The sequence below is a fragment of the Streptomyces sp. LARHCF249 genome, from assembly GCF_052871255.1.
This window is the reverse complement of the sequence record NZ_JBIXJQ010000006.1, coordinates 167425-222002: the sequence shown is the minus strand read 5'-3', so window position 1 is coordinate 222002 and position 54578 is coordinate 167425. Positions and strand designations below refer to the sequence as shown.

General features: G+C 69.8%; 56 protein-coding genes and 1 tRNA gene (1 of these 57 running past the window's edge). 29 read left to right on the top strand and 28 right to left on the bottom strand.

Features of this window, described 5'->3' with window-relative positions; translation table 11 throughout:
* A protein-coding gene (locus ACIPUC_RS18990; RefSeq protein ID WP_446590726.1) for a hypothetical protein crosses the window boundary here: on the top strand, nucleotides 1–373 show its 3' portion. It extends 566 nt beyond the left edge of the window; 373 of the gene's 939 nt are visible here — the last part of the coding sequence; its start codon lies beyond the left edge, outside the window; its stop codon occupies nucleotides 371–373.
* 9 nt (nucleotides 374–382) lie between these two features.
* Here ACIPUC_RS18990 and ACIPUC_RS18985 read toward each other — a convergent pair whose 3' ends face one another.
* Nucleotides 383–1630, bottom strand: coding sequence for a pyridoxal phosphate-dependent aminotransferase (locus tag ACIPUC_RS18985; RefSeq protein WP_446590724.1), 1248 nt, complete (start codon nucleotides 1628–1630; stop codon nucleotides 383–385).
* A gap of 41 nt (nucleotides 1631–1671) precedes the next feature.
* Nucleotides 1672–1845, bottom strand: coding sequence for a hypothetical protein (locus ACIPUC_RS18980; protein ID WP_446590723.1), 174 nt, complete (start codon nucleotides 1843–1845; stop codon nucleotides 1672–1674).
* Nucleotides 1846–2035: 190 nt separating this feature from the next.
* Here ACIPUC_RS18980 and ACIPUC_RS18975 point away from each other — a divergent pair, with 190 nt between their 5' ends.
* Nucleotides 2036–2344 carry an ArsR/SmtB family transcription factor gene (locus ACIPUC_RS18975; RefSeq protein WP_446590722.1) on the top strand — a complete coding sequence of 103 codons (309 nt, stop codon included), beginning with the start codon at nucleotides 2036–2038 and terminating at the stop codon, nucleotides 2342–2344.
* Nucleotides 2345–2468: 124 nt separating this feature from the next.
* Here the strand turns inward: ACIPUC_RS18975 and ACIPUC_RS18970 are convergent, their stop codons facing one another.
* Nucleotides 2469–3530, bottom strand: coding sequence for a permease (locus tag ACIPUC_RS18970; RefSeq protein ID WP_446590720.1), 1062 nt, complete (start codon nucleotides 3528–3530; stop codon nucleotides 2469–2471).
* 111 nt (nucleotides 3531–3641) lie between these two features.
* Here ACIPUC_RS18970 and ACIPUC_RS18965 point away from each other — a divergent pair, with 111 nt between their 5' ends.
* From ACIPUC_RS18965 to ACIPUC_RS18955, 3 genes are all read left to right on the top strand, one after another.
* A complete protein-coding gene (locus ACIPUC_RS18965; protein WP_446590719.1) occupies nucleotides 3642–3992 on the top strand; it encodes an ArsR/SmtB family transcription factor in 351 nt (116 codons plus the stop codon).
* 283 nt (nucleotides 3993–4275) lie between these two features.
* Nucleotides 4276–4551 carry a hypothetical protein gene (locus ACIPUC_RS18960; protein ID WP_446590718.1) on the top strand — a complete coding sequence of 92 codons (276 nt, stop codon included), beginning with the start codon at nucleotides 4276–4278 and terminating at the stop codon, nucleotides 4549–4551.
* Nucleotides 4552–4625: 74 nt separating this feature from the next.
* Nucleotides 4626–6170 carry a GNAT family N-acetyltransferase gene (locus ACIPUC_RS18955; protein WP_446590716.1) on the top strand — a complete coding sequence of 515 codons (1545 nt, stop codon included), beginning with the start codon at nucleotides 4626–4628 and terminating at the stop codon, nucleotides 6168–6170.
* Between the two features lie 100 nt (nucleotides 6171–6270).
* Here the strand turns inward: ACIPUC_RS18955 and ACIPUC_RS18950 are convergent, their stop codons facing one another.
* The gene (locus ACIPUC_RS18950; protein WP_446590714.1) at nucleotides 6271–7242 is read right to left on the bottom strand and encodes a LuxR C-terminal-related transcriptional regulator; all 972 of its coding nucleotides are present in this window, start codon (nucleotides 7240–7242) and stop codon (nucleotides 6271–6273) included.
* A gap of 547 nt (nucleotides 7243–7789) precedes the next feature.
* Between ACIPUC_RS18950 and ACIPUC_RS18945 the strand changes: the two genes are divergently transcribed.
* From ACIPUC_RS18945 to ACIPUC_RS18925, 5 genes are read left to right on the top strand one after another with little or no spacing between them, the layout of a single operon-like run.
* A complete protein-coding gene (locus tag ACIPUC_RS18945; RefSeq protein ID WP_446590713.1) occupies nucleotides 7790–8107 on the top strand; it encodes a hypothetical protein in 318 nt (105 codons plus the stop codon).
* Nucleotides 8108–8144: 37 nt separating this feature from the next.
* Complete coding sequence (gene aroA, locus ACIPUC_RS18940) at nucleotides 8145–9455, top strand: 3-phosphoshikimate 1-carboxyvinyltransferase (protein WP_446590712.1); 1311 nt, start codon at nucleotides 8145–8147, stop codon at nucleotides 9453–9455.
* Nucleotides 9452–10981, top strand: a complete 1530-nt coding sequence (gpmI, locus tag ACIPUC_RS18935; RefSeq protein ID WP_446590711.1) for a 2,3-bisphosphoglycerate-independent phosphoglycerate mutase — start codon at nucleotides 9452–9454, stop codon at nucleotides 10979–10981. Before aroA ends, gpmI begins: the two co-directional genes overlap by 4 nt.
* On the top strand, nucleotides 10978–11355 hold the full coding sequence (locus ACIPUC_RS18930) for a hypothetical protein (RefSeq protein WP_446590710.1): 378 nt from the start codon (nucleotides 10978–10980) through the stop codon (nucleotides 11353–11355). The genes gpmI and ACIPUC_RS18930 overlap by 4 nt, the downstream gene beginning before the upstream one ends.
* Nucleotides 11352–12059, top strand: coding sequence for a glutamine amidotransferase-related protein (locus tag ACIPUC_RS18925; protein ID WP_446590708.1), 708 nt, complete (start codon nucleotides 11352–11354; stop codon nucleotides 12057–12059). The genes ACIPUC_RS18930 and ACIPUC_RS18925 overlap by 4 nt, the downstream gene beginning before the upstream one ends.
* Before the next feature lie 25 nt (nucleotides 12060–12084).
* On the opposite strand, the gene ACIPUC_RS18920 is transcribed toward ACIPUC_RS18925, so the two are convergent.
* Nucleotides 12085–12510: an ArsR/SmtB family transcription factor gene (locus ACIPUC_RS18920; RefSeq protein WP_446590706.1), complete on the bottom strand. Its 426-nt coding sequence runs from the start codon at nucleotides 12508–12510 to the stop codon at nucleotides 12085–12087.
* A 252-nt stretch (nucleotides 12511–12762) separates the two neighbouring features.
* On the opposite strand from ACIPUC_RS18920, the gene ACIPUC_RS18915 reads away from it, so the two are divergent.
* From ACIPUC_RS18915 to ACIPUC_RS18905, 3 genes are all read left to right on the top strand, one after another.
* Entirely contained in the window at nucleotides 12763–13680 is a 918-nt protein-coding gene (locus ACIPUC_RS18915; RefSeq protein ID WP_446590705.1) for a phosphate ABC transporter substrate-binding protein, read from the top strand.
* Between the two features lie 119 nt (nucleotides 13681–13799).
* Complete coding sequence (gene pstC / locus ACIPUC_RS18910; protein ID WP_446591161.1) at nucleotides 13800–15515, top strand: phosphate ABC transporter permease subunit PstC; 1716 nt, start codon at nucleotides 13800–13802, stop codon at nucleotides 15513–15515.
* Nucleotides 15503–16192 (top strand): ATP-binding cassette domain-containing protein, encoded by a 690-nt coding sequence (locus ACIPUC_RS18905; RefSeq protein WP_446590703.1) that lies wholly within the window; start codon nucleotides 15503–15505, stop codon nucleotides 16190–16192. The genes pstC and ACIPUC_RS18905 overlap by 13 nt, the downstream gene beginning before the upstream one ends.
* A gap of 219 nt (nucleotides 16193–16411) precedes the next feature.
* On the opposite strand, the gene trxB is transcribed toward ACIPUC_RS18905, so the two are convergent.
* Both trxB and ACIPUC_RS18895 read right to left on the bottom strand, forming a co-directional pair.
* On the bottom strand, nucleotides 16412–17395 hold the full coding sequence (trxB, locus tag ACIPUC_RS18900; RefSeq protein ID WP_446590701.1) for a thioredoxin-disulfide reductase: 984 nt from the start codon (nucleotides 17393–17395) through the stop codon (nucleotides 16412–16414).
* Nucleotides 17396–17402: 7 nt separating this feature from the next.
* A complete protein-coding gene (locus ACIPUC_RS18895) occupies nucleotides 17403–17834 on the bottom strand; it encodes an arsenate reductase ArsC (RefSeq protein WP_446590699.1) in 432 nt (143 codons plus the stop codon).
* Between the two features lie 71 nt (nucleotides 17835–17905).
* Here ACIPUC_RS18895 and ACIPUC_RS18890 point away from each other — a divergent pair, with 71 nt between their 5' ends.
* The 4 genes from ACIPUC_RS18890 (at nucleotide 17906) to ACIPUC_RS18875 (ending at nucleotide 20739) form a co-directional block, all read left to right on the top strand.
* Complete coding sequence (locus ACIPUC_RS18890) at nucleotides 17906–18220, top strand: ArsR/SmtB family transcription factor (RefSeq protein ID WP_446590697.1); 315 nt, start codon at nucleotides 17906–17908, stop codon at nucleotides 18218–18220.
* Between the two features lie 112 nt (nucleotides 18221–18332).
* Nucleotides 18333–19118, top strand: a complete 786-nt coding sequence (locus tag ACIPUC_RS18885; protein ID WP_446590696.1) for an aquaporin — start codon at nucleotides 18333–18335, stop codon at nucleotides 19116–19118.
* Nucleotides 19115–20155, top strand: a complete 1041-nt coding sequence (locus ACIPUC_RS18880) for an ArsO family NAD(P)H-dependent flavin-containing monooxygenase (protein ID WP_446590694.1) — start codon at nucleotides 19115–19117, stop codon at nucleotides 20153–20155. Before ACIPUC_RS18885 ends, ACIPUC_RS18880 begins: the two co-directional genes overlap by 4 nt.
* 41 nt (nucleotides 20156–20196) lie before the next feature.
* Nucleotides 20197–20739 (top strand): DinB family protein, encoded by a 543-nt coding sequence (locus ACIPUC_RS18875; RefSeq protein WP_446590693.1) that lies wholly within the window; start codon nucleotides 20197–20199, stop codon nucleotides 20737–20739.
* Here ACIPUC_RS18875 and ACIPUC_RS18870 read toward each other — a convergent pair.
* Together ACIPUC_RS18870 and ACIPUC_RS18865 are read right to left on the bottom strand one after the other, a co-directional pair.
* Nucleotides 20732–21226, bottom strand: a complete 495-nt coding sequence (locus tag ACIPUC_RS18870; RefSeq protein ID WP_446590691.1) for an N-acetyltransferase family protein — start codon at nucleotides 21224–21226, stop codon at nucleotides 20732–20734. The genes ACIPUC_RS18875 and ACIPUC_RS18870 overlap by 8 nt on opposite strands.
* A complete protein-coding gene (locus ACIPUC_RS18865; RefSeq protein WP_446590690.1) occupies nucleotides 21223–21588 on the bottom strand; it encodes an ArsR/SmtB family transcription factor in 366 nt (121 codons plus the stop codon). Before ACIPUC_RS18865 ends, ACIPUC_RS18870 begins: the two co-directional genes overlap by 4 nt.
* Before the next feature lie 114 nt (nucleotides 21589–21702).
* Here ACIPUC_RS18865 and ACIPUC_RS18860 point away from each other — a divergent pair, with 114 nt between their 5' ends.
* Nucleotides 21703–23058, top strand: a complete 1356-nt coding sequence (locus tag ACIPUC_RS18860) for an NAD(P)-binding domain-containing protein (protein ID WP_446590688.1) — start codon at nucleotides 21703–21705, stop codon at nucleotides 23056–23058.
* 5 nt (nucleotides 23059–23063) lie between these two features.
* On the top strand, nucleotides 23064–24284 hold the full coding sequence (locus ACIPUC_RS18855) for an MFS transporter (protein ID WP_446590686.1): 1221 nt from the start codon (nucleotides 23064–23066) through the stop codon (nucleotides 24282–24284).
* Nucleotides 24285–24306: 22 nt separating this feature from the next.
* Here ACIPUC_RS18855 and ACIPUC_RS18850 read toward each other — a convergent pair whose 3' ends face one another.
* The 6 genes from ACIPUC_RS18850 to ACIPUC_RS18825 form a co-directional block, all read right to left on the bottom strand.
* Nucleotides 24307–25344 (bottom strand): serine hydrolase domain-containing protein, encoded by a 1038-nt coding sequence (locus ACIPUC_RS18850; protein ID WP_446590685.1) that lies wholly within the window; start codon nucleotides 25342–25344, stop codon nucleotides 24307–24309.
* 87 nt (nucleotides 25345–25431) lie between these two features.
* Nucleotides 25432–26529, bottom strand: a complete 1098-nt coding sequence (locus ACIPUC_RS18845) for a glycosyltransferase family 4 protein (protein WP_389697144.1) — start codon at nucleotides 26527–26529, stop codon at nucleotides 25432–25434.
* The gene (locus ACIPUC_RS18840; RefSeq protein ID WP_037793183.1) at nucleotides 26526–27062 is read right to left on the bottom strand and encodes a dCTP deaminase; all 537 of its coding nucleotides are present in this window, start codon (nucleotides 27060–27062) and stop codon (nucleotides 26526–26528) included. Before ACIPUC_RS18840 ends, ACIPUC_RS18845 begins: the two co-directional genes overlap by 4 nt.
* Nucleotides 27059–27595 carry a dCTP deaminase gene (dcd, locus tag ACIPUC_RS18835; protein WP_037793181.1) on the bottom strand — a complete coding sequence of 179 codons (537 nt, stop codon included), beginning with the start codon at nucleotides 27593–27595 and terminating at the stop codon, nucleotides 27059–27061. Before dcd (ACIPUC_RS18835) ends, ACIPUC_RS18840 begins: the two co-directional genes overlap by 4 nt.
* Nucleotides 27592–28821, bottom strand: coding sequence for a metallophosphoesterase (locus ACIPUC_RS18830; protein WP_446590683.1), 1230 nt, complete (start codon nucleotides 28819–28821; stop codon nucleotides 27592–27594). The genes dcd (ACIPUC_RS18835) and ACIPUC_RS18830 overlap by 4 nt, the downstream gene beginning before the upstream one ends.
* Nucleotides 28818–30098 (bottom strand): UDP-N-acetylglucosamine 1-carboxyvinyltransferase, encoded by a 1281-nt coding sequence (locus ACIPUC_RS18825; protein WP_446591160.1) that lies wholly within the window; start codon nucleotides 30096–30098, stop codon nucleotides 28818–28820. The genes ACIPUC_RS18830 and ACIPUC_RS18825 overlap by 4 nt, the downstream gene beginning before the upstream one ends.
* Nucleotides 30099–30312: 214 nt before the next feature.
* Between ACIPUC_RS18825 and ACIPUC_RS18820 the strand changes: the two genes are divergently transcribed.
* Entirely contained in the window at nucleotides 30313–31590 is a 1278-nt protein-coding gene (locus ACIPUC_RS18820) for a helix-turn-helix domain-containing protein (RefSeq protein ID WP_446590682.1), read from the top strand.
* Nucleotides 31587–32141: a flavoprotein gene (locus ACIPUC_RS18815; RefSeq protein WP_446590681.1), complete on the top strand. Its 555-nt coding sequence runs from the start codon at nucleotides 31587–31589 to the stop codon at nucleotides 32139–32141. The genes ACIPUC_RS18820 and ACIPUC_RS18815 overlap by 4 nt, the downstream gene beginning before the upstream one ends.
* Nucleotides 32142–32189: 48 nt before the next feature.
* On the opposite strand, the gene ACIPUC_RS18810 is transcribed toward ACIPUC_RS18815, so the two are convergent.
* Together ACIPUC_RS18810 and ACIPUC_RS18805 are read right to left on the bottom strand one after the other, a co-directional pair.
* Nucleotides 32190–33359 (bottom strand): helix-turn-helix domain-containing protein, encoded by a 1170-nt coding sequence (locus ACIPUC_RS18810; RefSeq protein ID WP_446590680.1) that lies wholly within the window; start codon nucleotides 33357–33359, stop codon nucleotides 32190–32192.
* Nucleotides 33346–34140: a hypothetical protein gene (locus tag ACIPUC_RS18805; RefSeq protein ID WP_446590679.1), complete on the bottom strand. Its 795-nt coding sequence runs from the start codon at nucleotides 34138–34140 to the stop codon at nucleotides 33346–33348. Before ACIPUC_RS18805 ends, ACIPUC_RS18810 begins: the two co-directional genes overlap by 14 nt.
* 260 nt (nucleotides 34141–34400) lie before the next feature.
* On the opposite strand from ACIPUC_RS18805, the gene ACIPUC_RS18800 reads away from it, so the two are divergent.
* Complete coding sequence (locus tag ACIPUC_RS18800) at nucleotides 34401–34838, top strand: NUDIX hydrolase (RefSeq protein ID WP_446590678.1); 438 nt, start codon at nucleotides 34401–34403, stop codon at nucleotides 34836–34838.
* A 76-nt stretch (nucleotides 34839–34914) separates the two neighbouring features.
* Here the strand turns inward: ACIPUC_RS18800 and ACIPUC_RS18795 are convergent, their stop codons facing one another.
* The 5 genes from ACIPUC_RS18795 to ACIPUC_RS18775 form a co-directional block, all read right to left on the bottom strand.
* Entirely contained in the window at nucleotides 34915–35295 is a 381-nt protein-coding gene (locus ACIPUC_RS18795) for a hypothetical protein (RefSeq protein ID WP_446590676.1), read from the bottom strand.
* 358 nt (nucleotides 35296–35653) lie between these two features.
* Nucleotides 35654–37354 (bottom strand): relaxase/mobilization nuclease domain-containing protein, encoded by a 1701-nt coding sequence (locus ACIPUC_RS18790; protein ID WP_446590675.1) that lies wholly within the window; start codon nucleotides 37352–37354, stop codon nucleotides 35654–35656.
* Nucleotides 37351–37638 (bottom strand): mobilization protein, encoded by a 288-nt coding sequence (locus tag ACIPUC_RS18785; RefSeq protein WP_446590673.1) that lies wholly within the window; start codon nucleotides 37636–37638, stop codon nucleotides 37351–37353. Before ACIPUC_RS18785 ends, ACIPUC_RS18790 begins: the two co-directional genes overlap by 4 nt.
* Nucleotides 37639–38015: 377 nt before the next feature.
* A complete protein-coding gene (locus tag ACIPUC_RS18780) occupies nucleotides 38016–38813 on the bottom strand; it encodes a DUF2637 domain-containing protein (protein ID WP_446590672.1) in 798 nt (265 codons plus the stop codon).
* Nucleotides 38814–39155: 342 nt separating this feature from the next.
* Nucleotides 39156–40664, bottom strand: coding sequence for a DnaB-like helicase N-terminal domain-containing protein (locus ACIPUC_RS18775; protein ID WP_446591158.1), 1509 nt, complete (start codon nucleotides 40662–40664; stop codon nucleotides 39156–39158).
* A gap of 308 nt (nucleotides 40665–40972) precedes the next feature.
* On the opposite strand from ACIPUC_RS18775, the gene ACIPUC_RS18770 reads away from it, so the two are divergent.
* The 3 genes from ACIPUC_RS18770 to ACIPUC_RS18760 all read left to right on the top strand — a co-directional run bounded on the left by ACIPUC_RS18770 (nucleotide 40973) and on the right by ACIPUC_RS18760 (nucleotide 43041).
* Nucleotides 40973–41464, top strand: coding sequence for a helix-turn-helix domain-containing protein (locus tag ACIPUC_RS18770; protein ID WP_446590670.1), 492 nt, complete (start codon nucleotides 40973–40975; stop codon nucleotides 41462–41464).
* A 147-nt stretch (nucleotides 41465–41611) separates the two neighbouring features.
* Nucleotides 41612–41887, top strand: a complete 276-nt coding sequence (locus tag ACIPUC_RS18765; protein ID WP_446590668.1) for a helix-turn-helix domain-containing protein — start codon at nucleotides 41612–41614, stop codon at nucleotides 41885–41887.
* Complete coding sequence (locus tag ACIPUC_RS18760; RefSeq protein ID WP_446590666.1) at nucleotides 41887–43041, top strand: tyrosine-type recombinase/integrase; 1155 nt, start codon at nucleotides 41887–41889, stop codon at nucleotides 43039–43041. Before ACIPUC_RS18765 ends, ACIPUC_RS18760 begins: the two co-directional genes overlap by 1 nt.
* 99 nt (nucleotides 43042–43140) lie before the next feature.
* On the opposite strand, the gene ACIPUC_RS18755 is transcribed toward ACIPUC_RS18760, so the two are convergent.
* Nucleotides 43141–43413 (bottom strand): hypothetical protein, encoded by a 273-nt coding sequence (locus ACIPUC_RS18755; protein ID WP_446590665.1) that lies wholly within the window; start codon nucleotides 43411–43413, stop codon nucleotides 43141–43143.
* A gap of 327 nt (nucleotides 43414–43740) precedes the next feature.
* Entirely contained in the window at nucleotides 43741–45858 is a 2118-nt protein-coding gene (locus ACIPUC_RS18750; RefSeq protein ID WP_446590664.1) for a SpoIIE family protein phosphatase, read from the bottom strand.
* A 729-nt stretch (nucleotides 45859–46587) separates the two neighbouring features.
* Between ACIPUC_RS18750 and ACIPUC_RS18745 the strand changes: the two genes are divergently transcribed.
* Entirely contained in the window at nucleotides 46588–47412 is an 825-nt protein-coding gene (locus ACIPUC_RS18745) for a sulfite exporter TauE/SafE family protein (RefSeq protein ID WP_446590663.1), read from the top strand.
* A 252-nt stretch (nucleotides 47413–47664) separates the two neighbouring features.
* Here the strand turns inward: ACIPUC_RS18745 and ACIPUC_RS18740 are convergent.
* Nucleotides 47665–47735: transfer RNA gene (locus ACIPUC_RS18740), tRNA-Gly, on the bottom strand.
* A gap of 463 nt (nucleotides 47736–48198) precedes the next feature.
* Between ACIPUC_RS18740 and dcd (ACIPUC_RS18735) the strand changes: the two genes are divergently transcribed.
* Both dcd (ACIPUC_RS18735) and ACIPUC_RS18730 read left to right on the top strand, forming a co-directional pair.
* The gene (gene dcd, locus ACIPUC_RS18735; RefSeq protein WP_446590662.1) at nucleotides 48199–48786 is read left to right on the top strand and encodes a dCTP deaminase; all 588 of its coding nucleotides are present in this window, start codon (nucleotides 48199–48201) and stop codon (nucleotides 48784–48786) included.
* The gene (locus ACIPUC_RS18730; protein WP_215016038.1) at nucleotides 48783–49283 is read left to right on the top strand and encodes a phosphoribosyltransferase; all 501 of its coding nucleotides are present in this window, start codon (nucleotides 48783–48785) and stop codon (nucleotides 49281–49283) included. Before dcd (ACIPUC_RS18735) ends, ACIPUC_RS18730 begins: the two co-directional genes overlap by 4 nt.
* Before the next feature lie 72 nt (nucleotides 49284–49355).
* Here ACIPUC_RS18730 and ACIPUC_RS18725 read toward each other — a convergent pair whose 3' ends face one another.
* Complete coding sequence (locus tag ACIPUC_RS18725) at nucleotides 49356–50255, bottom strand: Yip1 family protein (RefSeq protein WP_446590660.1); 900 nt, start codon at nucleotides 50253–50255, stop codon at nucleotides 49356–49358.
* A 260-nt stretch (nucleotides 50256–50515) separates the two neighbouring features.
* Here ACIPUC_RS18725 and ACIPUC_RS18720 point away from each other — a divergent pair, with 260 nt between their 5' ends.
* On the top strand, nucleotides 50516–51481 hold the full coding sequence (locus tag ACIPUC_RS18720) for a hypothetical protein (protein ID WP_446590658.1): 966 nt from the start codon (nucleotides 50516–50518) through the stop codon (nucleotides 51479–51481).
* Nucleotides 51482–51559: 78 nt separating this feature from the next.
* Here ACIPUC_RS18720 and ACIPUC_RS18715 read toward each other — a convergent pair whose 3' ends face one another.
* Both ACIPUC_RS18715 and ACIPUC_RS18710 read right to left on the bottom strand, forming a co-directional pair.
* On the bottom strand, nucleotides 51560–53866 hold the full coding sequence (locus ACIPUC_RS18715; RefSeq protein ID WP_446590656.1) for a (Fe-S)-binding protein: 2307 nt from the start codon (nucleotides 53864–53866) through the stop codon (nucleotides 51560–51562).
* A 110-nt stretch (nucleotides 53867–53976) separates the two neighbouring features.
* Nucleotides 53977–54513: a sugar transferase gene (locus ACIPUC_RS18710; protein ID WP_446590655.1), complete on the bottom strand. Its 537-nt coding sequence runs from the start codon at nucleotides 54511–54513 to the stop codon at nucleotides 53977–53979.
* Nucleotides 54514–54578 lie beyond the last annotated feature (65 nt).

Sequence of the window (54578 nt, the reverse complement as noted above, 5' to 3'; positions counted from 1 at the left end):
CGTGGTAAAGCCAGGGCTCCTGCCTGTACTCCACGAAGGGCAACCACCTCCCAGCGCATCGGCGGCCCTATCGCGATGGCTCTGGGACGGCGAGGGTTCTCTGATCCGGAAGCCTGCCGCTATCGCAGAAAAGATCGTCGAGGCGTCTCCGTCAACCAGCCTCGCTGACCGGTTGTGGCTATGGGAGTGCTTCGCCGAATCGCTCGCTGCCACGTGCAGGCCACCTACATCTGCCCTTCCGGACATTGCGAACGCTGTCGCCGGAGGGGAGTTCTCATCAGAGGTGGCAACCGCGCGGGAGGTCGCATACGAGCGCATCCTCCGAAGCGAAGAGATCGACCTCGAGCATCTGTCTCCGCCCCTCCCGCGTTAGCAGCCTTCTCTACGCAACACCGCTTCCGAGTCTCGCCACGAAGTCCGCGACGCGGGTCAGCGCTTCCGCCAGGCGGTCCGGAGGGACCGTGTAGGAGATGCGGACGTGGTCGGGGGCCGCGAAGTCGGCGCCGGGGATCACCGCGACGTTGGCCTCCGTCAGGAGGAGTTCCGCGAAGTCCGCTGCGGAGGTGATGGTGCGGCCCGCCAGGGTGTGGCCGTAGGTGGCCGAGACGTCGGCGAACAGGAAGAAGGCTCCGATCGGGTTGCCGGCGACCTCGACGCCCGGGATGCCCGCGAGGGCCTTGATGGTGGTCAGGCGGCGGTCGTCGAGTTCAAGGCGGCGCCGTTCCAGCTCCGGGCCGAGGTCTGCGGTGAGTGCGCCGAGGGCGGCCTTCTGGGAGATGGAGGACGGGGCCGAGGCGGTGTGGCTCTGGATCGCCGTGACGGCCTGGGCGACGGGCGTGGGGGCGGCGATCCAGCCGATGCGCCAGCCCGTCATGGCGAAGGTCTTGGACACGCCGCCGATCGTGAGCGTGCGTGCCGCGGCCTCGGGGCCAAGGGCGGCGACCGAGACGTGCTCGGCGTCACCGAAGGTCCAGTGGTCGCAGATCTCGTCGCTGATGATGGCCAGGTCGTGGTCGATCGCGACCTGCACGAGGGCGGCCAGTTCGGTCCGGTCGTAGACGACGCCGGAGGGGTTGGCCGGGTTGTTCAGCAGGAGGACCCTGGTCCGGTCGGTGACCGCGGCGCGCAGCTGGTCGGCGGTCACCTTCAGCCCCGAGCCCTGGGCGGGCTGGACGGGTACGAGGGTGCCTCCGGCCAGGGCGGCGAGGTGGGGGTAGCTGACCCAGTAGGGCGCCGGGATGAGGATCTCGTCGCCGGGCTCCACCAGGGTGGTGAAGGCGTAGTGCAGGGCCTGCTTGGCACCTGCCGTGATGACCACCTGTCCGGCCTCGTACGCCGTCCCGTGCCGGTTGAGGAACTTCGCTGTGGCCGTACGAAGTTCAGGGATTCCGGCGGCCGGCGTGTAGCGGGTGAAGTCGGTGGCGATGGCGTCGAGGGCAGCCTGCGCTGCCGGCTCGACGGTCGGGAAGGCGGGTTCGCCGCTCGTGAGGTTGATGACGTCCACCCCCTGGGCGATCAGGGCCTTCGCCTGGGCGTCCAGGGCGGCGGTCGCGGACGGCGGGACGTGCGCCGCACGCCGGGTCAGGCGGATTCGGCTGATCGCCTCGGGGGTGGACTGTGCAGTGCTCACGGCGTTCCTCTGGGTCTGGTTCGGTGCGGTGGCGCTGGGCTTCAGCCGCGCGGGCCGTAGAGCGAGAGTGCGGACGCCTGGGTGCGGCGGATCTCGGCGTAGTGGCTGGCGGAGTTGGTGACTTCGGCGCAGCCGTCGCAGAAGCGGACTCCGGCGGTGAATGCGTCGTTGCGGGCGCGGCGGAAGTTCTGGATGGAGCGGCGGATGGACGACATGACATCCTCGATTCATAGGCGAGTGTCTATGGGTTGAGCATGGCAGAACACATAGATGGCCGTCAATGGGTTGGAGGGCGCCGTCCCGTCTCGCGGGCGTCTCTGGACGAGCAGGGGCCGGATCCGTCAGATTGGGCGCATGATCAAGCCTTCGCCCGCCGGAATACTCGCCACTTGTTGTCCTGAGCCCATGACTGCCGCTGAGGCAACCGATCTGGCGGCCGCGTTCAAGGCGCTGGCCGACCCCGTGCGGCTGCGGATCGCGAGCATCGTCGCGTGCTGTCCGGCCGGCGAGGTGTGCGTGGGCGAGATCGCCGCCGAGTTCTCGGTTTCGGGTCCGACCATCAGTCACCACTTGAAGAAGTTGCGCGAGGCGGGGGTGCTGTCCGCCGAGCGGCGGGCAAACGAGGTGTACTACCAGGTGCGTTCGGACTGCCTGGACGGGCTGATCGGCCAGTTGGCGGCAATGAAGCCGGCGTTGGGTCAAGCGGCGCTCTGAGCGGGGCCGTCCCACAAGTGCCCGTAGAAACGGCTGCAGCCCGCCCCGGAGCAGGGGGCGGGCCGTTGCCGTCTGTGCGCTGGCGCTCAGGCCAGGGATGTTGCCAGGGGTACCGCCAGGGATGTCAGAGCCACATGGGGGCCGTGTAGCCGAGGACGATCGCCCCGGTGAAGAGGATGCCGACGACCAGGCCCACCACGCGCCAGCGGGCGATGAGGAGCATGCCGCTGATGGCGCCGACGCTGGTACCCGCACCGGTCACCAGGAAGGCGAGCGCCGGGCCGGGGCCCATGCCGCCCTGCATCAGGGTGGCCACCAGGGGGAGCGAGCCGTCGGTGTTGAGGTAGACGGGGATGCCGATCAGAGCGGCGAGCGGGACGGCGAAGAGGCTGTCCCCGCCGAGGTAGTCCGTGAGGAAGGCGGTCGGGATCGAGTTGATGAGCAGGTAGCCCAGCGTCGCGAAGGCCAGGAAGTAGATCGCGAGGCGCTTGCTGGTGATCCGGAGTTCCTTGCCGAACTCGTCGAGCTTCCAGCGCTTGACCAGGCTCGTCTCGACCGGCGCGGGGGCCGGGGCCGGGGCGATGGGCCGGGTGAGCAGGGCGGTGCGGGCCAGACCGCCACCACTGCCGCCGCCGGCCGGGGTGCTCACGCCGCCACCCGAGACGCCATCCTCCGCGTCATCGCTGGTGCAGCAGCTCTCCTCGGCCTTCTTCTCCGCCTCCGTGGAGGTCAGGCGGGCCTGGCCCTTGAGCCAGCCCGTCTTCTCGATCAGCCAGGTCACCAGACCGGCGAAGAGGCCGATGACGATCGCCGCCACGAAGAAGGTCAAGGCGAAGTCGGCACCGAACAAGCCTATGGAGAGTACGAGTTCCTCCGGGCTGGTCAGTGGCGAGGCGACCATGAAGGTGACGACGGGGGCCCAGGGAACCGACGAGGCGAGAGCGCCCAGGACCACTGCCGTGGTTCCGCAGGAGCAGAACGGAGTGAGCGTCGCCAGGATGACGGCTCCGAGAACCGCGTAGAGCGTCTTGCGGCGCAGCCAGGAGGAGAGCCGCTCCGCTCCGATGTACACCGGGATGGCCGACGCCACGATGACGCTGATCAGCAGGAACGGCCAGTTCGTGCCCAGGGTGCGGAGGACGTCTTGGGCCGTCTGGCCCAGGATGTCGAGAACGGTGTCAAGCACGGAGAGCTCCAACTCATAGACGGCTGTCGATGAGTTGAACTCTGCCGGATTCATAGATGACTGTCAATGCGTTCGGGGAACAATCCATAGATGGTCATCGTTGGATCGGGTATGCCCACTCCCATCTCGGAGCTCTGCTGCTCCCCCGTGCTCGCCGGCCCCCTCACTCCCGAGGCGGCCGATGACCTCGCGTCCGCATTGAAGGTCGTCGCGGACTCCACCCGGCTGCGTCTGCTCGGGCTGATCCGCACCCAGCCGGGGGGCGAGGCGTGCACGTGCGATCTCACTGAGCCGCTGGGGCTGACCCAGCCGACGGTCTCGCACCACCTGAAGGTCCTCTTCGAGGCGGGCTTCCTGGAGCGGGAGCGGCGTGGACGCCAGACGTACTACCGGATCGCGGTCGGCAGCCTGACCGTGCTGTGCCAGGCGCTGGACCCCTCGGCGGAGCCGCTTCCCGCCTGAACCCCGCCCTGAGCCGGCCCCGCGTCGCGCGCGCTCCAGGCTCGACCCAACTCCTTTCAGCCAAGGGCTGGTTGTCTTCGCGCCACTCGCGGATATACCGGCCCTCCGGCATGTTTTGGCATGAGGGTGCCTAGCGCGCTTCCTGCCAGCAGTGATCTCTTCCACACCCTGGGTGACCTCGGACAGACTCATGAACACCGGGAGGGCGACCACCCCCCGGGACACGGAAAGGCCGAAGGGCCGCCGGTCACCAAAAAGCCGAAGTCACTTCCTGGGGAGAGTCATGTCTGTTTCGCGTACCTCGATGAGCCTTGCCGCCACCGTCCTGGTCACCGTCATCGGACTTGGCTCTGCCGCTGCCCTCGACGCCCTCGCCCGCAACACCGTGTCCGGAGCCGGCTGGGACGTCGCTCCCACGACCATCGCCGGTGCCGGCTGGGACGTCGCTCCCACGACCATCGCCGGTGCCGGCTGGGACGTCGCTCCCACGAGCACCGACGGCGCCGGCTGGGACGCCGCCCCGACCGACCCCTCCACCGACGGTGCCGGCTGGGACTGAGCTACAGCCCGTCGCCCCACCCCTCACCCCCTCATCCGAGACGCACCGCAACTGCGATCCAAGGAGAACGAGAGATGAGCACCACCTGCTGCGCCACCACTGAGGAGCCGGCCCCGGCGCTCGTGGTGCTGGAAGACTCCTGCTGCGGAACCCCCGAAAAGGTGGAGGCCGAAGAGTCCTCCTCCTGCGGGACCACCAAGGCCGAGGCCGAACCGGAGCCCGCCCAGGAATCAGGCTGCTGCGGCCCCGCACAGCCCGCGCCCGAGCCGGTCTCCTGCTGCGGCAGCACCGAGCAGGAAGACCCGGCGGACGTACGGACCGGTCTCTCGCTCGACGATGCGGTCGCGGCCCTCGGCGGCAGTGTCCCGCAGGCCACCGACCCCGCCCCCTACCTACTGCCCGGCTGGCTCAGGGCGACCGAGACCAGCCTGACCGGGGCCAAGCCCTGGCACACGGTCGCCGACCGCGGCGAGGGTGAACTCGCCTTCCTGCCCGGCTTCCTCTTCGACGCCGACCCCATCGTGGAAGCCGACCCGCGCACCTACCTCGGCTGGCTGCCCAAGTCCGGCGCGGTGGCCTGCTGCTCCGCCACCGCCTCCTCCTGCTGCGACACGACCTCCTGCTGCGACGCCACCGGCACGGTCGAGGCTCTGGGTGAGGCGGCGTTCTTCCCGACCCTGCTCCTCGGTTCCCCGCTCGGCTATCGCTCCGAGGCTTCCGCCTCCGTCGAGGACCCGCTGCTGGTAGCGGACCTGATCGACCGCATCGTGCCCGCCGCGATCGAGGCGGGCGTCCGCTCGATCACCGCCCCGTGGCTGCATGACAGTCCGCACAGCGAGGTTCTCGCGCTCGCCCTCCAGGCGTACGGCGGCGACATCGCCTTCCACGGCGAGAACAACCTGCTCAGCCTCCAGCACGACAGCTACGACGCCTACCTCGCCTCCCTCCCGGCCCGTAAGCGGCGCCGCGTCAAGGAGGACAGCGACCGCGCCGCGACGTCCGGCACCCGTATCGAGCGCAAGGACCGGGATGCGCTGCGTCCGCTGGTCGGCCGGATCTCCGGGCTGATCACCGAGAACCGGCAGAAGTACAGCGGCGGGGAGGACGTGACTCACATCCACGCCCTGATCAGCGCCCTCGTCGAGGGCGGCGCCGATGTCCGCGCCTACCTCGCCTACAAGGACGACGAGGTCGCCGCCGTCTCGGTGACCGTCCGCCAGGGCAAGCGGCTGTTCGTGAAGTGGGCCGGCTTCGACTACGAGGCCCTCGGTGAGCGCAGCGGCATCTACTTCGAGCTCGTCCTGGACCGCCCGCTGCGCGATGCGTACGCCGAAGGCATCACCGCCATCGAGGCCGGTCCTGGTGCGGACGAAGCCAAGCGGCTGCGCGGCTTCAAGCCGCATCAGCTCCGCTCGGCGGTCCTCGTCACGGACACCGCTCTTCGTCCCAAGGTCGCCGAGCTCCACGCCGCGTACGGCGTGGCCCGTCGTGATGCGCTGGGGCTCAGCACGGAAGAGGAGCCGACCACGGCGATCGGCCGTCTGAAGGCCAAGCTGCTCGGCGGCTCCGCCTACGAGCCGATCAAGCCCCTCCAGCCGGAGGGCGGCTGCTGCGGCTGACCCCTGATCCACATCTCCCCCCAGAAGCAGGCCCGGTGCGCGATGCGCGCCGGGCCTGCTTGGCGTTGCGGCCGTAGGGGGAAGGAATGGGAGAGGGGGGTCAGTCGGTCCAGCCCGCCTTGGTCGCCAGTACGCCGGCCTCGAAGCGGCTGCGGGCGCCCAGGCGGGCCATCATCTCCGACATCATGCGGCGCGCGGTGCGCAAGCCGATGCCGAGCTTCTTCGCCGCGATCTCATCCGTGGACCCCTGCGTGAGCTGACGCAGCAGTTCCCGCTCCTGCGCGGTCAGGCCCGCCTCGTCGCGATCGCGGACGCTTCCGATCGGCGCCGCGCACTCCCACACCTGCTCGAACAAGGCCGCGAGGGCGGTGAGCACGCCGGGGCCGGTGAGCTGGACCGCGCCCTTCTTGCTGTTGTTCGGATCCACCGGCAGCAGGGCCACCTCGCGGTCGAACAGGACCATCCGCAACGGCAGCGCCGGTACGGTCCGGACCTCGCCACCGTTGCCGTGCAGCCACTGGGCGTATTCGACGGTCGGGGTGTCGTTGCGGACGCTGTCCAAGTAGACGGTCAGCACGTTCACCCCGCGGCGCATCAGTGCCTCGTCCAGGGGCCGGCTGGCGTCCAGGCTCGCCGCGGACTGCGCGCCGCCGGGCATGAAGGACAGGCACTCGCTGGTCGAGCGGTGCGCGAGTTCTTCGAGGCGGGCCTGGATTGCGTCCATGCCCTGGAGGTACTCGACACCGTGCCGCTCACCGGTCCGCAGCTCCGAGTACTCGTCCAGGAGCTTGCTGATCGCGGCCTGGCTCTCGGCGAACTCCTGTTGCTGCGCGAGCAGGTGGGCCTGCTGGCGCTGGAGCAGCAGCTGGAATCCGAGGTCCGGGCTGACGGGTCTGAGTCCGCCGGGTGCCTGTACGGATCTTCGCAGCAGGTTCAGCTCGGCCAGCCGGTCCAGGGCGCTCCGTACGGAGTCCTCGGGGCAGGCCATGTGGACGGCGATCTCCGATACTCCCCAGTCCTGCTGAGTGAGCATCAGCCGGTAGACCGACTCCGCTTCAGTGTCCAGTCCCAAACTCGCCAGCACAGCGACCCCCCGCTTGGCGTCTCAATTGTCGAGACACTCCGTCAATACATCGGCGGGCGCCGATGTTTGCAGGTCAGAGCACCTGCCGACAAGGGGTTGTCCGGAGATTGATCGCCGCTGCCCCAGGGCGCGATGTGCTGCGGCTGGGCTTATTCGAACCGTTGTCAGGCAGGTGCCTGCCGGTCGCGCTTCATGCCAGCCGAGAGCTCTTCCGCCCCCTCGGAATCATCAGCAAACTAGTGATCACAGGGCAGCGGAACTCCTCGGAAACGAAATCCGCAGCGCGTCGAGAACGCCCCCTGGCCTGAGCGAGATCAATTCCCCCACCACACGAAGGACAGCCATGTCTGCTGCGCGGAAAGCCCTGCGCCTGATGAACAGAGCCGCTGCGGTCGCGCTGGGCTTTTCTCCCGCCGGCGGGCACGGCTGCGGCCCCAAGTGCCGCCACACGGAGCTCTATAGCGCCGTCACCCAAGCCGAAGCCGACCAGCACGTGTGGTCAGTACCAGGACTTACCGCCCGGCCTGGAGGGCCCATGTTCATGGCCACCGCCACGCTCGTCGCGGCCAACGAAGCCGCAGCCGCGAAGCTGGAATCGGCCGTGGTCACCGACATCGTCTGGGCGTCGGCAATGCCCGATGACGACCTCGAACACGTCCACGCGAAGACGACTTCCGGACGCATCGAGCTGACGTTCTTCCATCGCACCGGCAGCCTCGCCGACGCATTGTCCGCAGCGGGCGAGATTTGCCGCCGCGCACTGAATTCCAGCCCGACCCTCGCCCAATGGCGAATTGCGGTCACCCCTCAGCTTCCCGACGGACTTCCCGGCTCGGGCCCCGTACTCGCGTGACGCAGATCACACACCTCCCCGCAAGGAGTCTCACCCCATGAGCGCCATCAACGACCCGCGCCTGAAGGCCGAACAGCTCACCGTCGAGACGATCGCCTCGATCGACCACGAGGTGAAGGTCCTCGGCTCGAAGTCCTACACCAACCGTCAGATCGCCATCGCGGCCCTGGCCGCCCTCGACGGCAAGACCGGCGTGATCGACGGCGCCCTGGTCTCCGACGACACCATCTTCTTCGCGGACGCCGTCGCCTCCTTCGGGCACGTGAGCGTCGAGATCGACCACGAGAACTACCGGTTCACCCTCACCCCCACCGGCAAGCCGATGGTCGCCCCCGAGGACGACATCTTCGTCGGCGGCGCCGGCACCCCGCTGCGCTTCCTGATCTCGATGGCGGGCCTCGCCGAGGGCGTCACCACCATCACGGGCACCAAGCGCATGCAGGAGCGCCCCTTCGGTGACCTGCTCGGAGCTCTCTCTCCCCTCGGCGTCGAAGCGGTCGCGGTCCGCGGCAACGGCTCCCCGCCGATCCAGGTCACCGGCGGCAACTTCGTCGGCGGCAAGACGAAGATCTCCGGCGCCATCTCCTCCCAGTACACGTCCTCCATCCTGATCAGCTCGGTCCTCGCGCAGCAGGACACCGAGGTCGAGATCGTCGACGAGCTGGTCTCCAAGCCGTACGTCGAGATGACGCTGGCCACCCTCGCCGAGCACGGCATCACCGTCGAGCGCGACGGCTACCGCCGCTTCAAGGTCGCGGCCGGCCAGTCCTTCAAGGGCGGCCACGCCATCGTCGAGCCGGACGCCTCGGGCCTGTCGTACTTCATCGCCGCAGCCGCCATCCTCGGCGGCCGGGTCACCATCCCGGGCATCGGCTCCACCTCCCACCAGGGCGACGTCGGCCTCGCCGAGGTCCTCGGCCGGATGGGCGCCCACGTCGAGATCACCGAGAACTCGATCACCGTCAAGGGCGGCGACATGCACGGCATCGAGGTCGACATGGACGCCATGCCCGACGTCGTCCCGTCCCTCGCCGCGGTCGCCGCCTTCGCCACGGGCAAGACCCACATCACCAACATCGCCAGCCTGCGCGTCAAGGAGTGCGACCGCATCGCGGCCGTCACCACCGAGCTGCGCAAGATGGGCATCACCGTCGACGAGTACGACGACGCCATGACCATCCACGGCGGCACCCCGCACGGCGCGGTCATCGACACCTACGACGACCACCGCATCGCCATGACCTTCGCGATCATCGGCCTGCGCACCCCCGGCGTCGTCATCAACGACCCCGGCTGCGTGGCCAAGTCCTTCCCGGCCTTCTGGAACACCCTGGACACCCTGCGATGACCAGCGACGGAACTGCCAACGGGATCCTGCTCGTCCTCGACGGCTGGGGCCACGCCGCCCCCGGACCCGGCAACGCACTCACCAACGCCCACACCCCCGTCCTCGACTCCATCGCCGCCAAGCACCCCTCCACCTTCGTGGAGGCCTCCGGCGAACACGTCGGGCTGCTGCCCGGAACCGTCGGGAACTCCGAGATCGGCCACATGGTCATCGGCGCCGGCCGGCCCCTCGACTACGACAGCGTCCTGGTCCAGCGCCAGATCGACAGCGGAGAACTCCGAGACAATCCGCGCCTGACCAAGGCCCTGGACGAGCTCACGGCCAGGGGCGGCGCGCTGCACCTGATCGGGCTCGTCTCCGACGGGATGATCCACGCCCACGTCGACCACTTGCACGAGCTCCTGTCCATCGCGGCGTCCCGCGGTGTGAAGCACGTGTGGGTGCACGCCATCACCGACGGCCGGGACGTCGCCGACCGCACGGCCGGCCACTACCTGGGCCGGGTGGAGGAGTTCTTCGCCGCCACCGGCGTGGGGGCGCTGGCCACCGTCTCCGGCCGGGGCTACGGCCTCGACAAGAGCGGAGACCTGGAGCTGACCGCCAAGGTCAGCGAGGCCATCACCGACGGCAAGGGCGCCACCGCCCGCGACTACGGCCAGATCCTGGCCGGAGCCGCAAACGGAGACGTGTGGATCACCCCGACCGTCCTCACCGACGCCGACGGCGAGCCGCTCTCCACCGTCCGCTCCGGCGACACGATCCTGTTCGCCAACTTCCGCAGCGACCGGATCCAGCAGCTGGCCGACGACCTCGTCCAGATCCTCGACGACGTGGACGTGGACGTCCTGTCACTCACCCAGTACGACACCCGGGCGGACATCCCCGCCCTGGTCGGCCGGGCGGACGCCTCCGGCGGCCTGGCCGACGCGCTGGAAGCCCATGGGCTGCGCTCCGTACGCATCGCGGAACAGGAGAAGTTCGAGCACGTCACCTACTACATCAACGGGCGCGACGACCGCCGACGGGACGTCGAGGAGCACGTCCGCATCACCGCGGACACGGCCCCCGACTACGTCGCCCGGCCCGAAATGAACCTCGCTCAGGTCACCGAAGCCATCACCGCCGCCGCCCGGCGTGACGACGTGGCACTGGTGGTCGCCAACCTCGCCAACATCGACGTGGTCGGCCACACCGGCGACCACGACGCCACCGTCAAGGCCGCCGAGCACACCGACCGCGAGGTCGAGAAGATCCTGGCCGTCGCGGAGGCGACGGGCCGCTGGGTCCTGTTCGTCGGCGACCACGGCAACGCCGAGCGCATGTCCAAGCCCGGACCCGACGGCACCCCGCTCCCGTACGGCGGTCACACGACCAACCCCGTACCCGCCGTCCTGGTCCCCGCACCGGGACAGCTCCTGGGCGAGCACCTCGCCGATGGCGGCAGCCTCGCCGACATCGCACCCACCGTCCTCCACCTGCTGGGCCGCCCGAACGGCCCCGCCATGACCGGCCGGAGTCTGCTGTGACCGCAACCGCAACCGCCCCCCTCACCCAGTCGACCTCGGGCGGAGCTGCCTTCGCCCCAGCCTTCGCCGACGACGCGGACGTACGCGCCATCGACGCCGGCAGCCCCGCCCTGGAGGCGTACGTCGCAAGCGACGCCCTCGGCCGAGTGCACGTCCTGACCGTTCGCAACGGCGTCGACACGGAGCAGGACCTGTTCCCCGAGGGGCTGCTGCCGGACGGCGACGGCCCGCTGCTCTTCCTCGGCGGAGCCTCCACCACGAGCGAGCGCGACGGACGGCTCGTCGCACGCCTCGCCCCTTACGGCCACGTCCGCCTCGGACGGATCACCCGCGACGACAACCGCCCCCACACCACACAGGAGCAGCCCGCATGACCACCGCCACCGGCCCCCGGCCGCGCATCGCGCTGATCGGCGACCACGGCAAGTCCCCGGCCCACGCACGGCTCGACGCCTTCCGCGGCGAGCTCGACGTCGAGACCGAATGGGTGCCCACCGAGACCATCACCGGACCCGAGTCCGTGGCCGGCTTCCACGGCATCTGGGTCGTCCCGGGCTCCCCGTACGAGAGCAAGGACGGCGTGCTCGCCGTCATCCGCCTCGCCCGCGAGACCGGTATCCCGTACCTGGGCACTTGCGGCGGCTTCCAGCACGCACTGATCGAGTACGCCCGCACCGTGGTCGGACTCACGGACGCCGACGACGTGCAGTACGACCCGGAGGCGCCGACGCCGCTGATCGTGCCGCTCAGCTGCTGCCTGGCCGGCGAGCAGGCACCGCTCCTTCTGACCGCGGGCAGCCGACTGGCGGCCGTCTACGACAACGCCGAGCAGACCACGGAGACGTACCACTGCAAGTACGGCTTGAACGGGGAGTTCGTCGAGCGCCTCACCGAGGCGGGCGTCGTCTTCAGCGGCTGGGACACCGAAGGCGCCCCGCGCGCCGCCGAGGTCCCCGGCCACCCCTTCTTCATCGGCACGCTCTTCCAGCCGGAGCTGGTCTCCACTCCCGGCAACATCCACCCGCTGATCTGGGCGTTCACCGCCGAAGTCGCCGCTCAGGCCTCCGTCGCCGCCTGACGCTCCTACCGCCGCCCCGGGCGGGTCATGACTCCACCATGATCCGCCCGGGCTTCTGCGTTCCCCAGGCCGTCTCCTCGTCGCCCCAGATCAGAGCGTCGAGCACGGCACGCCGCTCGGCCCTGACCGCGTACCAGGCCCACGTACCGCGCTTTCTGCGGCTCACGAGCCCCGCGTCCACAAGGATCTTCATGTGGTAGCTGACGGTGGGCTGGGCCAGTTCGAGGAGCGGGGTCAGATCGCATACGCACGCCTCGCCCTCCGGGGCCGCCAGCAGGACGCTGAGGATCTGGAGCCGTGTCGGATCGGCTGTGCCCTTCAGATGTCGCGCGATATCTTCCGCCCGTTGCCTGGGCAGTGGATCCACGTCGAGGTGCGGCGCGCAGGTCCGATCCTCGTCGATTAAGGGCAGGAGTTCCGAGGGGTGGCCGGCCACCTGTTCTGCGGACATATGGATCACCCTACGTCCGACCTCCGAGCAGCCGGGGCCGCTTGATCATCCTTTTCACCCATTGTTTGCCTGTCATTAAGCCGCGTCGGACCCCGCGCCGGCCGCCCACAGGCAGGTGGGTGCCGGACGCAGTTGATGCCACACGGAATCTCTTCTCCTGCCCCCTCCTACGGAGCAGACTCTTGATCGTCAGGGCGGTTCACCTGCCCTCAACTCCCAGTCAACCCACTGTCCACCAGCAAAGGCACACCCATGTCCGCGATGACCACCGAGCCCCACCAGACACCGTCGCTCCTCGCCGGAAAGCGGAAGCGGAGTGCTTACGCCGCTTCCGCCGCGCTGCTCCTGACGACCCTGCTGACGGGCTGCGCAGGTTCCGCCAGCGCCGACTCGGCCGCACTTCAGGCAAGCGGATCGACCACGGTCGCCCCGATCGCATCGGACGCCGCCGAGGCTCTCAAGTCCCGGGGTCTGAAGATCACGGTCGCCACCCAGGGCGGTTCGGCCGGCGGCATCTCCCAGCTCGGCTCGAAGCAGATCAAGGTGGCGCTGAGCTCGAAGCCGCTGTCCGACGAGGACCGCAAGACCTACCCGAACACCGACTTCGTTCCGACGCAGATCGGTGCGGACGCGGTCGGCATCATCATCACCAAGGAGGTCGCCGACGCCGGGGTGAAGAGCCTGACCAAGGAGCAGGTGAAGGGCCTCTTCGAAGGAAAGATCACCAACTGGTCGGCGGTGGGCGGCCCGGACCTGAAGGTCTTCGTCTACGACAAGGAGCCCGGTCGCGGTACCCGCGAGGTGCTCGACAAGTTCGTCTACGGCAAGGGCAAGCCCCCGGCGCCCCCGCAGTCCGACAACTACGCCGTTGTCGGTGGCAACTTGGAGACCCGGAACAAGCTGAAGTCCACCCGCGGTTCCATCGCCCCGCTGTCGACCGGCTTCATCGAAGGCCATGACGACCTGGTGGCCGTGGCCCTGGACGGCATCGCTCCCACCGTCGAGAACGTGGCGGCCGCGAAGTACCCGATGAGCCGGCCGCTTTTCATGATCACTGACGGCCAGCCGAAGGGCACCACCAAGGAGTACATCGACTACGTCCTCTCGCCCGAAGGCCAGAAGCTGCTGCCTCCGCACGGCTACCTGACCCGCGAGCAGATGGGGATGTGACCGTGACTCTCACTCTGGAGCGCCCTCCCCAGGCGCCCGGACGCGCCGCGTCGCGGCCGCCCGCCCAGGGCGGCCGACCCGGGCGGGCGAGATGGGTCTGGGGATGGGTGTACACCGGGATGTTCTCGGTCGTCCTCGCCCTGACCGTGCTGATCGGATACCTGGCCACCGGCATCGCGAGCGGCGACGTCGACTGGTCCGCCCTGGTCGGCGACCCGACCTGGAGCCCCGTGAACGGCGCCTTCGGCGCCCTGGCCATGATCTACGGCTCGGCCGTCGTCTGTGTCCTCGCGCTGGTGCTGGCCGTCCCGGTCGGCTGGTCGGCGGCCATCGCGCTGTCGGAGTACCTGCCGCCCCGCCTGGCCCGGCCCCTACGGCTGAGCATCGAACTTCTGGCGGCAGTCCCCTCCATCGTCTACGGCCTCATCGGCATCATCGTGGTCCGGCCGTTCGTCGGGATGCTGGGCGACGTGCCGGGCGGCGACAGTCTGCTCGCCGCGGGCATCGTCCTCGCCGTGATGATCATGCCGACCATCGTGGCGGTCAGCGTGGACGCCCTGGCCGCGGTCCCGGACCGCTACCGGGAGGCCGCCTACTCCCTCGGCCTGACGCGCCGGGAGGTCGTACGGTCGGCCGTGCTACCCCAGGCGCGATCGGCCATGCGCGCCGGCGTCCTGCTCGGCCTCGCCCGGGCCCTCGGCGAGGCGATCGCGGTTTTCCTCGTCGTGGGACGGGCCGACGGAAGGCTCCCGGAGTCGTTCGCGGGTTTCGTCTCCTCCCTGACCCACCCCGGCCAGACCCTGACGACCAAGCTGGCGGGCCCGGAGCCGATGCTCTCGGGAACCTCCGGCCCCTACTTCGCCGCGCTGTGCGGTCTGGGGATCGTCCTGCTCGTCCTGGTGGCCGCGGCCACGGTGTGGGGCACTCGCCGGGCACCGAGCCATGGGACGAAGCGGGGGCTGCGCGCCCACCAGGCCACCACCTGGCTGCGCGTTCCGCGCGACCGGCTCGCGACGCTGCTGCGCATGGGAGCACTCCTGCTGCCGGGAACCCTGCTGGTGGGGATGCTCTTCATCCTCGTGACGCGGGGCAGCTCGGCGCTCAACCCCGCCTTCTGGTTCACGTCCTCCAGCGGCGCGGCGGGCGGCGGCGTCCGCGACCAGATCGTCGGCACGCTCCTCCTCATGGCCACCACGGCCCTGATCGCGCTGCCCCTCGGCTACGGAGCGGGGGTCCTGATCGGCTCCCACGCCTCTGCGAAGACGGCCCGTCTGCTGGAGACCATCACCGTGGTCGTCGGCGGAACGCCCACCATCCTGCTGGGTCTGGCCGGATACATCCTCCTCTCCACGACCATGGGTTGGGGCCGGTCCTGGCTCGCAGGGGCCGTCGTACTGGTTCCCGTGGTCGTGCCGGTCATCGCGCTGACCACCGCGGGCCGCATCCGGAGCATGCCGGGCGAACTCACCGAGAGCGCCCTGGCGCTCGGCCTGTCCCGTTCGCAGTACATCCGTTCCGTGGTCATCCCGTACACCTGGCCGGCCACGCTCACCGGTCTGCTGCTCGGCCTGGCCCGGGCCGCGGGAGAGACGGCTCCCCTGATCTTCACCGCCACGGTGTTCTTCGGGGCGCCCGCCCTGCCGACCGGGATCGTCGACTCCCCGGTGCAGGCGCTGCCGACGCACATCTTCACCCTGTCCCAGGACTCCGGTGCCCCGGAGGCGATCACCCAGGCATGGGGCAGCGCACTGGTCCTGGTCCTGATCACCGCAGTACTTCTCAGCCTGGCGGTCGCTCTGCGAAACCGCTTCGAAGGAGCACGATGGACAACGTGATAACCGTCCGTGACCTGCGGGTTCTCGACGGCAAGAAGACTCTGGTGGGCCCGGTCGCCTTCGACCTGCCGGGCGGATCGACGACGGGCCTGTGCGGCCCTTCCGGCGCCGGCAAGTCCACGGTGCTGCGCGCCCTGGTCGACCTGCTGCCCCACGGCCTCACCCGCGACGGCCACGTAGAGGTGCTGGGGCGGACCATCCGCCGCGGCAAAGGCGACTCCGGCCTGAGGAGCACCGTCGTCCTGGTGCCACAAACGCCCGTGGTCTTCGGCGGGAGCATCCTGGACAACGCCCTCTTCGGCCTCCGGCACCTGATGCGTGCATCCCGCGCGGACATGCGCGACCGTGTGGAACAGGCTCTGCGTGAGGCGGGTCTGTGGAACGAGGTCTGCAACCGGCTCGACTCGCCTGCTCAGACACTCTCTGCCGGACAGCGCCAACGGCTGTGCCTGGCCCGTGCCCTGGCCCTGGAACCGGCAGCCCTCCTGCTGGACGAACCCACCAGCGCCCTGGACGAGCGCAGCCGGGACACGGTCGAGGAGTCCGTGGCAGCCCTCCGCGGCAACCGCACGGTCCTGCTCGTCTCACACGATCCGGCGCAGGTGGAGCGACTCTGTGACCGCACGGTACGTCTGGAGCTTCCGGAAACCCTGGCGCTCTGCTCTGCGTTGGGCTGAGCGCGGGGCACCGAGCCCCTCAGCAGAAAACGGGAACCGGGCCCGGTCCGTCGTGTCGCAATCACGATGGACCGGGCCCGGGGTCTTCCACCAGGGCGAACCCTCCGTACTGGCCGGGCCCGTCACTCTGTCGGTCCTGAGATCAACCCCCGTCGCGATTACCGCGACGGGGGTTGATCTGCTCTCCGGGCAGGGAGCCGGCGGAGCGGACCTCGGACTTCAGCCTGCTGCTACGAGCTCGACTTCGTTGGCCGGGGCGGCGTCACCGAGGGCGGCAAGGTACCGCTCGGCGTCCAGGGCGGCGGCGCAGCCGGAGCCGGCCGCGGTGATGGCCTGGCGGTAGATGTGGTCCACCACGTCGCCCGCGCCGAAGACGCCGGGGATGCTCGTACGGGTCGTGGGCGCGTGGGTCTTGAGGTAGCCCTCCGCGTCCAGTTCGAGCTGGTCGGCGAAGAGTTCCGTCCGGGGGTCGTGGCCGATGGCGACGAACAGGCCCGTCACGTCCAGGTCGCGGGTCTCGCCGGTCACGACGTCGCGCAGGACGACGCCGGAGAGCATGCCGCCGGTCTCCTTGATCTCGGCGACCTCGCTGTCGAAGGCGAAGGAGATCTTCTCGTCGGCGAGCGCCCGGTCCTGCATGGCCTTGGATGCGCGCAGGGTGGAGCGACGGTGGACGATGGTGACCGAGCGGGCGAAGCGGGTGAGGAAGGTGGCCTCTTCCATGGCGGTGTCGCCGCCGCCGACCACGACGATGTCGCGGTCGCGGAAGAAGAAGCCGTCGCAGGTCGCGCACCAGGAGACTCCGCGGCCGGAGAGCGCGTCCTCGTTGGGCAGGCCGAGCTTGCGGTAGCCGGAGCCGGTCGCGATGATCACGGTCTTCGCGCGATGGACCGTGCCCTCGGAGTCGGTCAGCAGCTTGATGTCACCGCTGAGGTCGACGGAGACGATGTCGTCGTCGATCATCTCGGCGCCGAACTTCTCCGCCTGGGCCCGCATGTTGTCCATGAGGTCCGGGCCGTCGATGCCGGTGGGGAAGCCGGGGAAGTTCTCGACCTCGGTGGTCGTGGTGAGCGAGCCGCCGACGAATATGGAGCTGCCGAAGAGCAGCGGCTTCAGCTGTGCGCGGGCCGTGTACAGCGCGGCGGTGTATCCGGCCGGGCCGGAACCGATGATGATGACCTCGCGTACGTCTTCATTCGTCATGATGCGGTCAGCTCTCCTGCTTCTTCGCGCTCTTGGTGTCGATCTCGGCGACGAGGCCCTCGATGAGGCCCTTGATCTCGTCGCGGATGGGGCGTACGGCCTCCACGCCCTGGCCGGCCGGGTCTTCCAGCTGCCAGTCGAGGTAGGTCTTGCCCGGGAAGTACGGGCAGGCGTCGCCGCAGCCCATCGTGATGATGTAGTCGGAGGCCTGTGCGGCCTCGGGGGTGAGGACCTTGGGCTTCTGGTCGGAGATGTCGATGCCCAGCTCGGCCATCGCGGCCACCGCGGAGGGGTTGATCTGCTCCCCGGGGACGGAGCCGGCGGAGCGCACCTCGACCCGGTCGCCCGCGAGGTGGCGGAGGAATCCGGCGGCCATCTGCGAGCGGCCCGCGTTGTGGATGCAGACGAACAGCACGGATGCGAGCGGGGTGGCGGACATCGTCTCTTCCTTCAAGTCAGTGACTCATCCCGGACTGGTATCAGCCCTGAGTGATGTGAGAGTATCAGTCCATGATGACGTCAGTCGACACTGATCTGCTTCGGGTTCTGGCCGATCCGCTCAGGCTCCAGATCGTGACCCTCCTTGCCAAGGAGACGCTCTGCACCAGCCACCTCGTGGAGGAGACGGGCGCCAGACAGACGAACCTCTCCAACCACCTCAAGGTGCTGCGAGAGGCCGGTGTCGTCGAATCGGAGCCTTGCGGGAGATTCACGTACTACCGCCTGCGCCCCGAGGTCATCGAAGCCATCGCCGGTCAATTCGCCGACCTCGCGCGTTCCGCACGCGAAACCTCCGAGTCGAACACCAAGCGGTCCTGCCCGTAGTTCCCACCGCTCTGCCGTAACTGCATAACCGCACCTGCACTTGCACCTGCCTGCCTGCCTGCCTGCCTGCCTGCCTGCCTGCCTGCCTGCCTGCCTGCCTGAGGAGAAGTCCTTGTCCGTCACCCAGCCCGCAGCGGAGGCCGTCATAGCCGCCGACGCGTCCGCGCCCCAGCCCGCACCCGGTGCGACCCCGCCGCGCACGCCGCTGGTCGCCCGGGCCGCCGCCGAGCTCGTCGGCACCGCCGCGCTCGTGGCGGTCGTGGTCGGCTCCGGCATCCAGGCCACCGAGCTGACGCAGGACGTGGGCCTGCAGCTGCTGGCGAACTCCCTGGCCACGGTATTCGGCCTCGGCGTTCTCATCGCCCTGTTGGGCCCGGTGTCCGGCGCGCACTTCAACCCGGCGGTTACCCTCGCCGAGTGGTGGACCGCCCGCCGGGGCGGCGGAGGCGTGAACTCCCGCGAGCTGGCCGTGTACGTGCCGTCTCAGATCGTCGGCGCGATCGCGGGCGCGATCCTGGCCGACGCGATGTTCGGCGAGCCGCTGGTGAAGTGGTCCACGCACGACCGCTCGGCTGGGAACCTGCTGCTCAGCGAGGTCGTTGCCACCGCGGGCCTGATCCTGCTGATCTTCGGCCTGGCCCGCACCGACCGGCTGCGCTTCGCACCCGTCGCGGTGGCCTCGTACATCGGCGCCGCGTACTGGTTCACCGCCTCCACCTCCTTCGCGAACCCGGCCGTGACCATCGGCCGCGCCTTCACCGACACCTTCGCGGGCATCGCTCCCGCCTCCGTGCCGGCTTTCGTCGGCGTACAGCTCGTGGGCGCAGTCGTGGGGCTGGCCCTGGTGGCGGTCATCTTCATGCGCGGGAAGACGGAGCAGGAGGCACCCACCGCATGACCCGGCACGCGGACGTGGTGGTGATCGGCGGCGGCCAGGCAGGGCTCGCCGCCGGCTACTACCTGCGCAGGGCGGGCATCGACTTCACCATCCTCGACGCGCAGACCACCCCGGGCGGAGCCTGGCAGCACGCCTGGGACTCCCTCCACCTGTTCTCCCCGGCCGCCTACTCCTCCCTGCCCGGCCGCCTCATGCCGCAGCAGGAGGGCAAGCCCTTCCCGGACGTCGCGCACGTGCTGGAGTACCTCGCCGACTACGAGAAGCGCTACGAACTCCCCGTCCAGCGCGGCGTCCGCGTCACCGGCGTCCACGACGCATCCCCGCTCCTGCGCGTCGAGACGGACACCGGGGCCTGGACGGCCCGCGCCGTCATCAGCGCCACCGGCAACTGGTGGCGCCCCTTCCTGCCGACCGTCCCCGGTCGGGCGGACTTCCGTGGCCGCCAGCACCACACGGTGGAGTACCGAAGCCCCTGGGACTACGCCGGCCAGCGCGTGATCGTCGTGGGCGGCGGCAACTCCGGCGCCCAGATCGCGGCAGACCTCACACCGCACGCCACCGTCCGCTGGGTCACCCAGCGGCCCGCCCGCTACCTCCCGGACGAGATCGACGGCCGCACCCTCTTCGAACTGGCCACCCAGCGCGTCCAGTCCGGCGGGCCCCGCATCTCGGACCTGGGCGACATCGTCGCCGTCCCGCCCGTCCGCACGGCCCGCGACGCCGGCCTCATCCCCGACCACAGGATGTTCGACAGCCTGACGGCCGACGGAGCCCGCTGGGCCGATGGCAGCAGCTGGCCCTGCGACGCGATCATCTGGTGCACCGGCTTCCGGCCCGCGCTCTCGCACCTGTCTCCGCTGGGCCTGCGCACCGAGGGCGGCCGCATCCCCACCGAGGGCACGCGCGCGGTGGCAGACCCACGCATTCACTTCCTCGGCTATGGCGACTGGACCGGCCCCGCGTCCGCCACCCTCATCGGCGTGGGCCGCACGGCGCGCGAAGCGGTCCGTGAAATCGCCGGACTCCTCAGCGCCTGAAGCCGCACTGGAGCGGGAATCATCGCAGTGGACAGGCACGGATGATGAACGAGATGTCGATGGACCGGCAGGCCGTGTTCGCGGACTACGAGCGCGCACGGCAGACCTTCCACGACCTGCTCGACCGCGCCACGAAAGCCGACCTCGCCCGTCCCACCCGCGGTACCCGCTGGACCAACGAGCAGCTGCTGTGGCACATGCTGTTCGGCTACATGGTCGTCCGGGCGCTGCTGGTACTTGCCCGCATCTTCGGACGGCTGCCGCGCAGCGCCGGCAAGGGCTTCGCCCGGGCGCTGAACGCTGCGACCATACCGTTCGACTGGGTCAACTACGTCGGTCCGTGCGGGGCTGTAAAGGTCTTCGGGCCACGCCGGACCGGGGCCGCGTTCGACCGGGTCATCGACTCCCTGCACCGGCGGCTCACGATGCAATCCGATGCCGACCTGGCCCGAGGTATGCACTACCCCGTCCGCTGGGACCCGTTCTTCCAGGACTTCATGACGCTCGCGGACATCTACCGCTACCCGACCCGGCACTTCGACTTCCACCGCCACCAGCTCACACTGAACGGCGAGCTCAACTGATCCGCGGGCTCCGACGCTCGAGCAGGACCACGTCGCGCCACACGCCGCGGTGGAGTCCGATGCGCTCACGGGTGCCGATGACACGGAAACCGGCTCGCTGGTGCAGGGCCAAGCTCGCGGTGTTCTCGGGGAAGATCCCGGACTGGATCGTCCACATGCCCGCCTCCTCCGTCGAGGCGATCAGCGCGTCCAGCAGCGCACGGGCGACTCCGCGGCCCCGGGCGCGGGGGTGGACGTAGACGGAGTGCTCGACGACGCCCGCGTAGGCGCAGCGGTCGGAGACCTTCGAAGCCGCCACCCAGCCGAGAACCTGCCCGTCAGGGCCGATCGCGCCGAAGCGGTGCTCGGCCAGCTTCGCGGCGTCGAACTCCGCCCAGCTGGGGGCGCTGGCCTCGAAGGTGGCGTTCCCCTCGTCGATCCCGGCTTGGTAGATCGCCAGGACCCCATCCGCGTGCGCCCAGGTCAGAGGCTCGATGTGCAGGCTCACGCCCCACCGGCCCGCGTCAGGAGAGCGCCCATGGCGGCGAGAACGGCGGGCTCCACCCGGTAGAAGACCCAGGTGCCGCGCCGCTCGGAGGAAAGCAGCCCGGCCTCCTTGAGCTTCTTCAGGTGGTGGGAGACGGTCGGCTGGGAGACGCCCACGTCCGAGATGTCACACACGCAAGCCTCGCCGCCCTCATGCGAGGCGACCAGGGAGAACAGTCGCAGCCTTACGGGATCGCCGAGCGCCTTTAACATCACCGCACTCCGCTCGGCCTCGTCAGCCGTCAGAGAGCGTTCGGTAAGGGGCGGGCAGCAGGGGGCCACGACCTCCGGCTCCAGCAGTGGCAGCAGCTTCGCAGTGGACATGCATCCATCATCCGATGAGATTCGACGAATGTCTATGTTGACGAATATCGATCCAGGGTCCACCCTGGTGGCATCGAGACATCGACGTCTATCGAATCAATAGGGGAGCCTGCCGTGACCACACCCACCGAAGCCCTGCCCGTCATCGTGATCGGTGCCGGCCCCGCCGGCCTCGCTGCGGCTTCCCACCTGGTCGAGCGCGACATCGAGCCCCTGGTCCTGGAGGCCGGGCCCGCCGCCGGCAGCGCCGTACGCGAGTGGGGCCACGTGCGCCTCTTCTCCACCTGGTCCGAGCTCGTGGACCCGGCCGCCGAGAAGCTCCTCGCGCCCACCGGCTGGACCGCCCCCGAAGGTGCGACCTACCCCTCCGGCGCTGACTGGGCCGAGCAGTACCTCCAGCCCCTCGCCGACGTCCTCGGCGACAAGGTCCGCTACGGCTCCACGGTGACCGGCGTCTCCCGTCTGGGCCGCGACCGCATCGTGGACGCCGACCGCGAGGCCCAGCCCTTCACCGTCAGCGTCCTGAACGCCGACGGCACGGAGGAGCGCCTCACCGCCCGGGCCGTCATCGACGCCTCCGGCACCTGGTCCACCCCCAGCCCCATCGGCGGCGATGGCCTGCCCGCACTTGGCGAGAAGGCCGCCGCCGACCGGATCTCGTACCGGATCCCCGACCTCAAGGACCCGGCCGTCCGCGCCCGCTACGCCGGCAAGCGCACCGCCGTGATCGGCTCCGGAGCCTCCGCCTTCACCGCCCTCGCCTACCTGGCTGGCCTCTCCGAGGAGGACTCCGGCACCCACTCCGTCTGGATCCTCCGCCGCGGCATCAGCGGCTCCACCTTCGGCGGCGGCAGCGCCGACCAGCTCCCCGCCCGCGGCGCCCTCGGCCTCGCCGCCAAGGCCGCCGTCGACAACGGCCACGCCGACGCGGTCACCGGCTTCCGCACCTCCGCCGTCGAAAAGACCGGCCACCAGTTGGTCCTGGTCGGCGAAGACGGCCGCCGCCTGGACCCCGTAGACGAGGTCATCGTCCTCACCGGCCTGCGCCCCGACCTCACCTTCCTCGACGAACTCCGCCTCGGCCTCGACGAGCGCCTCCAGGCCCCCGTCGACCTGGCCCCGCTGATCGACCCGAACCAGCACTCCTGCGGCACGGTCTACCCCCACGGCGTCAAGGAGCTCTCCCACCCGGAGAAGGACGTCTACCTGGTGGGCATGAAGTCCTACGGCCGAGCCCCGACCTTCCTCGCCATGACCGGCTACGAGCAGGTCCGCTCCATCGCCGCCCACCTCGCCGGAGACCACGAAGCCGCCGAGCGCGTCGAACTCACCCTCCCCGAGACCGGAGTCTGCGGCGGCGCCGGCCTCTTCGACCAGCCCGCGGCGGCCGAGGAGACCAGCGGCGGAGGCTGCTGCGCGGCCCCGGCCACCCTCACGATCGGCGCCCCGGCCCCCTCCGGCGGCTGCTGACCTCCGTGCCAGACACCCGGGCCGACGCGGCCGCGACCGGGACAGGGGTCCGGCCGCGCGCCGCCCTGCCCGCCCTGTGCGCCACACAGATCACCAGCTGGGGCATCGTCTACTACGCCTTCCCTGTCCTCAACTCCCGGATCACGGCCGATACCGGCTGGTCCCCGGCCGCCACTACCGCGGCCTTCTCCGGCGCTCTGCTCGTCTCCGCCGTGGCGGGCATCCCCATCGGCCGGATCCTCGACCGGCGAGGACCGCGTGCGGTGATGACCGTCGGCTCCGTGCTCGGAACGCTTGCCCTGCTGGTGATCGCGGCCGCCCCCAATCTCGCTGTGTTCAGCGTGGGTTGGCTGCTCGCGGGCGTGGCCATGGCCGCCACCTTTTACCCGCCCGCCTTCGCCGCCCTGACCCGCTGGTGGGGCCCGGACCGCATCCGCGCCCTGACGATCGTCACCCTCGCCGGCGGACTCGCCTCCACCGTCTTCGCACCGTTGACCGCATCTCTAGCCGAGCACTTGAGCTGGCGGGCCACATATGTGGTCCTCGCGGCGATCCTGGCCGCAGTCACGATCCCCGCGCACGCCCTGGCGCTTCGTGCCCCTTGGCCGGCCGCCCCACCGCCTGCACCCGCTGTTGGTCGCACCCCCATTCCCCGCAGCCGCCCCTTCCTCCTCCTGGCCGCGGCCTTCACCCTCTCCGGCTTCGCCATGTACGCCGTCGTCATGGGCCTCATCCCACTCCTCACGGAACGCGGCGCCACGCCGCTCCAAGCCGCCTGGGCCCTCGGGCTCGGCGGAGCGGGCCAGACCCTCGGCCGCACCCTCTACGCGAGCCTGGCCGCCCGCACGTCAGTCACCGCCCGCACGACCACCCTCGTCGCCCTTGGCGGTGCGACCACCGCAGCCCTCGCCCTCATCCCCGGTCCTGTACCCGTCCTGGTGATCCTCGCGGTCCTGGCAGGAGTGGTCCGGGGCAACCTCACCCTCCTCCAGGCCACCGCGGTCACCGATCGCTGGGGCACCGTGCAATATGGCCGCCTGTCCGGGCTCCTCGGCGCCCCGGCCCACATCGCCGCAGCACTCGCCCCGTGGGCGGGCGCCGTCCTCGCAGGCCCGCTCGGCGGACACCAACACCTCTTCCTGCTCCTCGCAGCACTGTCCCTCGTAGCCGCGATCCTCTCGCTCGGAACCGTCCGATCGCGGAAGAGCACTGGGGACTGGGGCTGAGCCATTCGTCAGCTGAGTCGGACTAGTCGGCCACGAAGGTGGCTGCGCGGAAGGCGTCCCGGATCTCCGTGAGGGGGTCGCGGTCGCGGGTTAGGCGGATCTTGTTCGTGAGGAGGACGGCCCAGCGGCTCTGGGTGGGACTGATCCACATGCCGGTGCCGGTGAAGCCGTAGTGGACCCAGACGGCTTGGGCGGGGTCGGTGCCGGGGGCGGGGTGCCAGAAGAGGCCGCGAGCGGGGGTGAGGTCCCTGGTGTGGATTCGGAGGGATTCCTTGATCCAGGTGGGTCCGAAGGCGGCCGGGGTGGGGGCAAGCATGTGGCCCAGGAAGAGGGCGACGTCGTCAAGGACGGAGAAAGTGCCAGCGATGCCGCAGACGCCGCCGAGGAGGCGGGCGGAGAAGTCGTGGGCGGTGCCCTTGAGATGGGTTCCGGTGGTCTCGTCGTACTCGGTGGGGGCACACCGGGCAGCCTCGGCGATGGGGAGGGGGCCGAAGCCGGTGCGGGTCATGCCCAGGGGGTGCCAGATGCGGTCGGTGGCGAGCTGCTCCAGGGGATGGCCGGAGAGGTATTCGGCCAGGTAGCCGAGGACGAGGGCGGCTCGGTCCGTGTACTCGACGGCTTCCCCCGGCCGGCGGTGAAGTGCTTCGTGGAGGACTCCGTCACGGATGTCCTGGGGGTCGGTGCCGTAAAGGTTCTTGAGGTTGGCGCGCAGGGGCAGCCCGGCGGTGTGGGTGAGCAGGTGATAGGCCGTGGCCTCGGCCAGGGGGTGGCCCACGACCTCTTCCCAGAAGGCGCCCAGCGGGGCGTGGAGCTGCAGTTTCCCCTCTTCTACGAGGGTGCCGATGGTGGACCAGACGGCGAGGATCTTGGTGAGGCTGGCGACGTCGAAGACGGTGTCCAGCCTCATGGGCTCGTCGGGCCGGTCGGGGTCGAGGAGGCCGACGGCTCCGCTGGCCTGGATGCCGTCGGCGGCCCCGACCGCCCACACCGCGCCAGGGTAGACCTCGTCGCGTACTCCGGCCTGCAGGAGGTCTTCGATCCGGTCGCTGGTGTGGGTCATGGTCTCCCGATCGTCGTGGGTCGCGGGTGGTCCACTGGCCAGGTTAGTGACGCGGCCAGGGCAGTGCCCGCTGCGCCACAGGCGGGGTCAGGCGAGCCGTCGGCCGAGGTCGGAGATGGCTGCGACGGTGGTGCTGAGAGGGAAGCGGGCGGCGTTGGTGCGGCCGGATGCCCGGAGCATCTCCAGCAGGCCGGGGGTCGTGCGCAGGCGGTGGAGATCGTGGGCTGCGGTGGTGGCGTTGGTGAAGTCGGTTGCCAGGCCGCTGCCGGAGAGGGCTTCGCTGAGTCCGGGGACCGGTTGGTAGAGGACAGGGAGTCCGCAGGCCTGGGCTTCGAGCGCGACGAGCCCCATGGCCTCCAGGGTGGTTGAGGGCACGGCAAGGACGTCGTGGTCGGCGAAGACCTTCCAGAGCTGTTGCCGGCGGAACCAGCCGAGGTAGCGGACGTGGACACCATGCTGGCGGATGACCGGCGTGAGGTCGTGGAACTGGGCGCGTGGGGCGGCGATGCTCAGCTCGACCGAGGGGGTGGCCGAGATGGCTTGCAGGAGGGGTTCGAGCCCCTTCTCGGAGCTGAGGCGCCCGGCGAAGAGCACTCGCAGATGGCTGGCGGGGCGCCGGGCGGGCCGGGGTGGTGGGCTGGTGAGGAGGTGGTCGGGGACGCCCCAGGGGATCTTCTCGATCTTGCGCCTGTCCGTCTTGGGAGTGAGCTTGAGGAGGCGGTCGGCCATGGCACCGGTGGGGACGACGATCGCGTCGGCTTCGGAGGCGGCCTCGCGCAGGACGCGGAGCTGGGTGCTGTGGTTCTCGGCATACAGCAGGTCGGTTCCGTGGACGAACGCGATCCGCGGGTGGGCGGGCAGCGCCCGCAGGAGAGCGGGGGTGGCGCCGAAGGCGAGGTGGTGCAGGTGCAGGATGCCGATCTGACGCGGGTCGATGGCGGTCGTCATGGCGTGGCGCAGGTTCGTGATGTACCGGCTGAAGGCGGGTCCGCTGATGGACTTGCCCGAAGCGTGGAGGAGGTCGAGGCCGGCGGGCGTGCGGGGTCGGGGACCGTCGGGAGCGAGCATGAAGGCACGGGCGGGGATGGCGGGTTGTGCGCCGGTGTAGAGGTCGAGGAAGAGTTCGACGCTGCCGCCAGGGCTGGGGTACGGCAGGTCGAGAGCGGTGGCGACGAGGGCGTTCATCGGCGGCCTCCGGGGTTCTCCTCGTAGAGGCGCGATGTTTCGATGCCTTCGCTGGTGCGGTACTTGAGGCCGTGTTGCTGGTAGCTGGCGGGGGAGCCGTGGGTGCGGAGGAAGACGAGCTTGCCGAAGGTCATGCCGGGCCGGACGCGTACGGGGCGGGTGGCTCGGATCTCCAGGGTCCAGCGGATCGCGTGGCCCTGGTGCCCGAGCGGCGCCGATACGTGGACCCAGATGCCGAGGGATCCGGTGGTCCGGTCGCCGTTGAGGAGCTGGGCGTAGGTCTCGGAGCCTGTGCGCTCCAGGGTGTGGCCGAGGTAGAGGTGGCCGGGCTCCAGGACGTATCCGTCGTCGGGGAGGGCAAGCTCGCGGAAGGCGGTGGGAACGGCGGCGTCGAGGTCCCCCTCGCAGACCCGGAGGTTGCTTCCCAGTCGCCAGTCGTACGCGTTAGGGGAGAGGCGCCTCGGGTCGTACGGGTCGATGGCGAGGTGGCCCGCGGCGTGGGCGGCGGCGATGGCACGTCCGGTCAGGATCACGACGCCGCCTCCGACGCGTCGAGGTCGCGCCAGTAGGCGGAGGACTGGGGACCGGAGGCCGCCTGGTACTTGCCCGCGTACAGGTCTACCGCGCCTTCGGAGACGAAGAACATGATCTGCCCGATCCTCATCCCGGCGTAGACACGGACGGGACGGGTTGGGGTGAGCATCAGCGTCCACTGGCCGTGGAACCCGATGTCCCCGATCGGTGCGGTGATCTCGACGAAGAGGCCGAGGCGGCCCACGGAGGAACGGCCGAACAGCAGCGGGACAAAGCAGTCGGAGCCCACCTCCTCCTGGGTGTGCCCCAGGTAGAGCTCGCCGGGCTGCAGCGTGTACCCGTCGTCACCGATCTGGATGCGGCGCGTGGGATTGGGGCGATGGGAGTCCAGGACCTCCTCCGTGTAGGTGAGAAGGACCGGTCCAAGGCGGACGTTGTAGCTGTTCGGGTTGACCTGGGTGGGCAGGAACGGACTGATGCGCAACCGCCCGTCCTGCGACGCGGACGTGATCTCGGGGCCGGTCAGGATCACTGGTCGTCTCCGTTCGTCAGCATGCTCCGGATCGCCGAGCCGAGGCCGAGGCCGGCGGGGTGGGTGCGGCCGTCGAGGCAGCTGTCGGCCAGGTAGTCGGTGGTCAGCACGCTCGTCAGACCGGCCGGAAGGGGGTTGGGGGAGGTGACGAGCGGGCCGACTCGTTCGGTGAGGTGGGCGACGAGGGCCTCGGGGTCGTGGCGGTGGGCCGGCGCGACGCGGGCCTCGACCAGGGTGTTCGCGAACGGCTCGATGGCCAGCAGGTCACCCGTGGTCAGGACCTCGCCCAGCAGTGTCGTGCGAACGGTGGTCTCGTTCAGGACGACCGCCTCCCTGCCCAGTCCGCTGTGGAGCCGGTCGGCGACGGCCTGGAGGAGGGCCCGGCGGTCGAGCTGGTGGTTCCGGTAGGGCTTCGCGATCCGTCCGAGGGGTTCGGCCAGCTGGGCCTCGACCGTGGCCATGCGGTCCCGCAAGGAGGCCAGCTCGAGTGGCAGGTCCGGTGCTACGGCCTCGGCGGAGTCTGGGAACAGGGCCGTACGTCCGACCCAGCCGACGGAACCGGGCGCCGCGATGGCGTAGCCGACGGCGAGTTCGCGGCCCTTGAGGACGACGGTGTTGCCGACGCGGGCAGGGCCCGTGTGCCGGCTGTGGCAGTGGCCCGCGAAGATCGCGTCCAGGAAGGGGCAGGCTTCGGCGAGCTTGAGGTCTTCCTCGAAACCGGAGTGGCTGAGGAGCACCCAGGAGTCGACCTCGTGGTGGTGCGCGAGCATCAGTTCGCGCAGCGCTTGCACCGGGTCGGTTGCCCGGCGTCCGGACCGTTGGCCGACGGGGATCGAGTCGAACGCCTGGAGACCGATCACCCCGGTGACGGCCGTACGCCGACCTGCGACCTCCACGATGCGCAGGCGCCGGAAGAGGGAGTTTCCGCTCGCAGTGTCGACCGTGTTCGCGCACACGGTCCGCCGGTGGAGCACCGGCTCGAAGTAGTGCGGCCAGCCGTGATTCCCCGGCGCGATGACGTCGTACAGGCCGAGCAGGATCTCCCGTTCCAGGGCGCCCTGGCCAAGCCGGTAGTAGCCGGTGCCCTCGAAGAAGTCACCGCAGTCGACCAGGAGATTGTCCGCTCGCGACTGGTGAAGGTGGCCGAGCAGTAGGTCGCCCGCGCCGAGGGCGGAGTGGACGTCGGTGGTGGCCATGATCTGGATCACCGAACGGCTCGCGGTCATGGGGTGACCTCGCAGATGTCGGCGCCGAGGTGGAGGAGCTTGCCGGGCAGGTCGGCGTGGCCTCGGCGGAGCTGGTCCACGCCGCCGAGGGTGGTGATCCCGCGGGCGGTCAGAGCGGCGACCATCAGGGCGGATCCGGTGCGGATGTCCGTGGCCTCGACACCGGCGCCGGTCAGGCGCTGCGGCCCGGTCAGCCGGCACTCGGTGGGCGAGATCTCCTCGATCTTGGCGCCGAGCCTGGCCAGCTGCGGAAGCAGGTTGCCGTGTCGGCCCGGGTTGATCGAGTCGGCGAACAGGTGTGTGCCGGGCTGGCTCAGGGCGAGGGCCATCAGCGGGGGCTCGAAGTCCGCGTCCAGGCCGCCCGGCGACAGGGTGGCGATGGCCTGCAAGGGCTGGCCTGCCGGCCGGGCGTTTCCGCCATCAACGAGGAGGGCCTCACCTTGTATCGAGATGGGGATGCCCAGACGCTGGAGCGCAGCCTGCAACGGCACGAGGTCGCGCCCGCGGATGCCCTCGATCCGCGCGTTGCCCCCGGTGGCGGCCACGGCACAGGCCAGGGTCCCCGCCTCGATCTTGTCGCCCGGTACGCGCCAGGCGGGGAGCTCGGCGGGGACCACCGCGGTCGTGAGGTCGAGGACCTGCTCACTGACCCGGGCCTCCCAACCCGCCGAGCCGAGGGCGTCCAGGACAGCGAGGACTTCCGGCGACAGGTTCGGCAGACCCAGGCGCAAGGCCCGGCCGGAGACGACCGCACGGAGCACGGCGGCGATCGTCGCGCCGCGCGACCGGAAGGGCAGCGCGAGGGAGACCACGCCGGTACGCCGTTCACCGGCCTCGAGGATGTAACCGGCGTCCTGGACGGTCACGCGGTCGCCGAACGCCTCGTAGACCTTGAAGTGCAGGTCCATCCCGCGCTCCCCGATCCGGCAGCCACCGGGCCAGGGCAGCCGGGCGCTGCCCTGTAAGGCGAGGAGGGCGGGCACCAGGTAGTAGGAGGCCCGGATGCCCGCAGCACGGCCCAGATCGGGAGCAGTGGGGCGGGCCTCCGGTGCCATGACCAGCAGACTTCCCTGCTGCCCGACGGCCTGAGCGACATGCCAGCCGGCCCCCTGGAGCAGCGCCAGCATGGCCTGGACGTCGGCGCTGGCCGGGACGTTGTCCAGCTGGACCGTCCGTCGCACGGCCGCCGCGGCGGCCAGCATCGGCAGGGCGGCGTTCTTGGAGCCGTCGACGGTGACGGAGCCGGACAGAGGGCTCCCAGGCCGTACGGCGATCACCTCTGGGTTCGATGCAGAGGCTTGGGTGAGTGCCACGGTCAACTCCTCCTGGAGGGGTGCGGTCCCACCAGGCAACCGGTTCGTGGACGGGCTCCGCGATGCCCTGTGCGGGGGCTGCATCGCTTATGCACGTTGTGCATGGCGGGCAAGTTCCCTGCCGCTAGGCTCGGTTGTGCAGGCAGGATCGGTCTCGGCAGAAGGGGCCGTGGCGCAGATGGCCGACACACAGGGCGAGGCACACCGCATCGGTGAGCTGCTCCGCCAAGCGCGGGTCTTACGGGGCCGCTCACAAGCGGACGTGGCCGCCGATCTGGGCTACCACCAGTCGAAGATCAGCCGCCTGGAGGGCGGGCGCGGAACCGAGGACATCCGAGTCCTCCGCGACGTCGCTCGGGTCCTGCGGATCCCTCCGGCCCACCTCGGGCTGGCGGAGACCGCCCTGGAAGCCGAGCCCGACGATCCGGAGACCGAGGACATGCTGCGCCGCCGTACCCTGCTTGCCGCCAGTGTCACCATGCTCGCTACCCCCGTACCCGCGGCGGTGGCGCATCCGGCCCTGGTCCAGGCTCTGCTTCCCGGCGCACTGCCGGCTTCGACGACCGAGCCGCCCTCCGCGGAACAGCTTCGGCAGCGAGCCATGAACGTGCGGCGGCTTCTGACCACATGCGACTACGCGGAGCTGGAGCGAACGCTTCCCGGCCTGATCACGGATCTGCGCCAAGCGGCCCGCAGTTCAGGGCAGCCGGAGGAGGTGTCCCGCTTCCTGGCCACTGCTTACCAGACCTCGGCCAGCCTCTTCCTCAAGCGGGGAGACGCGGGTACGGCGTGGCTCGCCGTCGGCCGGGCCATGGCCGAGGCGGAGCGCTTCGGTGACCCGCTCGTCCTCGCCGCCAGCGTTCGGCTCCAGGCGCACGTCCTGGTGCGTGAGCAGCACGCTCGCCAGGCGGTCACGCTGATCCAGCACACCGCTTCCCAGCTCACCGGCTCGTACGACCGCCGCTCTCCGCACCATCTCGCCGTCCTCGGCCTGCTCCTGCTTCGCGGAGTCACGGCCGCGAGCCGCACCGGCGACCGAGCCGCGACCAGTGAGTTCGTCGCCGAAGCGAAAGAGGTCGCGCAGTACATCGCTCTGGACCAGCCCGACGTCTGGGCCAACTTCAGCCCGACCAACGTCACGCTGCACCAGATCAGCGCCGCCGTGTCCTTCGGTGACGCCGGCATCGCCCTCGACGCGGCCCGCCCGCTCATGCGCCGCCACATCCCGGTACCCGAGCGCCGAGCCGCCCTCTGGATCGAGACCGCCCGGGCCTACGCCCAGCAGGGTCGTCTCGCCGACGGCTACCAGGCCCTGCGGATCGCCGAGACATGCGCCGCCCAGGACGTGCGCCGTCCTGCTGTCCGCGAACTGGTCGCCGACATGGCCGCCCGGGACCGCCGTCGTACGCTGCCAGAGCTCCACCACTTCAGCCGCCGACTGGGAGTACCCGCGTGACCGAACCGCAGCGCAAGCCCTTCCTGTACGTCGTCGTGTGCGCGGCCGGGGTGGCTGACGATGTCGGCAGACTGATCAGCGCCGCACGGGAGCGGGGCTGGGACGTGGGTGTGGTCGCGACACCCCAGGGGCTCGGCTTCCTGGACGCCGCGGCTGTCGAGGCCCAGACCGGGTACCCGATCCGCTCGGCGTGGCGCTCACCTGGCGAGGCAAGGCCGTTCCCGCCGGCCGACGCCATTGCCGTCGCACCGGCCACCTTCAACACGGTCAACAAGTGGGCGGCCGGGTTCGCGGACAACCTCGCCCTCGGCATCCTGTGTGAGGCCACCGGCATGGCAGTCCCGACCGTGGTCCTTCCGTACGTGAACAGCGCCCTCGCCGCTCACCGGGCGTATCAGAGAAGCCTGGCCGAGCTCCGCGAGATGGGCGTCCTGGTCAGCAGCTACCAGCCCCACCCTCCCAAGTCCGGCGGAGGCGCTGACCGCTTCCCCTGGCTGGAGGCGGTCGAACTCCTGGCCCCAGCAATCCATACCGAGGCCGAACGTCCTTGAAGCGCGGCGCAGTCGGGGAGAACCGTGCCGATGCTCTGAGACTTCGGGCTACTGAACGAGGTGGAGCACGGGCCGTTGCTCCTGGACGCCGAGCAGATCTCGAACCCGCTTGTTGGTCCAGGCCAGTTCATGTGCCAGCTCGGACACCGAGAGATTCGTTTCCTTGGCCGCCAGGTCGAAGGCCTGACCGAGCAGCGAGGGCTGCTCACCGGAGAAGTTCGAGACCGATTCCGGCGTGAAGCCGGGCTGGCCATCGAGTGCGCGCAGGCGCTGGTACGTCCTGCTGGCGGTGGCGTCAGAAATCAGTCCGAGCTCACGGCATCGGTAGATGAGCGACTGGAGGGAGACCCCCCAGACACCTCGCAGCTCAGCCAGCCGAGCTATATCCATCCGCCTGGGCAGCAGGGGCAGGATGCTGGACTCGGGCGTCAGGAACTCGGCCGCGAAGGCATCGGCCTCCTTCTCCTGGCGGCTGTCACCGGTGGCGTCGCCGTGAAGGACGAGGTGGCCCAATTCGTGGGCGGCGGTGAACCGGTGGCGATAGATGTCGTCCGCCCGATTGGCGGTCAGGACGACGAGCGGCCGCGCGGCCCGAGTGGAGAACGCGTCCACGCTTGCAGTGGAAGGATCACTCGCAGGCGGCATCACCACCACGATCCCGTGGGACTCCATCCGCCTCACGAGGTGCGTGACAGGGCCGTCGCCGAGACCCCAGCGCTTGCGGAGCTCGCGGGCGGCGGACGCGGGATCGGTGGACAGCTCCTCGCCGGGGTGGACCTCCCCGCCGGCGAAGCCGGGCAGATCCACGAGAGGCAACTGGATCCGCTGTTCCAGCGCGTAGGTGAGCTCCCAGACCTGTTCGGCGAAGGCGAGAGCGCGCTCTCGCTGGGACTTCGGCGTACTGCGCAGGCTTCGGAAGTGCGCCATGGAGGCGTCGAGCCGGTTGGCCGGCCTTCCCAACAGGAAGAACGTCACCGGAACCCCGAGGATCTCCGCGAGACGGGGAATCAGGTCAGGCCGTGGCTTGGAGACCCCCGTCTCGTACTGACCCACCGCGGCAGGTGTCACTCCGAGCTGCGCCGCCACGTCCTTCTTCGTCATCTCCGCCAGCCGACGGGCTTGGGTCAGCCGCGTGGGATCGAAGCCGTCGGAGATGGCACGCGGCGTGGCGCCTCGTTCTTCCGTACCGGGAATCAGGTCTTGCTCAGTGAGTCGCATCGTCTTCGCTGGTCTGGTCCTCGACGGGTTCTGCCTCGGTCTGAGCGGGCACGTGCAGGGCCCGGTCCGAGGCGGTACGAGAGGACAGCGTAAGGGTGGGTTCGGTTCCGTCGGCAAAGCTGGTGTGCGCCGTGATCTGACCCGGGATGATGATCGGCCGCGACGTGTACGAGGTGACCGCCTGCGGCAGGTGGAGTGCCTCGGGATCTGTGGTCCACTCCAGCTGCTGGTTCATCCCGAGAGCGGCGATGCCCCAGTACGCCTCCAGCAGTTCGGAGGCGTTGCAGGCGAAGGGCACCAGGATCAGCTGGGTGTCCGGCGGTATCGTGGCCAGGGCGCCACGCGGTTCAGTGACTGTGACAGCCGTCCCGAAGTCGAGGTCGAACGGGTCCTGGGTGTGCTTCGGCGTCGGCGCGAAGGTGAAGAGTTCCTTCACCAGCTGCGTCTCGTTGGGGATGCGCGCGCTGCGTACGTCGGACTTGGTCTTGGCGTACCGGAACGGGTAGATCAGTCCGTTGCCGATGAGCATCAGCTCGTAGGGGAACCCGAAGGGCTGGACCGCACGGGCGCCCGGCAGGCCCTTGAGTTCGTCCTGCAGCCGCTCGTACTGGTTCTCGTACCGGCTGGTGCCGTAGGCGCGAGTGGTGCGAGCTGCGCCTTGTTCCTGTGCGGCCTGAGCGTTGGCCTGCATGTTGCGAAGGCCCTGTCCGACGCCGAGGCGTACAGCTGCGGCCTGATCGCCGAACACGTCGGTCGCCCACGGCGACGGAGGCACACTCATGCGGACGACTCCTAGGGTCGGACTACGCATCGAAGCATTCCAGTGCGGCCCTGACTTTAGTTGATGTCGAACTTTTTGCACAACTGCTTCTATGCTCGGCGTGTTCGACCTCAGGGGCCCATCGCCGAGCGAGGTCTGCCGCATTGGCGCCGGGCGTCCCCCCGCGTCGCTGAACGTCGTTCATCACTGCGCAGTCCGTCCACGTCGATGGTGGCGGGCTGCTGGACGGAAGCCGTCAACAAGCAAGGAGACAGACCGACATGATCGAACGGGTCCGAGCCGTCCTCGTCACCGCGGACGACACGATGCTGGTCATCCGCCGCACCAAGCCGGACGTCCCCGAGTACTGGGTGCTACCCGGCGGCGGGGTCGAGGAGAGTGACGAGTCTCGGGAGGCCGCCCTCCACCGGGAGATCCACGAGGAGATCGCGGGGGAGGCCGACATCGTCCGCCTCCTGCACACGACGGAGTCCGACGACGAGCGTCAGCTCTTCTACCTCGCCCGCATCGCGACGTGGTCATTCGAGGACCGCACCGGCCCCGAGTTCAGCGCCGAGGGACGCGGCGAGTACGCGTTGGAGGAGATTCCGCTGACCGTGGAGGGGCTGGACGGCATCGACCTCAAGCCCGAGGAGATCGCCCACGTTCTGCGGGGCGCTATCGGCGCCGGCATGCTCGGGGCTGGGGTCGTGGTCTAGCCGTACGGCATGCGGACATGCGGACATGCCACCGGGGCCAACGCGGAATCGCGTTGGCCCCGGTGGGCGGTGTTGGTCAGAAGGTGTACGCGGTGAAGCGGCGAGGCGGCTCGATCATGCGGCCAAGCAGCTGGTCCAACTGGGCCTTTTCGGCCTCGGTCATGAGCTCGACGGCATTGCCGAGGGTCTTGGTGCTGAGCTGGTCCATGAACGGTGCGAGGAACTGCTGGAGGGCTTCCGGAGCCTGCTCCTTCGTCCGCAGATACTCCATGTAGCGGGTGTGCTGTGCAGCGAAGTCTTCGAACTCCGCGCGGGTGGCATTCAGGGCGGTGGCCTGTTCCTCCTTGGTGAAGGGGCGGCCGTCTATGTGGGACCAGGTGTTGGTGTCCCGCCGGAGTTTGAAGTCCGAGTCGCAGAGCAGGGCGACGACGGCGGGCCGGATTTCGGTTTCGGGCATGCGAGTGCTCCTCGAAGGTGTGCGGGAAGGGCGATATTTCAAGTGTCTGGAGATTCCCCGGTTTGGCTGACCGGGGATCGTCGGCTATGTTGCGCCGCGCGCTCCGGTCAGCGGTGGCGGAAAGGCTGTGAGGCCTGGGCGATCGGGTGCCCCGCGCCGAGGGGGCAGGTGGGAGCGGCCGGGCGGGCCTGGCTGCTCGTGCCGCCCATCGAGCACGCTGTTTCCGGTGCGGAATTTGGTTTGGGCATACGTGGATTCCTTGCGGGGTGATTGGTGGTGATGCCTTCAATTCTCCGGAGGATTCGGGAATTCGATAATCCCGGATCGTCGGATACAAGGGGCGCCGCGATGGGTCGGCTCAGCGACGGCGGGTGTTGTCGCTGGTGACCTTGCTGGCCGTCTGCGTGGTCGATGGCGGCACCGAGACACGGTCAGTACGCACGATCTGGGAGGACGCGGTGACGGGGTCTCCGGGTAGTTGCGCGAGGTGCCGGAGCCGCCAGACGAGGACATCGCTGATGGAGGCGGCGCTGGCCAACTCCCTGCGTTGGGTGGCTTCGGTGAGTAGAACGACGGGGCTGTGGCCGGCGGCTTGGGCCTCGGCGAGGGTGGCTGCCAGGGCCGGCCAGCCGGGCTCGGCCAAGATCTGTTCTGCCAGGTCTGGGACGGCGTGTCGCAGGGCCGCCGCTTGCTGGTGCTGCAGGGGCCGGGACATGAGTCGGCCCCGCTGCTGGAGGAGGGCCATGGGCTGGGCCGCGGCGGCTTCGTAGGCAGCCCGGAGATGGTCGGCTGCCTGGAGGGCGGCGACGGCTTGCTGGGCGTGGTTCTTCTTGGCGTGCCAGGCGGACGCCGCTACGGCGAGGAAGAACGCCATGTCGATCAGCATCGCGCCCGTGGCACCGTCTTCACCTCGCCCCATGGCCGGACCGCTGTGCACGAGATCTCGGGCAGCCTGCCGTAGGGCCTGGTTCTGGCCGCGTTCGGCGCGCACGTGGGAGCGGGCCGCCCGCTCGAAGGCCGTGGCTGCTTGCCGCAGCTGGGCGCGGGTGTGGGCGGCGGAGGTCTTGGCGAGGGCGTCGAGGATTTCGCCGGCGGCGGCGAGCTGGGCGGCCACGGTTCCGTCGTCTCCGTGATCGATGAGGAGCACTGCCTGCCAGACGGCTCCCGTGGCGTGGCGACGAGCGGACGCGGGGCGGCTTGCCTGGGCGGGCGTCGGCCGGGCCGGGGCTCCGGTCCAGCGTTCGCGGAGGCGGGGAAGCGAGAGGTCGGGCGCGAGCTTGGACCCCGAATAGTGGATGGGCGCCCCGTCCTTGTTGCGGTCCTCGGGCAGGGCGACGGTGTAGCCGAGGGTGTCGCCGGAGGGGGCGGTGCGGAGCTTGATGAGGAGGCCGGCGGTGGCGAGGCGGTCGAAGAACTCCGTCTCCGAGGCGGTGCCGGCGGCGGCTCGCCGGACCGTCTCGCGCAGTTCCTCGCGGGCGGTACGGTCCCGGCCCCGGCGCTTGGCCTTGTGCTGTTCGGCGCTGGTGGGGCGCTTGGCGGCGGTGCCGTCGCCGGGAGCCACGCGGTAGAGGTCGTAGTCGGCCTCGATGCGACGGCATTCCGCCTGGGCGCGCTTGCCGGAGCGGTGGTGGTCGGGCTTGCGGCCGTCTTCGCGTACGAGGGTGGCGATGAGGTGGATGTGGTCGTCGGCATGGCGGATGGCCGCCCAGCGGCAGCCCGCGCCGTCGCCGGGGTCGATGCCGGTGGCGGCGATGACGCGACGGGCGATGTCCGCCCACTCGGCGTCGGTGAGCGTGCGGTCGCCGGGGGCGGCACGGACGGAGGCGTGCCAGACGTGCTTGTCCGGGCGGGTGCCGGCGGGGAGGAGGTGTAGGGGTTCGTCGAGGAGCTGCTGGAGATCACCCTCGGCAGCGCCCGGATCGCGGCCGGGGTCGGGGGCGAGGCCGTCGAAGGAGGCGACCAGGTGCGGGTCGATGTGCTCTTCGCTCCGGCCGACGCCGAAGAGGTAGGCGATCAGACCGGCGGTGTCGCCGCCCTGTTTGTGGATGGAGGGGATCAAGCGGCTTGGGTTCCTTCGGGGTTGATCATGCGGGTGGTGATGTGGCGGATGTCCTCGACGGCGCGGAGGACGGCGGCGATGGTGTCGTCGAGTCCTTCGGGGGCGATGCCCAGGTGCAGGGCTTTGGCCGTCTGGTTGAGGTTGTTGTTCGCGATGCCGAGCTGGCGGCGCAGTGCGAACAGGGCGGTGAGGACGTCCTGCTCGGTGGCGATGACGGCAGCGGTGCGGTTCAGGTCGCGGGCAGCGGCGAGTGTGCTGTGCGCGAGGAAGCCGGCCAGGGTCATGCCGACGGCCGCTGCGCCGGCGGAGGCGAGCGCGAGCTCTGGCTCGCTGAGGCGGACGCTTTTTGCGATGCGCTGCTCGCTGGCTCGGCTTCGGGGCTTGCCCCGGCGCCTGGCAGGCTGCGGTCCGCCCTCGGCCGCAGACTTCCCGTCCCGTGCCCCCTGGCGCGGGACGGGACCCGCCACCCCCGGGGCGGGCTCCGGTTCGGACGCACCCCCGACGGGGGAGTGTCCGAACCTCCAACTTGCTGCGCTGTTGGCTGGGGTGGGGGGCGTCTGGTGGCCGATGAGTGGGGGCTTCTCGTTTTCGTGCATGTGCGGGTGCTGCTCCTGTCGTGGAGGTGGTCAGACCGGCTGGCTCGGGACCAGTCGGGTATGCCTCAGGTGGTGCTGGTTGCCTCGTCGAGCTCGGCCTGTACCTGAAGGGTGAGTTCATCCCGGCGGACCCGGCCGATGGGCAGTCCGCGTGCGCGTACGGCCTTCTCGATGTGGCGGCTGGAGGCGCGGCCGTCGCGTCCGGTTGGGGCGTTACGGGCGATGACGAGGAGCTCGTCGAGCGGGACGGCAGGTTTGCGACCGGCGCGCTTCTTCGGTGGGGTCCGGGATTCCGCCACTTGCTCGACGCCTTGCGCCACTGTGTCGACGGAGGCTTGTTTCGCGGGTGCGCCCTCGCCGTGGCGGAGGCCGTCGGGAGTGGCCAAGGGGTGCTCCGGTAGGGGTGCGGTTCCGGAGTACACCACGGGGTTGTCGCGGTTGACCACAGAGCTTGTGGCGTCGGGGAGCGAGCCCTCGGGCGGGCTGCTGGCACCCGGATCCGGCATTGCGACGAGGCGGTGCACCTGGCGCATCAGGACGCCGAAGGCGAGCAGTGCAGCAGTCGGCGGGACGGCGGCGACCACGTAGTCGAGGACGGGGACCGGGGTGTCCCCGCTGCCGCTGACCCCGGCCACGTTGAGCGCGATGGAACCCACCGACCCGGCAGCGGTCAGCGCGATTGCCCAGCCGTCCGGCTCCCGGCGAAGGCCGGCATGGAGCATGAGCAGCTCGCCGATGACGATGAAGGTGTCCAGGGTCGCCGGCCAGGCCCACTGGCGGATGGGGGAGACCGCCAGGCCGTGGCGTCCGGCGACCTCGGCCAGGTGCGCGTACGAGAGCCAGAACGCGGCAGCGGTCAGCACGAGGATGAATGCGCCCGCTACGACGAGGACGTACTTCCCGGCAGCCTGGGTGCTGGGGTGGAGGTGGGAGACGGGTGTGGTGTTGGTGCTCAGAAGGGTGCTCCGTGTGGGTTTCTGGGGAGGCGATCACGGCGTTCACGTAGGGGGCGTACACGCGAGCCCCCTTCTAAAGGGGGGCTCGCGCGTGAACGCTCTGGCACGTGTACGGCGTGTACGGGTGCGTGATCGTCTGACCTGCGGGTTTGTGTGGATCGTGTACGGCGGCGAGACCGTGTGGGCGGGGGCGTGCCCCGGGGGCGCGTGTACGCCCCCGTGCACGGTTCGCAGGCCCCGACCGCAGAGCTAGGAGACGGCGCCGATGTGCCTGACGGAGGCGCGGTAGCGGGCCTGCTGGCCGCCTCCGCTGCCGCCTGCGGCGCCCTCGGCCTTGACCGCGAGTCCGGTCTTGACGAGGCGGTCCAGGGTGCGGCGGGCCTTCTCGGTGGCGGCGCGGTCGGGGTTGTTCTCGCCGCTCTGGATGAGGGCGAGTTCGCGGACGGTCAGTCCGTCGGGACGCTTGCGGAGGATCTCGACGGGGTCCAGCGCGGGGTCGACGCTGGTGGTGCCGCGCTCGTGGTCGTGGATCACCTGGAGCGGGCCGATCTCTCCGGTGGGCGTCTTCAGATGGTGGAGCGTGACGGCGAGGTCGCCGGCCTCTCCGCCCACGTACAGGACACTGCCCGCGCCGGAGACTATGTGCGTGGAGCCGTACACCCTGTCCAGAGTGGGCTTCTGGGCGCGCGGTGTGCCCTCGCCTGCCTTGCGCTGGTGGTGCAGCTCCAGGACCTCGACCCCTTCGCGCATGGCCCGTTGGCGGGCGTTGTTGTACGCGACTCCGAGGGCGTCGTCGACCAGGGTGCTCACCGCGTCCTTCAGGCTGTCGATCACGATCGTGTCGGCCCCGTGGGCATTGGCGAGGTCGGCCAGGAGGTCGGGCTCCTTGTCGAGCGTCGCTGGCAGTGGGCCCTGCCAGACGGCCAGCCCGTCTCGCAACCGCGTCTCGTGCTCGGGCTGGACACGGCGGGCCAGGGCGCGGGCGATCTGCTTGTACCGGTCCAGCGCCAGGTACAGCACCCGCTTGCCCGGTGCGACCGGCATGTCCAGGACGCTGTCGGCCAGGCCCAGGCGAGCGAAGATCACCTGGTGCGCGAGGGTCGTCTTACCGACGCCAGGAGCGCCGACGATCATCAGGCTCTCCCCGGAGGACCAGGCAGTCTGCTCGCGGGTACCCCACAGCGGGTCGGTGTCGGCGCCGGACTCGGTGACGAAGCTCCACCCGTCGGTGATGAACCGGGACAGCCGCCCCTGTCCGGACGCCAGGGCGCGCTCGCCCTCGGCGCGGACCTCGGCCGCGACCTCACTGCGGATCGAGTCGGGGTCGGCGCCCGGCTCCATGGTCCGCTGCACGGTGCGCATGCCGGAGGCGCGCAGGCGCCGCAGGTCCGCCTTCCTCCGCACGATCCCGGCGTAGTGGATCGCGCCGCCGACCGAAGGTGTGGCCTGCGCGAGTTGGTGGAGGTAGGACGCGCCTCCGATGCGATTCAGGTCGTCCTGCTCACGCAGCCGGTCGGCGAGCACGATCGGGTCGGTCGGCTTGTCCTTGCTGCGCAGGGCCAGGATCGCCCGCCACACCGTCTCGTGCGCTGGGCGGTAGAAGTCCGGACCCTCAAGGAGGTTGCGGACCGCGTCGATGATGTCGGCGCTGAACATGCAGGCGCCCAGGACCGCGGCCTCCGCGTCCGAGTCGTACGGCGGCACGGCGGTCATGTCGGTCGCGGCGAGCTGTGGCGGTTTCGGCGCGGGGTCGTCCATACTGGACAAGAAGCTCCTCTACGTGCGGGCCACATGGGACGGCAATCCCGGCCTCGCAGGTCAGTCGTTCAGGGATGGGCGGCGTGAGGTTTGCGCTTTGGGCCCCTCGGTGTTGGACCACCGGGGGGCTTTTTGCATGTCTGGCTACGGGATGGCGGGCTCCAGGGGATCGCTGCGGTCTTCTGGGGATGATCGAATCGTACCACAGATTCTGCGGTTCGCAGAGATCTATGCGAACCGCAGAAGATGATGTATGGTTTTGGCATGCCGCGAAACCGTGGCCGCCGCAGCGACAGGAAGGAGGGGTGATGCCGGACGACGAGAGCGACGCCCCCGAGGGGGTGCTGCTCAGCGGCGAGGAAAACGTCGCCGTGCGGATCAAGCTGGAGCGGGAGAAGCGCGGTTGGAGCACCACCGCGCTGTCCGACCTGCTCAACGAGGCGGGCTTCGACATGAACCCGTCCGCGGTCTGGCGCATCGAGAAGCGCAAGCGCCGGATCAACCTCGACGAGGCCATCGGCTTCGCCGAGATCTTCGGCGTCCCGCTCAGCAACTTCGTCGGGCCGCCGAGCCTGGCGGCGATGGGCCGCGCCATGGAGCTCATCGACAACGTGGTCGCCACCTACCGCGCCTCCGCGCGCGCCAGCTCCGAAGCCACCCAGGCGCGGGACGAACTCTCCGCCTACCTGAAGGACCACCCGGAGATCAGCACCGAGGCCGACGCGATGGTCTCCAACGCCATCGCCGCCGAGGTCATGAAGATCAACGCGGAACGGTACGGGCCCCCTCCCGGCGCGTAGCCGCCTTTCTCCACCCTGCTGCTCTGGGCCCGCAAACCTCCAGGTCGCAGCCGCAGTACCGCCCATCCCATCCCTGTACGACACGCCGCCCCGGCTCAGGGGGTTGCCGCCCCCGCTCCAGCCCGCGGCCAGAATCCGGAGCACTGCTTGCGCCACACGGCGATACCCCACACCTCCGCCCAGCGCCCCCGCACCGCGAAGGAGGTGACCACCCCCGACACCTTCCTCACCGTGGAGCAGGCCGCCGAACGCCTCGGCACCGGCGTGCGCTTCATCCGGCGCCTCATCCAAGAACGCCGCATCGGCTACGCCAAGTTCGGCAAGCACGTCCGCATCGCCGACAGCGTCCTGGCCGCATACATCGACGCGAGCACCGTCCCCACCCTCCGCGAAGCGCGCTCCCGCTTCGGGAAGGCGGCCTGATGGCGGCCCGCAAGCCGCAGCGGCGGCGCGAATTCGGTACCACTCGCCAGCTCCCGTCCGGCCGCTGGCAGGCGCGCTACTGGGCGCCCGACGGCAGCCGGCGCACCGCCCCCGAGACCTTCGCGACGAAGACCGACGCGCAGGACTGGCTCACCCTCACCAAGGCGGACATCCAGCGCAACCACTGGACTGACCCCGACGTGGGCAAGGTCAACTTCGAGGCATACGCGCTCAAGTGGGTCGACGAGCGCGGCCTCGCCGCCACCACGGACGAGCTGTACCGCCGCCTCCTGCGCCTGCACGTCCTTCCCGGCCTGGGCGACCTCGACCTGGACGAGATCACCCCGCCGACCGTGCGGACCTGGCGGGCCGAGCGCCTGACCGCCACCGGCGCGACGACGGTGGCCAAGTGCTACCGGCTGCTGAGGGCCATCATGGAGACGGCGACCGACGACGAGCTGATCCGCCGCAACCCGTGCCGCATCAGGGGCGCGGGAAGCGAGAAGGCCAAGGAGCGCCCGACCGCTACTGTCGCCCAGGTCGACGCCCTCGCCGAAGCCATGGGCCCGCGCTGGCGGCTGATGGTCTACTTCTGCGCCTACGGCCCGATGCGCCCGGAGGAGCAGGCAGCCCTGCGCCGGACCTCGGTCACCCTGGATCCCCTCGCCGTACGGATCACCGAGGCGGCCCCGGAGCTGAACACCGGCCGCCGCGTCGAGGGCGACACCAAGTCGTCGGCGGGCGTCCGCACCATCCACCTGCCGGCCTTCCTCTCCATGGAGGTCAAGCGGCACCTGGACTGGTTCGCGGAGAAGGAGCCCGACGGCCTGCTGTTCGTGGGGGAGAAGGGAGCACCGTTCCGGCGCACGTCCTTCGGCCGTAAATGGGCCAAGGCCCGAGCGAAGGTCGGCCTCCCAAAGGACTTTCGCTTCTACGACCTGCGCCACACCGGCCATACCCTCTCCACCCAGTCCGGTGCCACCCTCAAGGACACGATGGTCCGCGCCGGCCAGTCCTCGGAGAAGGCCGCGATGATCTACCAGCACTCCGACGACGAACGTCAGCAGGAGGTCGCCGTCGGCATCGATGCCAAGGTTCGCGGTGCTCGCCGCAAGGCTGAAGGGCAGCAGCCCAAGCGGGTTCGCGAGGCGTGATTACCAGAGCGGGGATGGTGCGGTGCCATCCCCGCTCTCTGTGCGAACTCGGCCGTGCTCATAGCTGCGCGCACGGGCGGCGAGCCGAGGATGGGACTCTCAGTCGCCCAGCCGGGTCTGGACCAGGTACTCGGCTTGCTCAGACAACTCCGCTCTCCGAGCCTGTTCGGCGGTGACTTCGATTTCTCTGCGCAGTGCGTGTTCGGTACGCAGCACTGTCGTTCTGGGGACCGGCACCCGCTGGCCGGGCCTCTCGGTGAACGGCTGTAGTTCACCCGCGATCTCGTGGGCATCGTCGGATGTGCCGCGGCGGAGTGAGAGGAACACGCGGGCGAGCCAGTCGGCGGGGATCTGCACCATGAAATCGGTCATGTTGGTGCAACGAGGTGGTCACTCGGCCGTGGCGCTCAACCGCCCGCCCGGCCGAGTGCGCAGAGAGCCCGGTACCACCCGAAGCCGATGACCGGCGAGGGCTGCCTGGGCCGGCTCCGCGCCCTCGGGCGACGTGACTGAGGCTTCGAGGACGGGGAGACGACCGTCGCGCCCGCCGTTTCAGAACGGCCGCGACACCCCGTGGGCGTATCCATCAGACACCCCCGACACTCGCTTGCCCCAGCTGCCACGCGCGGCCTCGTTGTTTGCCCCCGCACGGACGCAGTGGAGCCGGTGATGCGACCGCGGACGTGGGCAGCGCCCCGGTCACAGCGCCGTCGGCTCAGCCGATCCATCGGTCGGCCGGTGCGGTTCGGAAGTGGCTTGCGCGATGAGGAGAGCGACATCATCGTGGTCGTCGGGGTGCCTGAGGGAGTCCAGGAGCCACTGGCAGGTGACGTCCAGGGGTCGACGGGGTCCGTCGAGGGTGTGCACCAGGGTGTTCAGGCGTTCGTCGATGGGGTGGTGGCGGGTTTCGACGAGGCCGTCGGTGTAGAGGAGGAGTCGGTCGCCGGGGCTCAGGTCGAAGGCGGTGGTGCGGAAGGGGACGCCGCCGACGCCCAAGGGTGCGCCGGTGGGCAAGTCGAGCAGCCGGGGATGGCGGCCGGCTGCGGCGAGGACGGGCGGGAGGTGTCCGGCGTTGGCGATGTGGCATCGGTGGGCGTGGGGGTCGTAGACGGCGTAGATGCAGGTGGCGATGTAGTGCTCAAGCCCCTGCGTGATCTTGTCGAGGTGCTGGAGGACCTGGTCGGGGTCCAGGTCGAGGTCGGCGAAGGCGCACGTGGCGGTACGTAGCCGCCCCATGGTGGCAGCGGCGTCGATGCCGTTGCCCATGACGTCGCCGACGACCAGGGCGGTCTTGTCGCCGGTGAGGGGAATGACGTCGTACCAGTCGCCTCCCACCTCGTGGGATGCCTGGGCGGGCTGGTAGAGCGAGGCGATGTCCAGGCCGCGGGTTGGGGGCGGGTGGCTGGGCAGGAGGCTTCGCTGGAGGGTTTCGGAGGCGTTGCGGACGCTCTGGTGCCAGCGGGCATTGTCGATCGCGACGGCGGCGCGGGCGGCCAGCTCGCCGGCGAGGATCACGTCGTCTTCGTCGAAGGGGAGGGGGTTGCGGGCGCGCAGCAGGTCGAAGGCGCCGAGGACCTCGTTGTGGGCGATCAGCGGCACCGCGATGTAGGAGTGCGCGCCTGCCCGCGCAAGGGATGCCGCGGCATCGGTGTCGCGGGCAATGCGGAGAAAGTCTTCGCTGCTGATACGGCCCACGAGGACCGGCCGGCCGGTGTGGACGCACTGGGTGATCAGCCGGTCCGCGCCGTATGCCGCCAGATCGCCGACCTTGTCCGCGGCGGCGGCGGCCGCGGTCGGGTAGGCGGTGGCCACGGCGAGCGCACGGAAAACCTCCGGCCCGTCGTGCGGCCCGGAGGTACGGCGGAAGGCCAGCACGGCGTCCAGGATGTCCACGGCCGCGACATCTGCGAGATCGGGGACCGCGACCTGGGCCAGTTCCTGGGCGGTCTTTTCAACCTCCAGCGTGGTGCCGACGCGGGCGGAGGCTTCGGCGATCAAGCCCAGGCGCCGCCGGGCGCGGTCCGCCTCGGTCGCGGCCTGATGGCGTTCGCTGACGTCGATGACGGAGTACGCCACCCCGATCACCCGGCCGCTGGCTGCTTCGAGCCGGTAGTACGACACCGACCAGGCGTGATCGTGATCCGGGTCGGCGAGGGTGCGGCCGACGCTGTACTGGTCGATCAGCGGGGTGCCGGTGACCAGGACCTGGCGCAGCGCGGACTCGATGGTGTCGACGTCCAGGAAGAGCAGGATGTCGTGGGGGTGCCGGCCGACGTGGTCGGCGGCGGGCATGGCGTTGATGCGCTCCAGGGCGGGGTTCACAAGCACGTAGCGAAGGTCGGTATCCAGCAGGGCGATGCCGATGGGGGCCTGTGACACCAGGCGCTGGGACAGGGCCAGGTCGGTCTCCACCCGCTGCAGCGTGCTCTGGTCGGCGGCAATACCCAGGGCGTAGACGTCGCCGAGGTCGTCCAGCAGGCGCATGTTGCGGAACTCCACCAGGCGCGTGCTGCCGTCCTTGTATCGGATGGGGAACGCGCCTGCCCAGCTTGCCCCGGTGCTCATCACCTCGGCGAACAGCTTTGTCACCAGTTCCTGGTGCTCTTCGCGGACCAAGAGGTGTGCCGCGTGCCGGCCCAGAGCTTCCTCGGCGGTGTAGCCGAACACCTCGTCGGCCTGCGGGCTCCAGAACACGATCCGCCCGCGAGTGTCCAGCACGACCGCGGCCACGCTGAGCAGATCGAGCAGCCCTCCCGGCGGCGACGCCCCCTCCCGTCGGTTCTGCTCCTCATCCGGGAGCGGCTCGTGTGCACCCATCCCTGACGGCTCCCTCCTCGCGGAGCCCGCCCGCGGTACGGACCGGTTGAGGGCTTCGTTTCCATGCTGCCCCCGCAGCCGGTGCTCCACGACCGGTGGCGCACCGAGCGGCACCAGACGTCGCCGGCCGGGGCATGAGGCCGCCCGCCCGCGGGCCGATGCGCCCGGAGGAGCAGACGGCCCTGGTCCGGACCTCGGTCACCCTCGATCCGCTCGCCGTGCGGATCACTGGGGCTGTTCCGGAACTGAACGGTCCCAGTGTCGAGGGTGACACCAGGGGGCGCCCTGCCGCTTCGACGACCTCCGCCACACCGGCCACACGATGGTCCGCGCCGGCCAGTTCTCGGAGAAGGCCGCGACTCGCACGGGAAGCCTGACCTACATGCCGAGGGGAGGGAACGACCGAGTCGTTCCCTCCCGTCACCACCGGACCGTGGAGGCGATTGCCAAGGTCAAATGGGCTGGTCGTCCTGAGCAGCGCTGGTGGAGCCTCAAGCGCTGTGGCTTCCTCCCAAGCTTCGGTCCGGGGTCACCGGCGGTTCTGTGGGTGTGGATGAACATCCGGGCTTCGCCTTGCCCTCGGATGGTGGCAGGGCGCTACGTTCCTGGCATGACAGGGCGATTGCGGGAGCGGCGGCTGGCTTTGTGTGGGTCGCAGGAGGAGCTGGCCGCTGCTGCCGGCATGTCGCGGCAGTCGGTGGCCGCGCGCTGGGCGAAGGGGGGAAGGCCGTGATCGATACGACCTCGGACACGGCTCTGGTGAAAGCGGCACGGCTGCAATCGGCACCGCTGGTCTTCGGGGCCGGCGCCCTGGTGGGCGTGTTGGGCGGGATGATCGGTCTGGGTGGTGCGGAGTTTCGGCTGCCACTGCTGATCGGGATGTTTGGGTTCGCGGCACTTTCGGCGGTCATCCTGAACAAGGCGATGAGCCTGGTCGTTGTGATCACCGCTCTGCCCGCCCGGCTCGCTGTGGTGTCCTTCGGCGAACTGGGCTCCCACTGGGCCATTGCGGTCAACCTGCTGGCCGGGAGCCTGCTTGGCGCGTGGGCAGGAGCGTCGTGGGCGGTGCGGATGCGGTCCGCCACCCTCTACAAGGTCCTCGCCATCCTCATGGTGGGCATGGCCGCCGCCCTGGTGGTCACCCACACCACCGCCGTCGGTTCGCTCGATCTGCCCGGCCCGGTCCAGGTGGTGGCCGGCGTAGTGGCCGGGTTCGGCATCGGCGTGGTCGCCGCGATCATGGGCGTTGCCGGCGGCGAGCTGCTGATCCCCACGATCGTGCTGCTGTACGGAACCGACATCAAGCTCGCGGGAAGCCTGTCCCTGCTGGTGTCCCTGCCCACGATGCTCGTCGCGTTCGCCCGCTACAGCCGCGACGGCAGCTTCGCCGTCCTCGGCGCCAATCTCCGCTTCGCCGGAGTCATGGCAACGGGCTCGATCGTCGGCGCGCTACTGGGCGGGCTCCTGCTCGGGGTGATCCCCGACCTGGTCCTCATTCCCGCACTCGCGGTCATCCTGCTGATCTCGGCGGTCAAGGTCGCCCGCCACGAATGATCGTCAGAAGCCCTCGGCCAAGTGCCTCTTTGGGAGCGCGAATTCGCACACGCGTCGCCACTTGTGGCGCGGGTCACATGAAAGTCGTCTCGCGATTCGAGACGACTAGGCGCCCATGTGGTGCGAGTGGTGCACGAAAGGGCCTACGGCCAGGGGATTCCGGCGAGTTGGGGCACGCGGAGGGCGCGGCAAGGGCTGAGAGGTCTAGACAATGACGAAGCCCCAGGTCGCTGACCTGGGGCTTCGTGGAAGAGCGGATGACGGGAATCGAACCCGCGCTATAAGCTTGGGAAGCTCATGTTCTACCATTAAACTACATCCGCACAGCGTTCCAGTTGCCTGGAGCGGTATCGTTGTTCACTCTACCTCATGATCGACCCCCGGTGAATCTGCCGCGGGGTCGTTGTCGTGTGTGGTGTGCACGGGGGCGTGTACGTGCGGGAGTTGGGGCGTACGGTGTGGTGCGGAGCGGCGGCTGGAGCAGGCCCCGATCATCCCCTAATGTGGCGATTCGTCGCAGTACAGCTCATTGGGGAAAGGAACTCGATGGAGCACACCGTCGTCCGTTGTGCCGAAGGGCACGTTTTCAGTACCGCCTCCTTCCCGCTGCAGCACCTCGGTGCCGGCCGGATCGGGCCCGGGCGGCTGCTCCGGTGTCCGCGGTGCGCGCGGCTGAGGCAGGCCGTGCCCGTGGGCGGTGCCGTCAGGCGATAGGCCCGGTGTCGCGGGCGCGCGGGTGCGGCTCTCGATTGGGGGTGGCCCGCGCGCTCTGCGTATCCTCGGGGCGTGCTTCTCTCTGACAAAGACATCCGGGCCGAGATCGACAGCGGACGGGTTCGCATCGACCCGTTCGAGGAGTCGATGGTGCAGCCCTCCAGCATCGACGTACGCCTCGACCGGTTCTTCCGGGTGTTCGAGAACCACCGGTACGCCCACATCGATCCGGCGATCGAGCAGGCCGACCTGACCCGGATGGTCGAGCCGGACGGGGACGAAGCCTTCATCCTTCACCCCGGCGAGTTCGTGCTGGCCTCCACGTACGAGGTCATCTCGCTGCCCGACGACATCGCCTCCAGACTGGAGGGGAAGTCCAGTCTGGGCCGCCTCGGTCTGGTGACGCATTCGACGGCCGGGTTCATCGACCCCGGGTTCTCCGGCCACGTGACCCTGGAGCTGTCGAACCTCGCCACGCTGCCGATCAAGCTCTGGCCGGGCATGAAGATCGGGCAGCTGTGCATGTTCCGGCTCAGCTCGCCCGCGGAGTTCCCGTACGGCAGCGAGCGGTACGGGTCCAGGTACCAGGGTCAGCGCGGGCCGACCGCCTCGCGTTCCTTCCAGAACTTCCACCGCACCCAGGTGAGGCACGAGGCATGAGTGACGTAGTGCGCGAGAACCTCGACTACGAGGGGTTCGGGCGGGCTGTGCGGCAGCTCGCGCAGACCATCGCCGACGACGGGTACGAGCCCGACATCATCCTGAGCATCGCCCGCGGCGGGGTGTTCGTCGCCGGCGGGCTGGCGTACGCGCTGGACTGCAAGAACATCCACCTGGTGAACGTGGAGTTCTACACGGGTGTGGGCACCACCTTGGAGATGCCGGTCATGCTGGCGCCCGTCCCCGAGGCGATCGACTTCACCGACAAGAAGGTCCTCATCGCCGATGACGTGGCCGACACCGGCAAGACCCTGAAGCTCGTCCACGACTTCTGCCTCGGCCACGTCGCCGAGGTGCGGTCCGCCGTCATCTACGAGAAGTCCCACTCGCTCGTGAAGTGCGAGTACGTGTGGAAGAAGACCGACGAGTGGATCAACTTCCCGTGGTCGGTCGAGCCGCCCGTCGTGAAGCGTGAGGGTCAGGTCCTCGACGCCTGAGAGTGCCGAAGGGCCGCCGCGCAGTCGTTGCGCGGCGGCCCTTTCGTGTGTGTGCGTGTGTACGTGCGTGCGCTAGATCGTGCCCAGCTTGATGATCGACAGCAGGGCGATCAGCTGGATCGCGGACGCGCCCAGCGCCTTCGGCCACGGCAGGTCGTGCGACTTGCCGATCAGCGCCGTGAACAGGGCGCCGGCCGCCACCCAGGTGGCCCAGCCGAGGACCTGGACCAGCCCGTTGTCGCCGCCCAGGAACACGGCGAAGAGCAGGCGCGGGGCGTCCGTCAGCGACATGACCAGCATGGACAGGCCCACGGTGGGCTGCCAGGAGCCGTCGCCGCCCAGCTGGCGGGCCAGCGTGTGGGTGACCGCGCCCAGGAGCAGCCCGCAGATCACGAAGGCCACGCCCGCGGAGAGGACGATCGGCACGGCCTTCGAGAGGGTCGCGTTGATCACGTCCTTGCGGGCCTCGTCGAGGCCGAAGACCGCGAGGAGCCCGTAGAGGAAGGTCACGGTCAGCGCCGGCCCCCAGACGGCGTAGTCGCGCATCTGGAGGAAGGTCTGCCCCGGCCGCATCACGATGCCGCGCAGGAGCTCCTTCCACGGCAGCCGCGGGCCGGACGGGGCGGCCGCGGCCGCGCCCGCCTGGTACGTCGCGCCCTGGCTGTACGGGTCCTCGCCGACGGCGAAGACCTGGGTGTGCCCCGGGTTGTTGTCGTTGGTGTAGCCGCCGGGGCCGCCCTGGCCGTACGGGGCCTGCGGCGGCTGCTGCTGTCCGTACGGGTCGAAGTACTCGGGCTCGCCGTGCCCCCCGGCGCCCGGCTGCGGCCACTGCTGCTGCGGCGGCGGGCCTGCGGGAGGGTAGGGCTGCTGGCCGTACGGAGGCGGTTGCTGCTGTCCGTACGGCTGCTGCCGCGGGGGTTGTTGCGGGGTGCGGTTGTTGTCCCGGCCGCGTCCGATCCTGAATCCAGCCACGTGATCGAAAGTACCTGGTCCTGTCGCGCCCCGTGGACGGGCGGCCGGAACAGGGGGCCTTTGCGGCTGACCTGTGACATCCCCTAGGGGAGGGCAGGGTGTCCGGTTTACGCGTCTGCGTCGCATTCTGTGGGCCTTCGTTACGTTCCCTACGGAATACCCACATGTCCGGCCCGTAGCTTCGTGTCCGTCGACGCCCCGCAGAGCCAGCCCGGCGCCAGAGCACGAGCACGAGACCGAGCACGAGAAGAGCACCCACCATGCGCAGCACCCGCCGCACCACCCTCCGTACCGCCGTCGCCGTCGCCGGTACGGCCGCAGTCCTGGCCCTTCCGGTGGGATCCGCCTTTGCGGACTCCCCGGCCGTTCCGGAGCCGGAGGTGCTGCCCGGCGTCGAGCAGCCGCAGGTCGAGCCGACCGTCGACCCGTCCGTTCCGCCGGCGAAGCCGACGGAGCCCGCGAAGCCCACCGCTCCGCCGGTCAAGCCGACCGCCGGCGTCCGGGCGTACCTCACCACCGTGAAGCTGGCGGACGGCTCCGTCGCCAAGGTCTACAAGATCGGCCCCAACCACTTCGAGGCGGACGTCTTCGCCGGCTCCACCAAGCTCGACACCCTGGTCAGCAAGGGCGCCGCCGCCGCGTACGGCCAGAACAACGGGCTGCACGTCGTGCTCCAGCCGAACGGCACCGTGACCTCGTGGACGGACGGCGGGGAGCAGCCGAAGCCGCAGGTCAAGCCCGAGGTCAAGAAGGAGAGCTCCGTGCGGATCACCATGCCCGACGGCCGCGTCGCCAAGCTGGTCGACGGCTCGAACGGCAGGTACGTCAAGATCTCGATGCCGAACGGCAACTCCGTCGGCACCATCGACCTGAAGAACCCGAGCACGCAGAAGGACGGCTGGACGTACAAGCTCGTCCAGGACGGCAAGCGCGTGAAGTTCGTCGTCATCGACGGCAGGGGCGGCGGGAACAGCTGGGTGTACGACTTCAGCGGCAGGCTGATCGAGCAGTACACCGTCCAGAGGGAAGTGAAGAAGGACGCGAAGAAGGACGAGGCCAAGCCGGCCGTCGGGAAGGTCGTTCCGAAGGGCGGCGTCAAGGCCGGCGCCGAGGGGGTCACCCCGCCGAAGGGCGACACCCCGATGCTGCTCGCCGCGGGCGGCGGGATGGCCGCGGCGGGTGCGGCCGGCCTCGGCTTCGCGATGCTGCGCCGCCGGTCCTCCTGACGCGGCCCGACACGACGGAACGGCCGGTCCCCGGGGTGGGGGACCGGCCGTTCCGCGTGTGGTGCGGGGTGCCGGGGACTACTTGGCGCCCTCGGGCTTCGGCTCCGGCTCCGCCTCGGCCTCGGCGGCCTCGGCCGCCTCAGCCTCCGGCTCGTCCTCCGGCTCCGGCTCCGGCTCCGGTGCCTTCACCGACTCCAGCAGCAGCTGCGCCACGTCCACGACCTGCACGGACTCCTTGGCCTTGCCCTCGTTCTTCTTGCCGTTGACCGAGTCGGTCAGCATGACGAGGCAGAAGGGGCAGGCGGTGGAGACGATGTCGGGGTTGAGGGACAGCGCCTCGTCGACACGCTCGTTGTTGATGCGCTTGCCGATCCGCTCCTCCATCCACATCCGCGCGCCACCGGCGCCACAGCAGAAGCCCCGCTCCTTGTGGCGGTGCATCTCCTGCTGGCGCAGGCCCGGCACGGCCGACATGATCTCGCGCGGCGGCGTGTAGACCTTGTTGTGCCGGCCCAGGTAGCACGGGTCGTGGTACGTGATCAGGCCGTCCACCGGCGTGACCGGCGTCAGCCGGCCCTCGTCGATCAGGTGCTGGAGCAGCTGCGTGTGGTGGATGACCTCGTACTCGCCGCCCAGCTGCGGGTACTCGTTCGCGATGGTGTTGAAGCAGTGCGGGCAGGTCGACACGATCCGCTTCGCCGACTTCGGCTTCTTCGTCTCCGGGTCGTCGTCGTCCTCGCCGAACGCCATGTTCAGCATGGCCACGTTCTCCTGGCCCAGCTGCTGGAACAGCGGCTCGTTGCCCAGGCGGCGCGGCGAGTCACCGGTGCACTTCTCGTCGCCGCCCATGATCGCGAACTTGACGCCCGCGATGTTCAGCAGCTCCGCGAAGGCCTTGGTGGTCTTCTTGGCCCGGTCCTCCAGGGCGCCGGCGCAGCCGACCCAGTAGAGGTAGTCGAACTCGGAGAGGTCCTCCGCGTCCTTCCCGATGATCGGGACCTCGAAGTCGACCTCCTTCGTCCACTCGACGCGCTGCTTCTTGGCCAGGCCCCAGGGGTTGCCCTTCTTCTCCAGGTTCTTGAGCATCGTGCCGGCCTCCGAGGGGAAGGCGGACTCGATCATCACCTGGTAGCGGCGCATGTCGACGATGTGGTCGATGTGCTCGATGTCGACCGGGCACTGCTCCACGCACGCACCGCAGGTCGTGCAGGACCACAGCACGTCCGGGTCGATGACGCCGTTCTCCTCGGCCGTGCCGATCAGCGGGCGCTCGGCCTCGGCGATGGCGGCGGCCGGGACGTCCTTGAGCTGCTCCGCCGTCGCCTTCTCGTTGCCCTCCATGTCCTTGCCGCCGCCGGCGAGCAGGTACGGGGCCTTGGCGTGCGCGTGGTCGCGCAGCGACATGATCAGGAGCTTCGGGGACAGCGGCTTGCCGGTGTTCCAGGCCGGGCACTGCGACTGGCAGCGACCGCACTCCGTGCACGTGGAGAAGTCGAGGATGCCCTTCCAGGAGAACTGCTCGACCTGGGAGACGCCGAAGACGTCGTCCTCGCCCGGGTCCTCGAAGTCGATCTCCTTGCCGCCGCTCGTCATCGGCTGCAGGGCGCCGAGCGCGGTCGCGCCGTCGGCGTTCCGCTTGAACCAGATGTTCGGGAAGCCGAGGAAGCGGTGCCAGGCGACACCCATGTTGGTGTTGAGCGAGACGACGATCATCCAGATCAGCGAGGTGCCGATCTTGATCATCGCGGTGAAGTAGATGGCGTTCTGCAGCGTGCCGAGGGACATCCCCTTGAAGGCCAGCACCAGCGGGTACGAGGCGAAGTACGCCGCGTCGTAGGACTCCACGTGGTGGATCGCGCCCTCGAGGCCGCGCAGGGCCAGGATCGCCAGGCCGATGGTGAGGATGACGTACTCGACGAAGTACGCCTGCCAGGCCTTCGAGCCGGTGAAGCGCGACTTGCGGCCCGCCCGGGAGGGGAGGCTGAGCAGTCGGATGACGATGAGGACGAGGATGCCCACGACCGTCATCAGGCCGATGAACTCGATGTACATCTCGAACGGCAGGAACCCGCCGATGACCGGCAGCGTCCAGTCGGCCTGGAACAGCTGGCCGTACGCCTGCGCCAGGGTCGGCGGCAGCGTCAGGAAGCCGACCGCGACGAACCAGTGCGCGAAGCCGACGATGCCCCAGCGGTTCATGCGGCTGTGCCCGAGGAACTCCCGGACGAGGGTGAGGGTTCGGGCCTTCGGGTCGTCCGTCCGGCTGCCCGCCGGGACGGGCTGGCCGAGCTTCACGAACCGGTAGATCTGCGCCACGGCTCGGGCGAGCAGCGCAACGCCGACCACGGTCAGGACCAGCGACACGATGATCGCGGCGAGTTGCATGGGAAGGCTCCTCGGGCGGCACTTACTAAGCGGTAACTTATCCAGTCAAGGCCTGAGGTTACCCATTCCCGACGCCGCAATGTAGCCGAGCGTGCGGTGATCTGTGTCGCTCAGGCTTGCCTATGACGGTAGGCCGCCCGCGGGGTCTGCGCCAGGATCGCCAGGTCCATCCCCAGCCAGTGGTTCTCCACATAATGCCGGTCGAGCAGCGCCATCTCCTCCCAGGGGAGGTCCGAGCGCGCGCTCACCTGCCACAAGCCGGTCATTCCGGGCCGTACGAGGAGCCGGTCGGGGCGGTCCGTACGGGGTCCCGGGCGCGGCCCGACCAGCGACATCTCGCCGCGGAGCACGTTGAGCAGCTGGGGCGCCGAATCCAGGGCGCAGCGCTCCAGGGCGGCGCCGGGGCGGCCCGCGTCCTCCGTGCGCAGCCGCCAGGTCCGGAAGGGCCGCCCGGCCAGGCCCGCGGCGGGCTCCCGTACGAAGGCCCGGCCGCCCTGGGTCACGTACAGCAGCCCGGCGGCGAGGGCCAGCGGCGGAGTGAACAGGGCCAGCAGGATCACCGCTCCGACGAGGTCGACCACCCTCTTCGCCGGCGGGGCGGGGGGTACGCGTACCCGTAGCCGGGGGGTCGCGAGTGTCAGCGGCATGCCAGTACCGTGCCGGACGCCCGGCGCCGGGCCGGTGTGGCGCGCGGCGCGGTCCCCGGCCTCGA

Excerpts from the sequence above, each read along its gene's own strand:
- ACIPUC_RS18980 (WP_446590723.1), bottom strand. The coding sequence starts at position 1,845 with ATGTCGTCCATCCGCCGCTCCATCCAGAACTTCCGCCGCGCCCGCAAC.
- ACIPUC_RS18975 (WP_446590722.1), top strand. The coding sequence starts at position 2,036 with ATGACTGCCGCTGAGGCAACCGATCTGGCGGCCGCGTTCAAGGCGCTG.
- ACIPUC_RS18965 (WP_446590719.1), top strand. The coding sequence starts at position 3,642 with ATGCCCACTCCCATCTCGGAGCTCTGCTGCTCCCCCGTGCTCGCCGGC.
- ACIPUC_RS18960 (WP_446590718.1), top strand. The coding sequence starts at position 4,276 with ATGTCTGTTTCGCGTACCTCGATGAGCCTTGCCGCCACCGTCCTGGTC.
- ACIPUC_RS18955 (WP_446590716.1), top strand. The coding sequence starts at position 4,626 with ATGAGCACCACCTGCTGCGCCACCACTGAGGAGCCGGCCCCGGCGCTC.
- ACIPUC_RS18945 (WP_446590713.1), top strand. The coding sequence starts at position 7,790 with ATGTTCATGGCCACCGCCACGCTCGTCGCGGCCAACGAAGCCGCAGCC.
- aroA (WP_446590712.1), top strand. The coding sequence starts at position 8,145 with ATGAGCGCCATCAACGACCCGCGCCTGAAGGCCGAACAGCTCACCGTC.
- gpmI (WP_446590711.1), top strand. The coding sequence starts at position 9,452 with ATGACCAGCGACGGAACTGCCAACGGGATCCTGCTCGTCCTCGACGGC.
- ACIPUC_RS18925 (WP_446590708.1), top strand. The coding sequence starts at position 11,352 with ATGACCACCGCCACCGGCCCCCGGCCGCGCATCGCGCTGATCGGCGAC.
- ACIPUC_RS18920 (WP_446590706.1), bottom strand. The coding sequence starts at position 12,510 with ATGTCCGCAGAACAGGTGGCCGGCCACCCCTCGGAACTCCTGCCCTTA.
- ACIPUC_RS18915 (WP_446590705.1), top strand. The coding sequence starts at position 12,763 with ATGTCCGCGATGACCACCGAGCCCCACCAGACACCGTCGCTCCTCGCC.
- pstC (WP_446591161.1), top strand. The coding sequence starts at position 13,800 with ATGTTCTCGGTCGTCCTCGCCCTGACCGTGCTGATCGGATACCTGGCC.
- ACIPUC_RS18905 (WP_446590703.1), top strand. The coding sequence starts at position 15,503 with ATGGACAACGTGATAACCGTCCGTGACCTGCGGGTTCTCGACGGCAAG.
- trxB (WP_446590701.1), bottom strand. The coding sequence starts at position 17,395 with ATGACGAATGAAGACGTACGCGAGGTCATCATCATCGGTTCCGGCCCG.
- ACIPUC_RS18895 (WP_446590699.1), bottom strand. The coding sequence starts at position 17,834 with ATGTCCGCCACCCCGCTCGCATCCGTGCTGTTCGTCTGCATCCACAAC.
- ACIPUC_RS18890 (WP_446590697.1), top strand. The coding sequence starts at position 17,906 with ATGATGACGTCAGTCGACACTGATCTGCTTCGGGTTCTGGCCGATCCG.
- ACIPUC_RS18880 (WP_446590694.1), top strand. The coding sequence starts at position 19,115 with ATGACCCGGCACGCGGACGTGGTGGTGATCGGCGGCGGCCAGGCAGGG.
- ACIPUC_RS18875 (WP_446590693.1), top strand. The coding sequence starts at position 20,197 with ATGATGAACGAGATGTCGATGGACCGGCAGGCCGTGTTCGCGGACTAC.
- ACIPUC_RS18865 (WP_446590690.1), bottom strand. The coding sequence starts at position 21,588 with ATGTCCACTGCGAAGCTGCTGCCACTGCTGGAGCCGGAGGTCGTGGCC.
- ACIPUC_RS18850 (WP_446590685.1), bottom strand. The coding sequence starts at position 25,344 with ATGACCCACACCAGCGACCGGATCGAAGACCTCCTGCAGGCCGGAGTA.
- ACIPUC_RS18845 (WP_389697144.1), bottom strand. The coding sequence starts at position 26,529 with ATGAACGCCCTCGTCGCCACCGCTCTCGACCTGCCGTACCCCAGCCCT.
- ACIPUC_RS18830 (WP_446590683.1), bottom strand. The coding sequence starts at position 28,821 with ATGACCGCGAGCCGTTCGGTGATCCAGATCATGGCCACCACCGACGTC.
- ACIPUC_RS18820 (WP_446590682.1), top strand. The coding sequence starts at position 30,313 with ATGGCCGACACACAGGGCGAGGCACACCGCATCGGTGAGCTGCTCCGC.
- ACIPUC_RS18810 (WP_446590680.1), bottom strand. The coding sequence starts at position 33,359 with ATGCGACTCACTGAGCAAGACCTGATTCCCGGTACGGAAGAACGAGGC.
- ACIPUC_RS18805 (WP_446590679.1), bottom strand. The coding sequence starts at position 34,140 with ATGAGTGTGCCTCCGTCGCCGTGGGCGACCGACGTGTTCGGCGATCAG.
- ACIPUC_RS18800 (WP_446590678.1), top strand. The coding sequence starts at position 34,401 with ATGATCGAACGGGTCCGAGCCGTCCTCGTCACCGCGGACGACACGATG.
- ACIPUC_RS18795 (WP_446590676.1), bottom strand. The coding sequence starts at position 35,295 with ATGCCCGAAACCGAAATCCGGCCCGCCGTCGTCGCCCTGCTCTGCGAC.
- ACIPUC_RS18785 (WP_446590673.1), bottom strand. The coding sequence starts at position 37,638 with ATGACCCTGGCCGGCTTCCTCGCGCACAGCACACTCGCCGCTGCCCGC.
- ACIPUC_RS18775 (WP_446591158.1), bottom strand. The coding sequence starts at position 40,664 with ATGGACGACCCCGCGCCGAAACCGCCACAGCTCGCCGCGACCGACATG.
- ACIPUC_RS18770 (WP_446590670.1), top strand. The coding sequence starts at position 40,973 with ATGCCGGACGACGAGAGCGACGCCCCCGAGGGGGTGCTGCTCAGCGGC.
- ACIPUC_RS18760 (WP_446590666.1), top strand. The coding sequence starts at position 41,887 with ATGGCGGCCCGCAAGCCGCAGCGGCGGCGCGAATTCGGTACCACTCGC.
- ACIPUC_RS18755 (WP_446590665.1), bottom strand. The coding sequence starts at position 43,413 with ATGACCGATTTCATGGTGCAGATCCCCGCCGACTGGCTCGCCCGCGTG.
- ACIPUC_RS18750 (WP_446590664.1), bottom strand. The coding sequence starts at position 45,858 with ATGGGTGCACACGAGCCGCTCCCGGATGAGGAGCAGAACCGACGGGAG.
- ACIPUC_RS18730 (WP_215016038.1), top strand. The coding sequence starts at position 48,783 with ATGAGTGACGTAGTGCGCGAGAACCTCGACTACGAGGGGTTCGGGCGG.
- ACIPUC_RS18720 (WP_446590658.1), top strand. The coding sequence starts at position 50,516 with ATGCGCAGCACCCGCCGCACCACCCTCCGTACCGCCGTCGCCGTCGCC.
- ACIPUC_RS18715 (WP_446590656.1), bottom strand. The coding sequence starts at position 53,866 with ATGCAACTCGCCGCGATCATCGTGTCGCTGGTCCTGACCGTGGTCGGC.
- ACIPUC_RS18710 (WP_446590655.1), bottom strand. The coding sequence starts at position 54,513 with ATGCCGCTGACACTCGCGACCCCCCGGCTACGGGTACGCGTACCCCCC.